At 65.9% G+C, this 57,671-nt stretch carries 47 protein-coding genes, 1 tRNA gene and 1 riboswitch (1 of these 49 running past the window's edge); of the genes, 32 read left to right on the top strand and 16 right to left on the bottom strand.

Going from position 1 to position 57,671, the window contains the following annotated elements; genetic code table 11:
- The first annotated feature begins 18 nt into the window (after positions 1 to 18).
- The 8 genes from pdhA (at position 19) to AC6IY7_RS09490 (ending at position 6,596) form a co-directional block, all read left to right on the top strand.
- On the top strand, positions 19 to 1,104 hold the full coding sequence (gene pdhA / locus AC6IY7_RS09525; RefSeq protein ID WP_497778718.1) for a pyruvate dehydrogenase (acetyl-transferring) E1 component subunit alpha: 1,086 nt from the start codon (positions 19 to 21) through the stop codon (positions 1,102 to 1,104).
- A complete protein-coding gene (locus AC6IY7_RS09520) occupies positions 1,097 to 2,077 on the top strand; it encodes an alpha-ketoacid dehydrogenase subunit beta (protein ID WP_497778717.1) in 981 nt (326 codons plus the stop codon). The genes pdhA and AC6IY7_RS09520 overlap by 8 nt, the downstream gene beginning before the upstream one ends.
- Positions 2,074 to 3,195: a dihydrolipoamide acetyltransferase family protein gene (locus AC6IY7_RS09515; RefSeq protein WP_497778716.1), complete on the top strand. Its 1,122-nt coding sequence runs from the start codon at positions 2,074 to 2,076 to the stop codon at positions 3,193 to 3,195. The genes AC6IY7_RS09520 and AC6IY7_RS09515 overlap by 4 nt, the downstream gene beginning before the upstream one ends.
- Positions 3,196 to 3,275: 80 nt before the next feature.
- Entirely contained in the window at positions 3,276 to 3,620 is a 345-nt protein-coding gene (locus tag AC6IY7_RS09510; RefSeq protein ID WP_497778715.1) for an SPW repeat protein, read from the top strand.
- Positions 3,621 to 4,224: 604 nt separating this feature from the next.
- Positions 4,225 to 4,737 (top strand): hypothetical protein, encoded by a 513-nt coding sequence (locus AC6IY7_RS09505; protein ID WP_497778714.1) that lies wholly within the window; start codon positions 4,225 to 4,227, stop codon positions 4,735 to 4,737.
- Between the two features lie 334 nt (positions 4,738 to 5,071).
- A riboswitch (Fluoride riboswitch) is annotated at positions 5,072 to 5,133 on the top strand.
- A gap of 306 nt (positions 5,134 to 5,439) precedes the next feature.
- Positions 5,440 to 5,793 (top strand): small metal-binding protein SmbP, encoded by a 354-nt coding sequence (gene smbP, locus AC6IY7_RS09500; protein WP_497778713.1) that lies wholly within the window; start codon positions 5,440 to 5,442, stop codon positions 5,791 to 5,793.
- Positions 5,794 to 5,857: 64 nt separating this feature from the next.
- Positions 5,858 to 6,256, top strand: a complete 399-nt coding sequence (crcB, locus tag AC6IY7_RS09495) for a fluoride efflux transporter CrcB (protein WP_497778712.1) — start codon at positions 5,858 to 5,860, stop codon at positions 6,254 to 6,256.
- Position 6,257: 1 nt separating this feature from the next.
- Positions 6,258 to 6,596, top strand: a complete 339-nt coding sequence (locus tag AC6IY7_RS09490) for a DUF190 domain-containing protein (protein ID WP_497778711.1) — start codon at positions 6,258 to 6,260, stop codon at positions 6,594 to 6,596.
- Between the two features lies 1 nt (position 6,597).
- Here AC6IY7_RS09490 and AC6IY7_RS09485 read toward each other — a convergent pair whose 3' ends face one another.
- Positions 6,598 to 10,938 carry a DEAD/DEAH box helicase gene (locus AC6IY7_RS09485; protein ID WP_497778710.1) on the bottom strand — a complete coding sequence of 1,447 codons (4,341 nt, stop codon included), beginning with the start codon at positions 10,936 to 10,938 and terminating at the stop codon, positions 6,598 to 6,600.
- A gap of 186 nt (positions 10,939 to 11,124) precedes the next feature.
- Here AC6IY7_RS09485 and AC6IY7_RS09480 point away from each other — a divergent pair, with 186 nt between their 5' ends.
- Together AC6IY7_RS09480 and AC6IY7_RS09475 are read left to right on the top strand one after the other, a co-directional pair.
- A complete protein-coding gene (locus AC6IY7_RS09480) occupies positions 11,125 to 13,389 on the top strand; it encodes a response regulator (protein ID WP_497778709.1) in 2,265 nt (754 codons plus the stop codon).
- 39 nt (positions 13,390 to 13,428) lie between these two features.
- Positions 13,429 to 14,580, top strand: coding sequence for a sensor histidine kinase (locus AC6IY7_RS09475; RefSeq protein ID WP_497778708.1), 1,152 nt, complete (start codon positions 13,429 to 13,431; stop codon positions 14,578 to 14,580).
- Positions 14,581 to 14,748: 168 nt separating this feature from the next.
- On the opposite strand, the gene AC6IY7_RS09470 is transcribed toward AC6IY7_RS09475, so the two are convergent.
- Together AC6IY7_RS09470 and rocD are read right to left on the bottom strand one after the other, a co-directional pair.
- Entirely contained in the window at positions 14,749 to 15,612 is an 864-nt protein-coding gene (locus AC6IY7_RS09470; RefSeq protein WP_497778707.1) for a dimethylarginine dimethylaminohydrolase family protein, read from the bottom strand.
- Positions 15,613 to 15,694: 82 nt separating this feature from the next.
- Positions 15,695 to 16,927, bottom strand: coding sequence for an ornithine--oxo-acid transaminase (gene rocD, locus AC6IY7_RS09465; RefSeq protein WP_497778706.1), 1,233 nt, complete (start codon positions 16,925 to 16,927; stop codon positions 15,695 to 15,697).
- 213 nt (positions 16,928 to 17,140) lie between these two features.
- On the opposite strand from rocD, the gene amaB reads away from it, so the two are divergent.
- Both amaB and hglS read left to right on the top strand, forming a co-directional pair.
- A complete protein-coding gene (amaB, locus tag AC6IY7_RS09460) occupies positions 17,141 to 18,673 on the top strand; it encodes an L-piperidine-6-carboxylate dehydrogenase (RefSeq protein ID WP_497778705.1) in 1,533 nt (510 codons plus the stop codon).
- 38 nt (positions 18,674 to 18,711) lie between these two features.
- The gene (gene hglS / locus AC6IY7_RS09455) at positions 18,712 to 20,106 is read left to right on the top strand and encodes a 2-oxoadipate dioxygenase/decarboxylase HglS (protein WP_497778704.1); all 1,395 of its coding nucleotides are present in this window, start codon (positions 18,712 to 18,714) and stop codon (positions 20,104 to 20,106) included.
- On the opposite strand, the gene AC6IY7_RS09450 is transcribed toward hglS, so the two are convergent.
- Together AC6IY7_RS09450 and AC6IY7_RS09445 are read right to left on the bottom strand one after the other, a co-directional pair.
- Complete coding sequence (locus AC6IY7_RS09450; protein WP_497778703.1) at positions 20,077 to 20,733, bottom strand: phosphatase PAP2 family protein; 657 nt, start codon at positions 20,731 to 20,733, stop codon at positions 20,077 to 20,079. The genes hglS and AC6IY7_RS09450 overlap by 30 nt on opposite strands.
- A 381-nt stretch (positions 20,734 to 21,114) precedes the next feature.
- Positions 21,115 to 21,345: a hypothetical protein gene (locus AC6IY7_RS09445; protein ID WP_497778702.1), complete on the bottom strand. Its 231-nt coding sequence runs from the start codon at positions 21,343 to 21,345 to the stop codon at positions 21,115 to 21,117.
- Positions 21,346 to 21,790: 445 nt separating this feature from the next.
- On the opposite strand from AC6IY7_RS09445, the gene AC6IY7_RS09440 reads away from it, so the two are divergent.
- The 12 genes from AC6IY7_RS09440 (at position 21,791) to AC6IY7_RS09385 (ending at position 32,335) form a co-directional block, all read left to right on the top strand.
- Positions 21,791 to 23,656: a methanol/ethanol family PQQ-dependent dehydrogenase gene (locus AC6IY7_RS09440; protein WP_497778701.1), complete on the top strand. Its 1,866-nt coding sequence runs from the start codon at positions 21,791 to 21,793 to the stop codon at positions 23,654 to 23,656.
- Positions 23,657 to 23,776: 120 nt separating this feature from the next.
- Positions 23,777 to 24,670 (top strand): methanol oxidation system protein MoxJ, encoded by an 894-nt coding sequence (moxJ, locus tag AC6IY7_RS09435; protein ID WP_497778700.1) that lies wholly within the window; start codon positions 23,777 to 23,779, stop codon positions 24,668 to 24,670.
- 58 nt (positions 24,671 to 24,728) lie between these two features.
- Complete coding sequence (gene moxG / locus AC6IY7_RS09430; RefSeq protein WP_497778699.1) at positions 24,729 to 25,310, top strand: cytochrome c(L), periplasmic; 582 nt, start codon at positions 24,729 to 24,731, stop codon at positions 25,308 to 25,310.
- Between the two features lie 130 nt (positions 25,311 to 25,440).
- Positions 25,441 to 25,695, top strand: a complete 255-nt coding sequence (locus tag AC6IY7_RS09425; protein WP_497782817.1) for a methanol dehydrogenase — start codon at positions 25,441 to 25,443, stop codon at positions 25,693 to 25,695.
- Between the two features lie 151 nt (positions 25,696 to 25,846).
- Positions 25,847 to 26,878, top strand: coding sequence for an AAA family ATPase (locus AC6IY7_RS09420; RefSeq protein WP_497778698.1), 1,032 nt, complete (start codon positions 25,847 to 25,849; stop codon positions 26,876 to 26,878).
- 13 nt (positions 26,879 to 26,891) lie between these two features.
- On the top strand, positions 26,892 to 27,740 hold the full coding sequence (locus AC6IY7_RS09415; protein ID WP_497778697.1) for a DUF58 domain-containing protein: 849 nt from the start codon (positions 26,892 to 26,894) through the stop codon (positions 27,738 to 27,740).
- A 3-nt stretch (positions 27,741 to 27,743) separates the two neighbouring features.
- Positions 27,744 to 28,655, top strand: coding sequence for a nonribosomal peptide synthetase MxaA (locus AC6IY7_RS09410; protein WP_497778696.1), 912 nt, complete (start codon positions 27,744 to 27,746; stop codon positions 28,653 to 28,655).
- Complete coding sequence (locus AC6IY7_RS09405; protein ID WP_497778695.1) at positions 28,652 to 29,683, top strand: vWA domain-containing protein; 1,032 nt, start codon at positions 28,652 to 28,654, stop codon at positions 29,681 to 29,683. Before AC6IY7_RS09410 ends, AC6IY7_RS09405 begins: the two co-directional genes overlap by 4 nt.
- Positions 29,680 to 30,294, top strand: coding sequence for an MxaK protein (locus tag AC6IY7_RS09400; RefSeq protein ID WP_497778694.1), 615 nt, complete (start codon positions 29,680 to 29,682; stop codon positions 30,292 to 30,294). The genes AC6IY7_RS09405 and AC6IY7_RS09400 overlap by 4 nt, the downstream gene beginning before the upstream one ends.
- Positions 30,291 to 31,313: a vWA domain-containing protein gene (locus AC6IY7_RS09395; RefSeq protein ID WP_497778693.1), complete on the top strand. Its 1,023-nt coding sequence runs from the start codon at positions 30,291 to 30,293 to the stop codon at positions 31,311 to 31,313. The genes AC6IY7_RS09400 and AC6IY7_RS09395 overlap by 4 nt, the downstream gene beginning before the upstream one ends.
- Positions 31,310 to 31,834, top strand: coding sequence for an SRPBCC family protein (locus AC6IY7_RS09390; RefSeq protein WP_497778692.1), 525 nt, complete (start codon positions 31,310 to 31,312; stop codon positions 31,832 to 31,834). The genes AC6IY7_RS09395 and AC6IY7_RS09390 overlap by 4 nt, the downstream gene beginning before the upstream one ends.
- Positions 31,835 to 32,335: a hypothetical protein gene (locus AC6IY7_RS09385; protein ID WP_497778691.1), complete on the top strand. Its 501-nt coding sequence runs from the start codon at positions 31,835 to 31,837 to the stop codon at positions 32,333 to 32,335.
- Between the two features lie 65 nt (positions 32,336 to 32,400).
- Here AC6IY7_RS09385 and AC6IY7_RS09380 read toward each other — a convergent pair whose 3' ends face one another.
- Positions 32,401 to 33,822, bottom strand: a complete 1,422-nt coding sequence (locus AC6IY7_RS09380) for a mannose-1-phosphate guanylyltransferase/mannose-6-phosphate isomerase (RefSeq protein ID WP_497778690.1) — start codon at positions 33,820 to 33,822, stop codon at positions 32,401 to 32,403.
- 247 nt (positions 33,823 to 34,069) lie between these two features.
- A complete protein-coding gene (locus AC6IY7_RS09375) occupies positions 34,070 to 37,321 on the bottom strand; it encodes a helicase-related protein (protein ID WP_497782816.1) in 3,252 nt (1,083 codons plus the stop codon).
- 723 nt (positions 37,322 to 38,044) lie between these two features.
- Between AC6IY7_RS09375 and AC6IY7_RS09370 the strand changes: the two genes are divergently transcribed.
- The 4 genes from AC6IY7_RS09370 (at position 38,045) to AC6IY7_RS09355 (ending at position 43,412) form a co-directional block, all read left to right on the top strand.
- Positions 38,045 to 38,467, top strand: coding sequence for a GtrA family protein (locus tag AC6IY7_RS09370; RefSeq protein WP_497778689.1), 423 nt, complete (start codon positions 38,045 to 38,047; stop codon positions 38,465 to 38,467).
- The gene (locus AC6IY7_RS09365; RefSeq protein WP_497778688.1) at positions 38,464 to 39,402 is read left to right on the top strand and encodes a glycosyltransferase family 2 protein; all 939 of its coding nucleotides are present in this window, start codon (positions 38,464 to 38,466) and stop codon (positions 39,400 to 39,402) included. The genes AC6IY7_RS09370 and AC6IY7_RS09365 overlap by 4 nt, the downstream gene beginning before the upstream one ends.
- Before the next feature lie 22 nt (positions 39,403 to 39,424).
- Positions 39,425 to 40,975 carry a hypothetical protein gene (locus AC6IY7_RS09360; protein WP_497778687.1) on the top strand — a complete coding sequence of 517 codons (1,551 nt, stop codon included), beginning with the start codon at positions 39,425 to 39,427 and terminating at the stop codon, positions 40,973 to 40,975.
- A gap of 121 nt (positions 40,976 to 41,096) precedes the next feature.
- Positions 41,097 to 43,412 (top strand): Tex family protein, encoded by a 2,316-nt coding sequence (locus tag AC6IY7_RS09355; RefSeq protein WP_497778686.1) that lies wholly within the window; start codon positions 41,097 to 41,099, stop codon positions 43,410 to 43,412.
- Between the two features lie 22 nt (positions 43,413 to 43,434).
- Here the strand turns inward: AC6IY7_RS09355 and AC6IY7_RS09350 are convergent.
- A tRNA-Gly gene (locus tag AC6IY7_RS09350) sits at positions 43,435 to 43,508 on the bottom strand.
- Positions 43,509 to 43,750: 242 nt separating this feature from the next.
- On the opposite strand from AC6IY7_RS09350, the gene AC6IY7_RS09345 reads away from it, so the two are divergent.
- Entirely contained in the window at positions 43,751 to 44,116 is a 366-nt protein-coding gene (locus AC6IY7_RS09345) for a TIGR02300 family protein (protein WP_497778685.1), read from the top strand.
- A gap of 90 nt (positions 44,117 to 44,206) precedes the next feature.
- Here AC6IY7_RS09345 and AC6IY7_RS09340 read toward each other — a convergent pair whose 3' ends face one another.
- From AC6IY7_RS09340 to AC6IY7_RS09310, 7 genes are all read right to left on the bottom strand, one after another.
- Entirely contained in the window at positions 44,207 to 45,241 is a 1,035-nt protein-coding gene (locus AC6IY7_RS09340; protein ID WP_497778684.1) for a cytochrome-c peroxidase, read from the bottom strand.
- Positions 45,242 to 45,833: 592 nt separating this feature from the next.
- Positions 45,834 to 45,911 (bottom strand): pyrroloquinoline quinone precursor peptide PqqA, encoded by a 78-nt coding sequence (gene pqqA, locus AC6IY7_RS09335; protein ID WP_099831855.1) that lies wholly within the window; start codon positions 45,909 to 45,911, stop codon positions 45,834 to 45,836.
- Positions 45,912 to 46,246: 335 nt separating this feature from the next.
- Positions 46,247 to 47,059 (bottom strand): formylmethanofuran dehydrogenase subunit C, encoded by an 813-nt coding sequence (locus AC6IY7_RS09330; RefSeq protein WP_497778683.1) that lies wholly within the window; start codon positions 47,057 to 47,059, stop codon positions 46,247 to 46,249.
- On the bottom strand, positions 47,060 to 47,965 hold the full coding sequence (gene fhcD / locus AC6IY7_RS09325) for a formylmethanofuran--tetrahydromethanopterin N-formyltransferase (RefSeq protein ID WP_497778682.1): 906 nt from the start codon (positions 47,963 to 47,965) through the stop codon (positions 47,060 to 47,062).
- The gene (locus AC6IY7_RS09320) at positions 47,953 to 49,587 is read right to left on the bottom strand and encodes a formylmethanofuran dehydrogenase subunit A (protein WP_497778681.1); all 1,635 of its coding nucleotides are present in this window, start codon (positions 49,585 to 49,587) and stop codon (positions 47,953 to 47,955) included. Before AC6IY7_RS09320 ends, fhcD begins: the two co-directional genes overlap by 13 nt.
- A gap of 22 nt (positions 49,588 to 49,609) precedes the next feature.
- Positions 49,610 to 51,244, bottom strand: a complete 1,635-nt coding sequence (locus AC6IY7_RS09315; RefSeq protein ID WP_497778680.1) for a formylmethanofuran dehydrogenase subunit A — start codon at positions 51,242 to 51,244, stop codon at positions 49,610 to 49,612.
- Entirely contained in the window at positions 51,238 to 52,335 is a 1,098-nt protein-coding gene (locus AC6IY7_RS09310) for a formylmethanofuran dehydrogenase (protein ID WP_497778679.1), read from the bottom strand. The genes AC6IY7_RS09315 and AC6IY7_RS09310 overlap by 7 nt, the downstream gene beginning before the upstream one ends.
- Positions 52,336 to 52,608: 273 nt before the next feature.
- Between AC6IY7_RS09310 and AC6IY7_RS09305 the strand changes: the two genes are divergently transcribed.
- Positions 52,609 to 54,729 carry a S9 family peptidase gene (locus AC6IY7_RS09305; RefSeq protein ID WP_497778678.1) on the top strand — a complete coding sequence of 707 codons (2,121 nt, stop codon included), beginning with the start codon at positions 52,609 to 52,611 and terminating at the stop codon, positions 54,727 to 54,729.
- A gap of 50 nt (positions 54,730 to 54,779) precedes the next feature.
- Here AC6IY7_RS09305 and AC6IY7_RS09300 read toward each other — a convergent pair whose 3' ends face one another.
- A complete protein-coding gene (locus tag AC6IY7_RS09300; RefSeq protein ID WP_497778677.1) occupies positions 54,780 to 55,796 on the bottom strand; it encodes a peptidoglycan recognition protein family protein in 1,017 nt (338 codons plus the stop codon).
- A 454-nt stretch (positions 55,797 to 56,250) separates the two neighbouring features.
- Here AC6IY7_RS09300 and AC6IY7_RS09295 point away from each other — a divergent pair, with 454 nt between their 5' ends.
- Positions 56,251 to 56,865: a hypothetical protein gene (locus AC6IY7_RS09295; protein ID WP_497778676.1), complete on the top strand. Its 615-nt coding sequence runs from the start codon at positions 56,251 to 56,253 to the stop codon at positions 56,863 to 56,865.
- A gap of 166 nt (positions 56,866 to 57,031) precedes the next feature.
- A protein-coding gene (locus AC6IY7_RS09290; RefSeq protein ID WP_497778675.1) for a glycosyltransferase family protein crosses the window boundary here: on the top strand, positions 57,032 to 57,671 show its 5' portion. Its footprint extends 59 nt past the window's final position; only the first 640 of its 699 coding nucleotides appear in the window; it begins with the start codon at positions 57,032 to 57,034; the stop codon falls past the right edge of the window.

Below are 57,671 nucleotides of genomic sequence, written 5' to 3'. Positions count from 1 at the left end.
GAAGCTCGAGGCAGGCCCATGGGCATTGGCGTCTCCTTCCAGATCGACTTTTTTCGTTTTCTCTCTGCCGAAGGCGAGCTCGACCCTTCGACGCCGCGCGAAGCGATAGAGGCGGAGCTTTTGCTCGATCTCTATCGCGCCATGGCGCGTACGCGCGCTTATGACGGCAAAGCCATCGCTCTGCAGCGCACCGGCAAGCTCGGCACTTTCGCTTCCGCGCTGGGGCAGGAGGCGATCGGCGTCGGCGTCGGCTCCGCCATGCGCAGAGAGGATGTGCTCGCGCCCTCCTATCGCGACCATGGCGCGCAATTGCTGCGCGGCATGACCATGGCGGAAAATCTCGTCTATTGGGGCGGCGACGAGCGCGGCAGCGATTACGCCGTTCCGCGCTGCGATTTTCCGATCTGCGTTCCTGTCGGCACGCAGGTCGCACATGCGGCAGGCGCGGCCTATGCTTTCAAATTGCACGACGAGAAGCGCGTCGCCGTGACGATCCTCGGCGACGGCGGCGCCTCGACCGGCGATTTCTATTCGGCCTTGAACATGGCCGGCGTCTGGCGCGTTCCGCTCGTCGTCGTCATCAATAATAATCAATGGGCGATCTCGACGCCGCGCGCGCTCGAATCGGCCACGGTGACGCTCGCGCAAAAGGCGGTGGCGGCCGGCGTCGAAGGATATCAGGTCGACGGCAATGATGTGATCGCCATGCGTCACATCGCGAGCCTCGCCATAGAGAAGGCGCGCGACGGCGGCGGACCGACGCTCATCGAGGCGCTGAGCTACAGGCTCGGCGATCATACGACGGCCGATGACGCGACGCGCTATCGCGATTCCGAGATCGTGCGGCGCGAGGCGGAGAAGGAGCCGATCGGACGGCTACGCAAATATCTCGGCGCGCGGCGCCTGTGGAGCGAGGAGCAGGAGAAGCGCCTCGCGAAAGACTGCGCCGAGGAGGTCGAGCGCGCGGTCGCTGCCTATCTGGCGACGCCGCCGCAGAATTTCTCGGCCATGTTCGATCACCTCTTCGCGCGCCTGCCCGAGTCGATGCGCGATCAATATGAAGAGGCGCAGCGCTTCGCTCCGAAGGATGGCGGCCATGGCTGAGCTCACTCTCGTCGAAGCCGTCAATCGCGCGCTGGCGCATGCGCTCGAGCATGATCCCGCCGTGCTGCTTCTCGGCGAGGACATAGGCGTCAATGGCGGCGTGTTCCGCGCGACGCTCGGCTTGCAGCAGCGCTTCGGCTCGGCGCGCGTCATCGACACGCCGCTCGCCGAGGCGGCCATCGCCGGCGTCGCCGTCGGCATGGCGGCGATGGGGCTGAAGCCGGTGATGGAGATTCAATTCAGCGGCTTCATCTATCCGGCGATGGATCAGCTCATCAATCACGCCTCGCGCCTGCGCAATCGCACGCGCGGCAGGCTCACCTGCCCCATGGTGCTGCGCGCGCCCAATGGCGCTGGCATTCATGCGCCCGAGCATCACTCGGAAAGCCCCGAGGCGATGTTCGCGCATACGCCGGGCCTTCGCGTCGTCATTCCGTCTTCGCCTTCGCGCGCCTATGGCCTGCTGCTCGCCGCCATTCGCGATCCAGATCCGGTCGTCTTCCTCGAGCCGACGCGGCTCTATCGCCTGTTCAAGCAAGAGGTGATCGACGACGGCGAGAGCCTGCCGCTCGACACATGCTTCGTCTCGCGCGAGGGGCGCGACGTCACGCTCGTCGCCTGGGGCGGCATGCTGCACGAAGCGCTCGCGGCCGCCGAGAGTCTCGGCAATGAGGGCGTCGATTGCGAGGTCATAGACGTCGCGACGCTGAAGCCGCTCGATGCGGAGACCATACTGCGCTCGGTGGAAAAGACCGGCCGTTGCGTCATCGTGCAGGAGGCCGCGCGCACCGCCGGCTTCGGCGCCGAGATCGCGGCGATCCTCGCCGAGCGCGGGCTCTATACGCTGCTGGCGCCCGTGCGGCGCGTCACCGGCTATGACGTGGTCATGCCGTTGGCGCGGCTCGAGGGACAATATCTGCCGAGCGTCGCGCGCATCGCCGACGCCGTGCGCAAGACGATGGAGGCGGCATGAGCGTCTTCAAGCTTCCCGATCTCGGCGAAGGACTGCAAGAGGCCGAGTTGGTGCAATGGCATGTCGCGCCCGGCGAGGAGGTCGCTGTCGACCAGCCGCTCGTCTCCGTCGAGACCGCCAAGGCGGTCGTCGAAATCCCTTCGCCACAAGCGGGCCGTATCGAGAAGCTGTTTGCGCAGGCCGGCGAGATCATCCGCATCGGCGGTCCGCTCATCGCTTTCGCCGGCGAGGCGGAGGCGGAAATTGCGAAAGAGGACAAAGGAACCGTCGTCGGCGCCATGGAGACGAGCGGCCGCGTGCTGCAGGAAGGCGCAGCGCCGCTCGGGCGCAATGGCGCCGGCCTTCGCGCGACGCCAGCGGTGCGCGCGCTGGCGCGACGGCTCGATGTCGATCTCACAATGGTGACGCCATCCGGCGCCGATGGCGTCATCACCTCAGGCGATGTGCAGCGCGTGGCGCGCATATTGTCGGAGGCCGCGCCCGCCGAGCCGCTCCGCGGCTTTCGTCGCGCCATGGCGCAGAATATGGCGCTGGCTCAGGCCGAGGTCGCCGCGGCGACCGTCGTCGACGACGCCGACATAGACGCTTGGCCGCAAGAAACGGATACGACGCTGCGCCTCGTGCGCGCGCTCGTCGCCGGATGCCGCGTCGAGCCGGGGCTCAACGCCTGGTTCGAATCCCATGCGCTGGCGCGGCGCGTGCTCGCCAAGATCGATCTCGGCATCGCCGTCGACTCGGCCGAGGGCGGACTGTTCGTGCCCGTGCTGCGCAATGTCGCGGAGCGCGATCCGGCGGATCTGCGCGCCGGGCTGAACAAGATGCGCGCCGATATTGACGCGCGCCGCATTCCGCCGGAGGAGTTGCGCGGCGCGACCATCACCCTCTCCAATTTCGGCATGATCGCGGGGCGCTACGCCGCGCCCATCGTGCTGCCGCCGACGGTCGCCATTCTCGGCGCCGGCCGCATTCGCCGCGCGATCGTCGCCGATGACGACGGCCGGCCCGTGGCGCGGCGCATGTTGCCGCTGAGCCTCACTTTCGATCATCGCGTCGTCACTGGCGGCGAGGCGGCGCGCTTCCTCGGCGCCGTCATCGCCGATCTCGGCAGCCCCGTCTGAGCGAGCGCTTGAAGGCGGAGCCGCCGACGCCATATCCGCCGCTCATCGTTCAGAGGCTGGGGCGAGCGGGAGGGCGCATCATGTCGATTCAGCGCATCACACACACACCCGATTGGGGCAGCCTCGCCATCGCCGCAATCCTGCTGCTCGCACCCTGGATTCTCCATTACACGAGCTGGATGGCGACGCTGGCGACGAGCTTCTCTGCGGCCATTCTCCTGCTGCTCTCGGCCGTCGCCTTCGCCGAGATCGACGACAGCGAGACGCCCGAATATTTCATCGTCGGCGTCTGGCTGCTGGTCTCGCCCTGGATTCTCGGCTTCTGGCCGGACACGCGGGCGCTTCTCGTCCATCTGCTGGTCGGCGGCGCGCTCGTCGCCTATGCCGCCTGGGAGATATGGGGCGCGTCCGCGTCCCGTCGCTGAGAGGCGAGACGCACAGAGCGCTTTCCGATCGAACGGGACCGTTCGATCGATCAGAATTCGCTCCAACGAAAGAAGGCGAGAGCGCCATCCGGTCCGATTGGATCGGATGGCGCTCTAGCGTCGCCGGAGCCGTGCGGCGACCGAAAATGGATAGAATTTGAATAGATTTATAGTATTTCAGGCCAGAAAACGAGTAGAGTTTTCTATTCTTTCGCGAGAGACTGCAGAAATCCGTCACGGAATCGTCGTCCGGCCTCCGTCACAATGCATTGAAATATAATGATTTTAATCATAGGCTGGCGCCCTCGCGCGGCGCATAAGTACATGTCCTAATTTTGGATTCGGCCGACAACAAGTATTGACGGACCAGCGCGGCCTGCTGTGAGCCGGCCGACCAGGGAGATTAGGCGCATATGACCTCGATCGATCAATTTTATCTCCGCAATCAATCGATAAATTTGAGGCGTTTCTTTCGGGTTCCGGTTTTTGCCGATCCGCTTTGCCGATCCCTTCATCCATTCGCCGACAGCCCGGCGTTCGCCGTCGGCTGATCGCCTCGTCGATCGAACTGTAACGAGTTTGCGTAACGCGTAAGGAGCTCCTCATGATTACCGTGTCGCAATGCGCGGCCCAGGCGGGCCTGGCTTCCAACGAGCTGGTGCTGGGCTCCATCCCCTCTCCCGAGCATGACGCGCTCCTCGAGAGCTATCTGCTCAATGGCCATCGCGGCCTCTGCGCCGTGCGCGCGATGATCGTCGCCGATCTGCGCGGCTTCCTCGATCTCGGCGTGACGGCGCGGGCGGCCGATCTGCTGATCGTGCTCCGGCTGCTGCTCACCGCGCATCCCGAGGCCGGTCTCGTCGCTCGTCCACACGCCGCCGAGCGCGAGGCGGCCTTCGAGGCCGCATTGCTCGGCCATTATGTCGACGCCCACCGGGGCCGGGCCGCCACGGGCGGGGCCTTGCGCGAGCCGGGCGTGGTGCTGTCCTTCGCGCGCGAGGGACGCCGCTCGGATCGTCGCGCGGCGCGGGGCGAGCCGCCGGAATCCCTTTGCGGCGGCGATCCAATCGTCGCCCGCTTCGGCTCGCGCCTGTTCTATCTGAGGGGCGACCGCTGAGAGCCCAGCGCCGTGGACCAAAAGTCCGGGTGATCGGATGAGCGAGATCAGCGCGGCGGATGAGGCGTTTGCGCCTCCCCCTCGAGGAGGAGGTCGAGCGCCCAAGGGAGCGATTCCGCCGAGTCTTTCTCGTTGAAACCCCACCCTGGATGGCTTCGCCGTCCGACCCTCCTCCCTCGAAGCCCTCGAGGGAGGAGGTAAAAGCGTCTTTTCCAGCGTTTTTCTTGTTCCCCCGAGCCGAGCCCTGGCCTGCACTCCATCTCCACTCCCATCGCCTCCTTGACGCTGTCTCATCGCTTAGCTACGAATCGCGCATAGGTCGCCGCTTCAGGGCGCGCGACCGGGGGATGGGGTCCCCCTCCAACCGCCGCAAAGGCTGATAACTCCTGCTGAAGTCCGATGATCGACCGATCGTCGGAAAGAGCGATTTATTCGCTCGGCAGGAGCCGGCCATGATGCAGTCCGCGGTTTTTCTCGTTGCACACATCCGTTTCGACGAAAGCGCGCGCGTCGCCGCGGCCGCGCTTTCGATCGATCTTCGTCGCCCGCCGACGCGAGCCCTCGACCGAGCGGTCACGGCCCACCAAACGAGATTCGAGTGACCGCATCGATCGGCCACGACGGACAAAGCGCGGCCGATAACGAGAAATCGAATCCAAAAGCGCCGACCGAGAAGGCTTCGGTCGAAAAAGGAGGAATGAAATGGACATACGCAAATGGGGGCTCGCCGCGAGCCTCGGCCTGGCCGCGCTCGTCGGGGCGAATCTCGCTCATGCCGACGACCGGCTGCAGCAGGCGATCTATCACGTCAACGAGGCGATCACTCAGGGCGGCAAGCTCCATGACGCCGGCCTGCTCTCCTATCACGCCGATCTCGCGCTCGAGAAAGCCGAAGGGCTTCAGAAGTTCAAGCCCAATCCTCACATGGCCGAGGCGATCGTCCATATAAAGGCGGCGATAGAGGAGGGGCAGGCGAACCACGCCGAAGCCGCGACCAGGCAGGCGAAGGAAGCGTTGGAGCATCTCGAGGAAGCGAGCAAAGAGACGCCCCAATAAGGCTCATGACGCGCTAGGCCGCAGACGGCCTCGCGCGAAGCTCCCACCCGCAAATAGGCCAGCGATGATCTATGTTCTCATCATGATCGGCAGCGCGATCGGCGGCGTCGCGCGCTATTGGCTCTCGGGAGTCGTCGCCCGATGTTTCGGCGAGACCTTCCCCTGGGGCACGCTGATGGTGAACGCCTCCGGCTGTTTCGCGATCGGCTTTTTCGCCACCCTCACTGCGCCGGAGGACGGCCGGCTCTTCATCGATTCCGAGACGCGGCAATTCGTCATGATCGGCCTTTGCGGCGGCTATACGACCTTCTCCTCCTTCGGCCTGCAGACGCTCAATCTCATGCGCAGCGGCGAGGCTTTCGCGGCGCTGGCCAATATCGGCCTTTCGCTCGGGCTCTGCCTATTCGCCGTCTGGCTCGGACATATCGCCGCCGCTCATCTCAACGCGCTGAAAGGAGCGTGACATGCAACTGCCTCGAGACGCGACGCTGCTTCGAATTTTCACCGGCGAGAACGCCAAATTCGACGGACGCTTGCTCCATGAGGCGATCGTGCTGAAAGCCCGCGAGCTGCATCTGGCCGGCGCGACCGTGCTGCGCGGCCCCATGGGCTTCGGCCACAACAGCCGATTGCACACGACGAAGATCCTGCGCCTCTCCAACGATCTGCCGCTCGTCGTAGAGATCGTCGACGCGCAGGAGAAGATCGACGCCTTTCTCCCCATTCTCGATGCGATGATGACCAGCGGGCTGGTCACGCTCGAGAAAGTGCAGGTGCTGCGCTACGGCGAGAAGGCCGGCTGAGTCACGCCAGATCGGCGAGCTGCCCCCGCGCCGCCGAGCGGATGAGGCGCTTTTCCGCCTCCCATCGCGTCGCTTCGTCGACATTGGCCAAAAACTCGATTTTGCCGCCCGCGAGCGCGGCGATCGGCAATCCATCGCGAAACAGCAGGCGATTGCCGGTGAGCGCGGCGAGCTTGCCGCCCGGAGTCAGCACGCCGATGAGATTGAGCGGATCGGCCGCCGACAGCGACACATATTGCCCGTCGGCCGGCCGGCGGCGAATCTCGCGCAGCAGGCCGACGGCGTCCGGCAGCGCATATTGCTCGCCGGAAAAGCCGGCGACGAAACGCCCGCCGCGAATTTCGCCGCGCGCCTCGAGCCGTCGATAGACGCGCAGGAGATCGCGCCAGGGCGGCAGCCAGCCGCCTTCGCGCGCCAGCAGCCGCCAGAAGACGACGCCGTAGCGGCGCAGCAGCGCCTGCGCGATGTGCTCTACGCAAGCGTGACGCGCTTGCGAGCCCGGCGCCGCATAGGCGCGGCGGATCAGCGACCAGCGGCCGGCGCTCTCCATGCCGAAGGCGAGCACCTTGCCGCGCCGCCGCGCGCCGTCGAAAGGCTTGCGCTTCTCGGAGGGCACGAGCAGCGCGCGCAGCCCGCCGAAACTATCCGAAGTGACGAGGCCGAGCGCGGCCAGCTCGCCCAGCGCCGTCTCCAGCTCCGAGCGCAGCAGGCGCGAGGCGTCGACCAGTTCCTCGAAGAACAGCGCCCCCTCAGCGCGCAGCGTTTCGAGCGCCAATTGCGCGCGGCCGCTCAGCGCCGGCGGCTCGGTGGGCGTGGCGATAGCGGTCCAATCGCCGAGCCGTCGCCGCTCCAAAAGGGCGACCGGCGAGCTTTTGATCGGCGAGACGGCGCGGGCGCCCTTGGCGGCGGCGGGCGGAGTCAGCCGCGCCCAGGCGATGCGGCCGGAGAGGCAGAGCGAGTCGAGATAGCCTGTTTCGTAATCGGAGAGTCGGGCGGGGAGAATTTCCGTCTCCCAGGCGCCTGCCGGCGCTTCATATCCCTCGAGGCCGGAGAGAGCGGCGGGCAGCGCCTCCGGCCCTTTCAGCCGGGCGTCCTCGGCGACATGCTGCCAATCGAAGAGAAAGCGCAGGAAGTCGCGCGCCGCCACCGGCTCGATCTCGGCGCGCAGACGCTTGATCGTATAGTGGTGGATGCGCGCCAGCAGGCGGCGGTCGCACCATTGCTCGTCATTGGCCCCGGGCAGGAAGCGCCCGCGCATGATCGTGCCTTCCGCCTCCAGCGCGACGAGCGCGGTCGCAAGGCTCGCGGGCTCGAAGCCGAGCGCTGCGGCGAGCCCCGTCTGCGTGACCGGACCCAGCCCCTCGAGCCGGCCGCGCAAAATCTCGATCAGCGCCTGCTCGGCGGACCATAGCGCCGGCGCTTCGCCCTCGGGCGGCGAAATCTTCGGCGCCAGCCGCGCCTTGGGCCAGAGGGCATGAAATTGCGTCAGCCGCTCCGCCGCGACCCAGAACGCCGCCTGGCCGGTCTCGAAACGCGTCGCGCGCTTTTGCTTCGCCAGCGCCTCGAGCCAGCCGGCCCAGTCCGGCGCGGCGGCGACCTCCGCCTCTGTGACGCAACCGATCCAGAGCAGAGCGTCATGCAACTCCTCCGGGTCGATGGGCTCGGGCCAGGCTTCCGACTTCACGCGCTCGATCGCCTCCTCGTCCAGCCGGCCGAGATCGGAGGCGCTCTGCGGGTCCTGCCAGCGGCGCGCCATCACCGCCTGCGCGCGGCGCTCCTCGAGCGGCGCGTCGTCGAGGAAGGCGTAAGGCCGCGCGGAGAGCACCTCCAGCGCCAGCGGGGACGGCTGGGTCAGATCGCAGGCGACGACGAGCACCTCTCCCGACTCCATCCGCCGCAGCAGGCGCTCGAGCCCGTCTATGTCCATCGCCTCGTGCAGGCAGTCCCATATGGTCTGATTGGTCAGCGGATGGTCGGGAACCTCGCGCTCGCCGGCGAGATTTTCGGCGCAGGCGATCTGATCGGGAAACACTGCGGCGACCAGATCCTCCGCCTGCATGCGCAGAAATTGCGGCGGCGTCTTCCTGCCGCCCTGGAAGCGCGGCAGGGCGAGCGAGATTCCTGCCGTCCAGCGCCAGCGCGTCATGAACATGGGCGCGGTGAGCATCGCCTGCACCAGCACGCCGCGCACGCTGTTGGAATGAAGATAATGCGCGACCTCGGCGAGCTCGAAACTATGCGCCGTGGTGAGCGAGAGCAGGATATTGTCCTCGGTGGCCGCCGCCTGTAGCTCGAAGTTGAACTTGCGGCAGAAGCGTTTGCGCAGCGCGAGGCCAAAGGCGCGATTGATGCGCCCGCCGAAGGGCGAATGCACGACGAGCTGCATGCCGCCGGCCTCGTCGAAGAATCGCTCCAGCACCAGAGTGTCCTGTGTCGGCAGCACGCCGCCGAAGGCGCCGAGCGCGCCGGAAAGATATTCGACCAGTTGCTCCGCGGCGGGCGGCGCGACGCCCACCTCTTCCATCAGCCAGCGCTGCGCCTCGCCGCCGCCCGAGTCCCTGCGCAGCCGCTCGGCGATCTCGCCGCGCAGACGCGAGACGGAGAAGGACAGCTCATCGGCGCGCGCCGGCGCCTCGCCGAGCCAGAAGGGAATGGTCGGCGGCTGACCCTGCGCATCCTCGACGCGCAAGGTCCCGCGCTCGACGCGTTGCACGCGATAGGAGGCGTTGCCGAGCTGGAAAATATCGCCCGCCATGCTCTCGACGGCGAAATCCTCATGCACCGTGCCGACGATGTGATTCTCCGGCTCCAGCAGCACTTGATAATCGGCGGTCTCGGGGATGGCGCCGCCGGAGGTGAGCGCCGTCATGCGCGCGCCGCGCCGCTCGCGCAGAATGTGATTCACCGCATCGTGATGCAGCAGCGCGCCGCGCCGTCCGCGCCGCGTCGCATAGCCCTCGGCGAGCATCTTCACCACATCGTCGAACTCGGCGCGCTCCAATGCGCGATAGGGCCAGGCGCGCTTGAAACGCTCATAGAGCTCGGCCTCGCCCCATTCCTGCGCCGCGACCTCGGCGACGATCTGTTGGGCGAGCACATCGAGCGGGCGATGCGGAATGGTGAGCCGGTCCAATTCGCCGCGCCGCACGCTGTCGAGCAGCGCCGCGCATTCGACGAGATCGTCGCGCGACAAGGGAAACAGCCGCCCCTTGGGCAGGCCGCCGACGACATGGCCGGACCGCCCGACGCGCTGCAGAAAGCTCGCTATGGAGCGCGGCGAGGCGATCTGGCAGACGAGCGTCACATCGCCAATATCGATGCCGAGCTCCAGCGAGGCGGTCGCGACCAGGGCTTTCAACTCGCCGCGTTTCAGCCTTTGCTCGGCGAGCAGGCGATGCTCCTTCGCCATGCTGCCGTGATGCGAGGTGACGGCCGCCTCGCCGAGGCGATCCGACAATTCGCGGGCGATGCGCTCGGCCAAGCGGCGTGTGTTCACGAAGACCAGAGTCGTGCGATGCTCGGCGATCAGCTCGGCGAGCCGGTCATAGACTTGGCGCCAGACCTCCGCCGACATCACCGCTTCGAGCGGCGCGCCGGGAACCTCTATGGCGAGATCGCGGGCGCGGTGATGGCCGGAATCGACGATTGCCGGCTCGCGCGCCGGCGCGGCGTTCGAGCCCGCGCCGACGAGGAAATGCGCCACAGAAGCGATCGGGTTCTGCGTGGCGGAGAGGCCGATGCGCTGCAATCCGTCGCCGCAGAGCGCCGCGAGCCGCTCCAGCGAGAGCGAAAGATGCGCCCCGCGCTTATTGGGCGCGACGGCGTGGATCTCGTCCACGATGATCGCGCGCGTCGTCGAGAGCGCCTTGCGGCCCGATTCGGAGCCGAGCAGCACATAGAGCGATTCGGGCGTGGTCACGAGAATATGCGGCGGGCGCTTGCGCATTCGCGCGCGCTCGGCGGTGGGCGTGTCGCCGGTGCGCACCAGCACGCGAATGTCGACATCGGGCAGGTCGGAAAGTCGTAGCTTTTCGCGCACGCCGGCGAGCGGGGCCTCGAGATTGCGGCTCACATCGTTGGAAAGCGCTTTGAGCGGAGACACATAGACGATTCGCGTCTCGTCCCGCAGCGTCCCGGCGAGACCCTGGCGGATGAGATCGTCGATCGCCGCGAGAAAGGCGGCGAGCGTCTTGCCGGAGCCGGTGGGAGCTGCGATCAGTATATTGCAGCCGGATTTGATCTGCGGCCAAGCTTCCGCTTGCGCCGGCGTCGCGTTGCGGAAATGATCGGCGAACCATGCCGAAACCGCCGGATGAAAAAGGTGCGACAGGTGCATGGCCATGAGGAGAGAAGAGGAGCCCGTAGGGCGGGCAGGCTAGCGGCGATCCGGCCGCAGGCCAACCGCGAGATTTGGGAATTTCGCCGAGGCGCGACCAGCCCCCGGCGGCTCCAGACGCATTTCGAGCCGAACGAGAACAGGCCGCTCGCGCCGAGCGGATGACTCCGCTATTGCGCCGAGAGGATGTTCATGCGCAGCAAATTCATCGACACGTCTTCGTTTCTCTACGCGGGCTTCGCCGTTCTGGCGGCGTCGCTGTTCGCCGCCTTCGCTTTCGTCGGCAAGCAGGCGACCGATTATCGCGACGTGCGACAGCTCATCGGCGAAAGGCAGATCCAGCACCGCATCCTCGATCACCTCCAGGGGGCGGAATCGGCGCAACGTGGCTATCTGCTGACCAATGACCTGGCCTATCTCGCCCCGCTCGACGCCGCGACGAAGCGGGTCGACGCGGATTTCGACGTCCTGACCAGCGCGACCGAGCCCGGCGAAGGACGCAACACGCTGGAGGCGTTGCGCGCGCTGGCGACTGCCAAGCTCGCCGAGTTGCGCCATACGGTGGAGCTGCAGGCCGCGGGAAAGCATGACGACGCCGTGGCCATATTGCGTGAGGGCGCCGGCAAGGAGAGCATGGAGCGCCTGCGCTCCGGCCTCGACGCCAAATCCGCGCATCAGCAGCAGAGGATCGACGCGCAATCGCGCATCGTGGAGAAGAACGGCTCGCTGCTGCGCGCGGGCGCGGCGCTCGCCATCTCCATTACCATTCTCATCGGCGCGGCGACGATCGGCCTGCTGCGCAGCCGGCTCGACGAGATCGCCGCCGCGCAATCGGAGCTGCGCGACGTCAATGCGGCGCTTTCCACCGAAGCGGCGCAGCGCGAGCAGCTCGCCGAGCAATTGCGGCAATCGCAGAAAATGGAGGCGATCGGCCAGCTGACCGGCGGCCTCGCGCATGATTTCAACAATATGCTCGCCGTCGTCATCGGCAGCGTCAATCTCGCCAAGCGGCGGCTCGCGACCGATCCGGCGGAGACGCTGCGCTATCTCGACGGCGCGCTCGAAGGCGCCGAGCATGCGGCGACGCTGACGCATCGCCTGCTCGCCTTCTCGCGGCGCCAGCCGCTCGCGCCCGAGCCGATCGACCCCAATAAGATGGTCTCGTCCATGGCCGAGATGCTTCGCCGCACGCTCGGCGAGGATGTGCGCCTCGAAGCGGTGTTCGCCGGCGGCCTGTGGCGCGCCTTCGCCGATCCGAGCCAGCTCGAGACGACGATCCTCAATCTCGCGCTCAACGCGCGCGACGCCATGCCCCAGGGCGGCAAGCTCACGATAGAGACGAGCAACGCCTATCTCGACGAAGAATATTCCGCGCGCGAGATCGGCATACCGCCCGGCCAATATGTGCTGATCGCCGTCACCGACACCGGAACCGGCATGAACCGCGAAACTGTCGCGCGCGCATTCGATCCTTTCTTCACCACCAAGCCCGCCGGACGCGGCACCGGGCTCGGCCTTAGCCAGGTCTATGGCTTCGTGCGGCAATCGGGCGGCCATGTCCGCATCTATTCGGAGCAGGGGCTCGGCACGACGATCAAGCTCTATCTGCCCCGCCATCACGGCTCGACGATGGTGGCGACCGCCGCCGTCACCCAGACGCGCTCCGCGCCGCGCAGCGAGAAGAGCGAGACGATCCTCATCGTCGAGGACGATGTGCGCGTGCGCGAGCTCACCGCCGACACGCTCGAGGAGCTCGGCTATAATGTGCTCGCCGCCGAGAGCGCCGCCGCCGCGCTGCGCCAGCTCGAGGTGAACCCGAATATCTCAGTGCTCTTCACTGATGTGGTGATGCCCGACACCAATGGCCGCAAGCTCGCCGAGGAGGCATGGAAGCGGCGGCCCGATCTGAAGATTCTCTTCACCACCGGCTATACGCCCAACGCCGTCGTCCATAATGGCGTGCTCGATCCGGGCGTCGAGCTCATCGTCAAGCCCTATTCGATCGATCGTCTGGCGCGCAAGGTCCGCGATGTGCTGGACGGCGCGCGCTCCGCCGCGCCGGACGCGAAGACGACGCGGCGCAAGGTTTTGATCGTCGACGACGACGCCGCCGTCTGCGAGGCCATGGCCGAGCTGCTGCGCCTCGAGAATTACGAGGTCTGCGTCGCGAGCGACGGATTGCGCGCGCTCGAGGCGACGCAGAGCTTCAAGCCGGACGTCGCTCTGCTCGATCTCGGCCTTCCCGGCAAGGACGGCTATGAGACCGCGCGCGAGCTGCGCGCGCTGCCGGAGGGCCGCGACATTCTTTTGCTCGCCTCGACCGGCGCCGGCGGCGACGATGTGCGCCGTCTCTGCGAGGCGGCGGGATTCGACCGCCACCTCGTCAAGCCGATCGATCTGGATGCGTTGAAGGCGCTGATCGACGGCCAAAAGCCGCACCCCACTCGCTCTGCGTGAGGCGCTTGCCCATATAGGGGAGCCGAGGGCTCACTCCTTATGTCCGCGCTCATGCATGCGACGCCCGAACAGCTGAAGATGATCGTCGAATCCGCCTTTGCGGCGCGATTTCTCTTGAGCGATGATCATATTCTCTACGTCAATCAGGCGACCGAGGACATGTTCGGCTATTCGGCCGAAGAGCTCGTCGGCCGCACGGTCGACATGCTGCTGCCGGAGGATGCGCGCGCGCGCGACGCCCATTTGCGCGAGACATACTATCAATCCCCGCGCCGCATTCTGCTCGGCGTCGACACGGACCTGCGCGGCCGCAAGAAGAGCGGCGCCGAATTTCCCGTGCATGTCGGCCTCGCGCCGATCCATGACGATGACGGACGCCTGTTCGTCGCCGTCACCGTCTTCGACATTTCACATCACAAGGAGATCGAGCGTCAGCTCGTCGAGCGCGCGAACGAGCTGCAGCTCGCCAATGAGCGTCTGGCGCGCTTCGCCTATATCGCCTCGCATGATCTGCAGGAGCCGCTGCGCAAGATCGCCGCCTTCGCCGAGATCATGACCGCCTCGCTCGCCAGGCATGAGCCGCGCGAGGCCGAACATGCGAGCGAGGTTGTGCGCCGCTCGGCGCTGCGGGCGCGGGAGCTGGTGGACGGGCTGCTCGCCTATTCGCGGCAAGTGTCGACGCCGCCGCGACTGCAGCCGCTCGACGTGCGCGAGGAGATCGAGGCTGTCGCCTCGGACTTTTCCGAGCTGCTTCGGCAGACAAGAGCGAAGGTCGTCGTCGCCGTTCCGCCGGGCGTGATCGTGAATGCGGACAGGCCGCAGTTCGAGCGCTGCCTCGCCAATCTCCTGTCCAATGCGATCAAATATCGCAAGCCGGACCGCGCGCCCGACATTCGCTTTTCAGTGAAGCGCGCGGGGCGGGAGCTGCGCATTTCGATCGTCGATGACGGCATAGGATTCGAGCCCAAATACGCCGAGGCCATATTCGAGCCGTTGCGGCGGCTCCACAGCTTCACGCAATATCCGGGAACGGGCGTCGGCCTCGCTCTGTGCAAATCCATGTGCGAGCGGCACGGCTGGCGTATAGAGGCGCGCTCGCAGCTCGGCGCCGGCGCGACATTCACGATGACGATCCCGCAGGGCGAGGCGTCGCCGTCTGGAGTCACTCCGGTTCAGATTGAACCGGAATGACTCTAGATCTCCTTGTTCGGTCGTGTTTTCTTCACGCGAACCGGTTCCCACTTCGCTCGAAAACACTCTAGAGTCTTTCCGTGTTTCATTGAAACACGGAAAGACTCTAGGCTTTTGTTTTGACGCGTTTCCAACGCCGAACCGGTGTCCACTTCGGCTGGAAGCGCTCTAGCGTTCTGAAAGCTTCAGCGTGAGGCATTTGGCGGCGCCGCCCGCCTTCATGAATTCCGAGAGCGGCGCGAGAACCGGCGCAAAGCCGGCGTCGCGCAGGCGCTTCTGCAACTGCGGCGAAGCGTCGTTCATCGCCACGCTCTCGGTGAGATCGACGGCGTTGCAAGCAAAGCGCATCGCATCCGCTTCGTCGATCTCTATACGCTTCTCGAGCGGAACGATTTTCTCGATCGCCGCGCGCGAGGCGGCGTCGAAAGCAGGCGGATAATACATCAGCCAGCCGCCGGCGAGCGGGCAGAAGCAAGTATCGAGATGATAGAAGCGCGGATCGACGAGCCGCAAGCCGATGACGCGCCGCCCGATGATATTCTCCAGCGCCGCGGGCGCCTCCGCGGCCGAGCGCATGCCATGGCCGCACCAGACGACATCCGCCCCGCGATCGATGAGCGCGTCACCCGCGCCTTCGAAGGGAATAGACTCGGGCCAGGGCGCGATTTGGAACCCTCGCGCCGCGAAGAAGGCGCGAAACAAGGGCTCCTCCGGCCGCCGCTCTTCGGCGCGGAAGCGGCTGACGACCGCAATGTCGCCGAGCACGAAGCCGGCGTTGGCGGTGAACACCATATCGGGCAGGCCCGCGGCAGGCGGGACCAGCTCGACCTCCGCGCTCTGCGCGACGAGCGCGCGCAGATTTTGCCACTGATCGCGCGCGAGCGAATGCGTCGTGCGGCCGATCTGATGCTCCATCCAAGGATTGATGACATAGCGCACGTCGAAATCGTCCGGCGCGCACATCAATATGTGCTGACGCGTCTCGTCGTGCGGCGCGCGGGCGGCTTCGAACATAGGATGCGGCTGCGTCATCTGCGTCCTTTCGCTTCGTGTCTCGCACGAAGACGGCGCCGAGACGTCTACTCCGTCTCGGCGCCGCAATGATGACAGGCGATCAGCTCGCCAGAGCGCGCTTGGCGGGACGCGCGCGCTCGACGAATTCGGCGAGCGTCTCCTCGAAGCGATCGAGCGCCCAATCGAGATCCTCGCGCGCGATGACGAGCGGCGGCGACAGGCGCACGACGCTGTGATGCGTCACCGTCGAGAGCACGCCCTTCTCGCAGAGGCGCTCGCAGACCTCGCGGCCTGTGGCGTAGCGCGGATCGATCTCGGCGCCGGCCCATAGTCCCTTGCCGCGCACGTCGCGCAGCGCCACACTGTCGATATTGCGCAAACGGCGCAGCATATGCTCGCCGAGCGTGCGGCTGCGCTCCACCAGCTTCTCGTCGCGCATCACATGCAGCGCCTCGAGCGCGACCGCAGCGGCGAGGGTGTTGCCGCCGAAAGTGGAGCCATGCGAGCCGGGCGTGAACATATCCATCAGCGCGCGCGTGCCGACGAAGGCCGAGACCGGCAGCACGCCGCCGCCGAGCGCCTTGCCGAGCATGACGCCATCCGGCTTGATGTTCTCGTGCTGGAACGCGAACCAGGCGCCGGTGCGCCCGAGGCCCGCCTGCACCTCGTCGACGATGAGCAGCAGGCCGCGCTCGTCGCAGAGCTTACGCAGGCCCGCGAGCCAGCCGACCGGCGGCACGATGACGCCCGCCTCGCCTTGCACGGGCTCGACCATTATGGCGACCGTATCGGGTCCGATCGCCGCTTCCGTCGCAGCGAGATCGCCATAGGGAACCGCGCGGAAGCCGCCGCCATAGGGACCGAAATCGTCGCGATAGGACGGCTCCGACGAGAAGCCGACGATCGTCGTCGTGCGGCCGTGGAAATTGCCCTTGGCGACGATGATCTCGGGATTCTTCAAGCCGCGCACGCGGCGTCCGTAGCGGCGCGCCGCCTTGATCGCGGTTTCCACCGCCTCGGCGCCGGTGTTCATCGGCAGAGCGACATCGAGGCCGGTGAGCGCGCATAATTCCGTGAGAAAAGCGTCGAGACGATCGTCGTAATAGGCGCGCGAGGGCACGGCGAGACGTTGCGCCTGCTCGGTCAGAACTTTGAGAATGCGCGGATGCGCATGGCCGTGGCTCACCGCGGAATAGGCGCTCATCATATCGACATAGCGGCGACCATTCACATCGAAGAGAAAGGCGCCTTCGCCGCGCGTGAGCGTGACGGGAAGCGGCGCATAATTGCGGGCGCGATGCGGATTGTCGACGGATTTGACGTTGGCGTTCATGAACGAATGACCTCGCTTGTTCGTTATGTGGGCGTCGCCTCGACGATTTTCATCAGTGGGCGATCGGCGGCTCACGGACACGAAGCCTCTGCGAGCCATTCTCTCGTGGAGCGCGTCGTTACGCCGCTCCGACGTTCGCGTTGCAAATACATCGAACTCGGGCTATTTGCGAGACAAATAAAGCAGCAAAACGGCGAGATGGGAAGCACAGCGATGGAATCTCGTACAAAATCCAATGATATCGCAGCGCGAGCTGAAGAGTTGCTATTCCGCATTACTGTTCCGCCCGCGCTATTCCGCGATGGAGAATTACACATCAAGACGCCCATTACCGGCGACGTCATCGCCAGAGTGAAAACACAAGACGGCGATGCTCTAGACGCTGCGATCGGCGAGGCCCACGCCGCCTTTCACAAATGGCGCAATATCCCCGCCCCGCGGCGCGGCGAATTGGTTCGGCTGCTCGGCGACGAATTGCGTGCGGCCAAGGATGAGCTCGCCGAGCTCATCACCATAGAGGCGGGCAAGATCGTCTCCGAAGCGCGCGGCGAAGTGCAGGAGATGATCGACATTTGCGACTATGCCGTCGGCTTGTCGCGCCAGCTCTATGGTCTCACAATCGCGACGGAACGCCCCGGCCATCGCATGATGGAGACATGGCATCCGCTCGGCGTCGTCGGCATCATCACCAGCTTCAACTTTCCCGTCGCGGTCTGGGCCTGGAACGCCGCCATAGCGCTCGTCTGCGGCGACGCCCTCGTCTGGAAGCCCTCGGAGAAGACGCCGCTGACCGCGCTCGCGACGCAGGCGCTATTCGACCGCGCCGTCGCGCGTTTCGGCGATGCGCCGAAAGGACTCTCCAGCCTCGTCATCGGCGGGCGCGAGCTCGGCGAGAAGCTCGTCGACGATCGCCGCGTCGCGCTTGTTTCCGCGACCGGCTCCACCGCCATGGGGCGCGCTGTGGGGCCCCGACTCGCGCAGCGTTTCGCGCGCTCGCTTCTCGAGCTCGGCGGCAATAACGCCGCCATCGTCTGTCCTTCGGCTCCGCTCGATCTCGCTGTCCGCGCCATCGCCTTCGCGGCCATGGGGACGGCCGGCCAGCGCTGCACGACGCTGCGGCGCCTCATCGTGCATGACTCCGTCTATGATCCGCTCATCGGCCGGCTTTCGCTCGCCTACGCCTCTGCGCCGGTCGGCGATCCCCGCGAGGGCAAGACGCTCATCGGCCCGCTCATCGACAAGGAGTCCTACGACGCCATGCAAAGGGCGCTAGACGAGGCGGTGACGATCGGCGGAAAAGTCTATGGCGGCCAGCGCCTGTTCGCGCAGGAGCGCCCCGGCGCCTATTATGCGCGGCCGGCGCTCGTGGAGCTCGCGGAGCCCGCGCCCGTCGCGCGGCGCGAGACGTTCGCGCCCATTCTCTATGCGATGAAATATCGCGATTTCGACGAGGCGCTGCATATGCAGAACGACGTGTCGCATGGATTGGCGTCGTCGATCTTCACCACGGATCTGCGCGAGGCGGAGCGTTTCCTCTCGGCGGAGGGCTCCGATTGCGGCATCGCCAATGTGAATATCGGCCCTTCCGGCGCCGAGATCGGCGGCGCTTTCGGCGGCGAGAAGGAGACCGGCGGCGGCCGCGAGGCGGGCTCCGATTCCTGGAAGGCCTATATGCGCCGCGCCACCAACACGATCAATTATTCGAGCGCGCTACCGCTCGCGCAAGGCGTCGTCTTCGACCTGTGATCCCGGCGCGCGCGCCGCGCGACATCGAGGAGTTCGACATGACCGACCCGCATGTTTCCGCCGACACGATCCGCTCGATCTTCTCCGCGGCGATGACGCAAATGTATCGCGACGAGGTGCCGCGCTATCACGAGATGACGCGCATCGTCGGCGAGATCGACGGCGAGGCGCTCGCACGCGATCCCGCGCTGGAGGCCCGCCTTCGCCGCTCGCACGCCTTCGAACTCATCGGCGTCGAGCGCCATGGCGCCATTCGCGTCGGACGGCCCGAGGAGCTCGCGGGGCTACGCCGGCTCTTTTCCGTCATGGGCATGTATCCGGTCGGCTATTACGATCTCTCGCCCGCCGGCGTGCCGGTTCATTCCACCTGCTTCCGGCCGATCGAGGCGGCGGCGCTGAGGCGCTGCCCGTTCCGCATCTTCACCTCGCTCTTACGTCCAGAGCTCATAGAGGGCGAGGATCTGCGGCGCGAGGCGCAGGAGATTCTCTCGCGACGGCGCATCTTCACGCCGCGCTGCCTGCATCTCATCGAGCTTTTCGAGGCCAATGGCGGCCTCGGCGAAGCGCAGGCGATCGAATTCGTCCATGAGGCGCTGCACACATTCCGCTGGCGCAGCGAGGCCACAGTTACCGCCGGAATCTATGAGGCCTATCGCAAGGCGCATCCGCTCGTCGCCGACGTCGTCTGCTTCCATGGGCCCCATATCAATCATCTGACGCTGCCGACGCTCGACATAGACGCCGTGCAGACGGCGCTCGCCGAGCGCGGGCTCGATCCGAAATCGATCGTCGAAGGCCCGCCGCGGCGCGACTTTCCGATCCTGCTGCGGCAGACGAGCTTCAAGGCCATCGCCGAGCCCGTGCGCTTTGCGGGACGCGACGACGCGCGCGGGGAGCATCGCGCGCGCTTCGGCGAGATCGAGCAGCGCGGCGCGGCGCTCACCGCAAAGGGTCGCGCGCTCTATGACAGGCTGCTCGCCGAGACGATGGCCGCCAATCCGCCGCGCGACGGCGCGACCGCGGATTACATGGCCGAGCTGAAGCGCCGCTTCGCCGCCTTCCCCGATGACGCCGCGACATTGCGCGCGCAGGGCCTCGCCTTCTTTCGCTATACGCCCGGCGGCGACAAGAGGAGCGCGCGTGGAGACATCGAGACGCTGCTGCGTGACGGCGCGCTCATCGCCGAGCCGATCACTTACGAAGATTTTTTGCCGGTGAGCGCGGCGGGCATATTCCAATCCAATCTCGGCGAGGGCGGACGCCGCGATCTATCGGCCTTCGCCAATCGCGAGGCGTTCGAGCATGCGCTCGGGACCAAGGTCGCCGACGAAATGACGATCTATGCGCATGAGGAGAGGAGCTCGCTCGAGCAGGCGCTCGAAGCGCTCGGCGTCGGCGAGCGATCACCAATGGCCGAGAATGCAGGCCGATAACGGATAACCCATGGCGAGGCCCATCGTCAGACCGCCGAGCACGTCGCTCGGATAGTGATGCGCCGTGGCGATGCGCGACCACGCCATCGAAAGAACCAGCGCGCCCGCAGATGCGGCCGCCGAAGGCCAGGCGAGAACGATCGGCGCGAGCACGCCGCTGAGCGTCATCATATGACCGCTCGGAAAGGAATGCTCGTCGAGGATCTTCAACAGCGAGGTCAGCCGCGGATCGGCATGGAAAGGCCGCTTGCGTCCGATGCGCTTCTTGATGATCGGGAAGAGCGTGTGCAGCAACGCGGCGTTGAGCCCGCCGAGCGCGACGACCGGCCAAGCTTCGAGACCGGCGAGAGAGAAGATCGCCGCCGCGAGGATCGGATAGATCCATCCATTGCCGAGCTTGCTGATCGTGATCGCGAGCATGCGACCGAATGTGAATCTCGTGGATAGCGCCACGAAATGCACGCCGGCGAGATCGGCGCGGAGCAGGCGATCTCGCCACAGGAGCATCGTCTCGGCGAAGACGAGGCGTTCGAGAGAAAGACGACGATTCGATGCGAGCAGCATGGCGAAAAAGCTAGGCGCCGCGTGCTGCCGTTTCGTGACACATGAACGACGTTTCGATTGCAACGATCGCGACGATCGTCACATCATTGTCAATTCACGCGCGAGCTCGCGCGAGCAGAATGGGATAGATCACGAGCTTTGGCGCAGCTCGGAGCGCGATTTTTTTTTACGCGCCCCGTTTTTTTTCGACGATAGCGGCGCGCCGCCGAGGTCGCGACCCTCGCCCCCGCGACGCGCGCGGTGGCGCGGCCGGAGCGGGAGCTCCACGCCGGGCGGCCCGGAGTCGATGTCCCATTTCTGTCCAAAAGTGGACACGACACACCGGTCGCCTGTGCCAATCCGGCGCCTCCGCGCGCTCTCACGGTGAAATTTTCCCGACCCCGCCGACGAAAGCTCATTCCAGCGCATGACGCGGCCCGGGCGCGCGGAAGCGGAGGCGCGAGCCTATTTTCGGCGGGTCTTGGGCTTGGCTGTCGGAGGCTCGGGTTCGAATGTGAAATAGCGGCCGCCCAGCGCGCCCTCGAACGGCGCGCCCTCGTTATGCCGCCGCAATTCGAAACGGATCACCGTATTGGGCACGAGCACGCGAAGCGTCGTCTCGGCGATCCGTTCGATTTCCACTTCCAGCGGCTCGTCCGGTCGGTCGATATCGGTCAGCTTGATACGCCTTTCCATCGCGATCCTTTTTCGAAACCATCATCCATGGCTCGTCCCGGATCGCATCGTCGATCGGAGCGAATCTCGCCGTCCTGAAATGGAACGAATGGCAGTCGGCTCGACCTCGACCTCAAAGGCCATACCACTTTGTCAACATCGCGGCGCGACCGGGGCGGGAACAGGATGTCTCCTCCTGCGATATCGTGACGAAGGAGCGGCGATCATGCCGATTCTTCCCGCGTGAGATTACCGACAAATCATACAGACAGAGCCGCGGCCGAAAACCTATATCTCGCCGGCCCCGGCCCTCGCTTTTTCGGGCCTATGCGTCGCGACGACATCGAGGCCGGAGGCCGACAAACAAGAATGGCTCGAGAGATCGCGAGCCGTTGTTTCACGAGGCGACATCTCCATTCCGCTCTGCGATCCGCCGGGCGATGGCTTGTTGCAGGAGGACTCGTCGATGAGGAAACTACTGAATTCGGTATCGCTGCTCGCCGTGCTGACGGTGGCGCCGATCGGCGTCGCGTCGGCCAACGACAAGCTCGATCAGCTCTCCAAGAGCGAAGACAATTGGGTGATGCCGGGTAAGAACTATCACTCGGACAATTACAGCACGCTGACGCAGATCAACACCGACAATGTGAAGAATCTGAAGGTGGCGTGGACGTTCTCGACCGGCCTGCTCAACGGCCACGAGGGCGCGCCGCTCGTCGTCGACGGCAAGATGTATATCCACACGTCTTTCCCGAACAACACTTTCGCGCTCGACCTCGACGACCCGACCCGCATCCTCTGGCAGGACAAGCCGAAGCAGAACGCCGCCGCGCGCGCCGTGGCCTGCTGCGACCTCGTCAACCGCGGCCTCGCCTACTGGCCGGGCGACGCCAAGACGCCGCCGCTCATCCTCAAGACGCTGCTCGACGGCCATATCGAGGCGCTCAACGCCAAGACCGGCGAGCTGCTGTGGAAGGTCGAGAACTCCGACTATAAGGTCGGCTCGACGCTCACCATCGCGCCCTATGTCATCAAGGACAAGGTTCTCGTCGGCTCCTCCGGCGCCGAGCTCGGCGTCCGCGGCTATGTGACCGCCTATGACGTCCACACCGGCGAGCAGTCCTGGCGCGCCTATGCGACCGGCCCAGACGAGGACGTGCTGCTCGGCAAGGACTTCAACAGCAAGAATCCCCAATATGGCCAGAAGGGCCTCGGCACTTCGACCTGGGAAGGCGACGCCTGGAAGATCGGCGGCGGCACCAATTGGGGCTGGTACGCCTATGATCCGGGCACGAATCTCTTCTACTACGGCTCGGGCAATCCGGCGCCGTGGAACGAGACGATGCGTCCGGGCGACAATAAATGGACGATGACCATCTTCGGCCGCGACATCGACACGGGCGAAGCCAAGTTCGGCTATCAGAAGACCCCGCATGACGAGTGGGACTTCGCCGGCGTGAACTTTTTGACGCTCACCGAGCAGAAGGACAAGGAAGGCAAGGAGCGCAAGCTCCTGACGCATCCGGATCGCAACGGCATCGTCTACACGCTCGACCGCACCAATGGCGATCTGATCTCCGCCGATAAGATCGACGACACGGTCAATGTGTTCAAGACGGTCGACCTCAAGAGCGGCCTGCCGGTTCGCGATCCGGAGTATGGCACCCGCATGGATCATCTCGGCAAGGATATTTGTCCTTCCGCGATGGGCTATCACAATCAGGGCCATGACTCCTACGATCCGACCAAGCAGCTGTTCTTCCTCGGCGTGAACCACATCTGCATGGATTGGGAGCCCTTCATGCTTCCCTATCGCGCGGGTCAGTTCTTCGTCGGCGCGACGTTGAACATGTATCCGGGCCCCAAGGGCGATCGTCAGAAGGGCGAGGGTCTCGGCCAGATCAAGGCCTACAACTCGATCACCGGCCAGTTCAAATGGGAGAAGTTCGAGCGCTTCGCGGTTTGGGGCGGCACCACCGCCACGGCCGGCAACATCGTGTTCTACGGAACGCTCGACGGCTTCATCAAGGCCCGCAACAGCGACAATGGCGAGTTGCTCTGGAAGTTCAAGCTTCCCTCCGGCGTGCTCGGCTATCCGATCGTCTATAACCACAAGGGAACCGAATACGTCGCGATCCTCTACGGCGTCGGCGGTTGGCCGGGAGTGGGCCTCGTGTTCGATCTGCAAGATCCGACCGCCGGCCTCGGCGCGGTGGGCGCGTTCAAGCAGCTCGCCAACTACACCCAGATGGGCGGCGGCGTGGTCGTCTTCTCGCTGGGCGGCAAAGGTCCCTACGACGATCTGAGCCTCGGCGAATACAAGGCTCACTGATCCATCGGCAGTCGTCGGTCGCGCCCTCCCCTGTTCGCGACCGACACAGCACGCCGCCCGGATGCGTCAAAGGCGTCCGGGCGGCCTCGCCTCACGATGCAAACCGATCGGATCGATCCCATGTCGCGTATCACCCCTTCGCGTCTCGTCGTCTCCGGCCTCGCCTTCGCGATCATGTCCGGCGCCGCCGGCGCTACGGCGCAAGAGACGAAGTCTTCGGCCGCCGCCTCCGCGAGTTCGGCGGACACTCTGCGCATCTGCGCCTCGGAAGCGCAGTCGCCTCTTTCGCTCAAGGACCAGACCGGCCTCGAGAATCGCATAGCGGTAGCGCTCGCCGAAGCGATGGGCCGCAAGGCGCAGTTCGTCTGGTCGTCGAAGCCCGCGATCTATCTCGTCAGAGACTATCTCGACAAGAACCAGTGCGACGTGATCATCGGACTCGACACGGGCGATCCTCGCGTGCTGACGAGCAAGCCCTATTTCCGCACCGGCTATGTGTTCGTGACCAAGGCCGAGAAAAATCTCGACATCAAATCCTGGTCCGATCCGCGCATAAAATCCTTCGATCACATCGCTGTGCCTTTCGGCTCTCCGGCGGAGGTGATGCTGAAGGAGATCGGCGAATATGAGAACGACATGGCCTATCTCTATTCGCTGGTGAATTTCCGCTCCCCGCGCAATCAATATACGCAGATCGATCCCGCGCGCCTGGTCGGCGAAGTGGCGAGCGGCAACGCCGAGCTCGCCGCAACCTTCGCGCCGGATGTGGCGCGTTTCGTCAAATCTTCGCCCACGCCTCTGCGCATGACGTTGATCGACGACGATTCCAAGCGCAGCGACGGACAAAAGATCGGGCAGCATTACGACCAGTCGGTCGGCGTGCGCCTCGCCGACAAGGAGCTGCTCGCGCAAGTGAACGCCGGCCTCGAGCGCGCCAAGCCGAAGATCGACCAAATCCTGACGGCGGAAGGCGTTCCGCTATTGCCCATCGTCAATCCGGTCGCGGCGCATTAGAGCGCTTTCCGCTCGAACGAAAAACGAGACCGGCGAACATTCGAAGAGACCGACACAGATGAAATCGACCAAGAAAAAGGCCTTTGTCCTGGCCGGCGGCGCCTTCGCCAGCATGATCGCCCTCACGGCGATCGCGCAGAACGCGGGCATCACCTTTCGCAACACGATCACCGGCGAAGTGCTGAATTTCGACGACGCGCTTCCCGAGGGCAAGGACACGGCCGGCGTGAAAAACTTCCTGCAGACGGGCGTCAATCCCTACAATGAGGATGTGAGCTGTCTGAAGCAGGGCGAGCAGATCTTCCTCTCCGCCTGCTCCGGCTGTCACGGCCATTTGGGCGAAGGCAAGATCGGTCCCGGCCTCAACGACTCCTATTGGACCTATCCGCAGAACGCGACCGACGAAGGATTCTTCTCGACGATCTTCGGCGGCGCGCAGGCGTCCATGGGTCCGCAATACGCCAATCTCCAGCTCGACGAGATGCTGAAGGTGATGGCCTGGGTCCGCCATCTCTACAAGGACCCGATCCAATTCGCGACCTGGCTGACGCCGGAGCAGCGCGCGAAGTTCAAGCCCTATCCCGGACACGAGACATTCCCCGACGATCCGCCCGGTCAGTGCAAAACCTCGGGAAAATGAAAGATCTCGGGAAAATGAAAGTCGCGCACGCGTGAGCGGCGCGGCGGCCGCGGCGAGAGCCGCGCATAAATTGGAGGAAGGCACGATGGGAGTTTTGAAGATTGCGGCGGCCGTCGGCGTCGCGTTCGTCATGAACGCGGCTGCGATCGGCGCGGCCTCGGCCTATGACGGAACCAAGTGCAAGGCGCCCGGCGATTGCTGGGAGCCCAAGCCCGGCTTCCCGGACAAGGTCGCCGGCTCGAAATACGATCCCAAGCACGACCCGAAAGAGCTCGCCAAGAACCAGTCCGCCATCGCGGCCATGGAAGAGCGCAACAGAAAGCGCGTCGAGCACTTCAAGAAGACCGGCAAATTCGTCTATGACGTGAGCCAGATCCCGCAATAGGTCGAACGAGCAAAGCTGTCCCCGCCCGGGGACGGCAGTCATGCGGCCACGGTCCGGGTCCGGCGTCATTCGACAACAACGCGTCGGACCCTTTTCCCGGGATCGTGGCCGCAATGCTCTTCCTTCCGACGAGATGTTGGACCCGTTCAGCGTGACAGAGACCGCCGAAACCGACGCGACCTTGGCCGACTGGCGCGCCAAGGCGCAGGAATTCGAAACACGCGTCTCACGCGCCGTCATCGGCCAGAGCCGCGTCATCCGCCTGGTGACGATCTCCATTTTCGCGCGCGGCCATGTGCTGCTCGAAGGCGATGTGGGCGTCGGCAAGACCACGCTGTTGCGCGCCGTGGCGCGCGCGCTCGGCGGCGCCTATTCGCGCATCGAAGGCACGGTCGATCTGATGCCGAGCGACCTCATCTATCACACCTATCTCGCCGACGACGGCCGCCCGCGCGTCGAGCCCGGCCCGGTGCTGCGGCAGGCGGAAAACCTCTCCATCTTCTTCTTCAACGAGATCAACCGCGCGCGCCCGCAGGTGCATTCCCTGCTGCTGCGGCTGATGGCGGAGCGCAGCGTCACCGCCTTCGATCGCGAATATTCCTTTCCCGCGCTGCAGGTCTTCGCCGATCGCAATCTCGTCGAGCGGGAAGAGACTTTCGAGCTTCCCGCCGCGGCGCGCGACCGCTTCCTCATGGAAATTTCCATGAAGACGCCGAGCGACCCGCGGGCGCGCCGCGCGCTGATCTTCGATCCGCGCTTCCATGATGTCGATCGGCTGCTCGACGGCATAGGCGAGCCGGTCTTCGACTATCGCGCGCTCGCCGCCGTGGCCGAGCTCATTCAGGCGCGCGTCGGCGCGAGCGAGACGCTGCAGGCCTATGTGGCGAAGCTCTGGGACGCGCTGCTCGATCCGCTCGCGGCGGGAGTCACGCTGCCGGACATAGAGATGCGCGGCCTGGTGCGCGGCGGCGCCAGCCCGCGCGGCCTCGCATTTCTCGTCCGCGCGGCGCGCGTGCGCGCCTGGCTCGAGGGCCGCGACGCGCTGACGCCGGAGGACATTCGCGAAATCTTCCTCGAGACGATGGCGCATCGCATCTTCGTCGATCCGATCTATGCGATGCGCGGCGACGACATCGTCCGCGATCTGTGCCGCGCAGCCTTCGCCACGGTTCCGGCGCCTTGAGACGCGAGGCGTGATGGCGGAGCGCTTCGACATCGCCTATCGCCCCCGCGGCCGCGTCTCCAATGGCGCGGTCGGCGCGCATGGCGGCGTCGACGTCGGCGGCATAGGCGTGTTTCGCGATCACGCGCGCTTCATCCAATATCCCGACGCGCGGCGCATCGACATTCGCGCCACCATGCGCGATCCGACCGGCGAGACTCATGTGCGCCGCTTCGAGCAGCGCAATTCCATCGACGTCTATGCGCTCGTCGATCTTACCGCCTCCATGGGATTCCACGGCGCGGCGCGCCGGCTCGATCTCGTCGCCGATCTCTGCGCCGCTTTGGCGTTCTCGTCGACGCGCATCGGCGATCGCTTCGGCCTCGCCGCCGGCGACGCGACGCTGCGCAATGATCTGCTGCTGCCGGCGACGCGCGCGCGGGGGGCCGCGCTCGCATCGGCCGAGCGCCTCCGCGAGGCGACGCCGCGCGGCGCCTCGGCGCAAGGGCTGATCGAAGCCGCCGGCCTCATCGCCGGCCGTCGCAAGCTCGTCTTGCTCATGTCCGATTTCCGCTGGCCGCCGGACTTTGCGAAGCGCCTCTTCGGCCTGCTCATGCAACATGATCTCGCGCCCATTCTTCTCGGCGATTCCGCCGAGGAGCGCGATCTTCCCCATTTCGGCCTCGTCGAGCTCGACGATCTCGAGAGCGGCGCGCGGCGGCTCGTGCTCATGCGTCCCGGCCTACGCCGCCGCTGGCTCGCGCGCGAGGCCGAGCGGCGCGACGCATTGCGTCGTCTCGCGCTCGCCCATGGGCGTCCGCCCTTCGTCCTCAGCGACGCTTTCGACGCCGACGCGCTGTCGCGTCATCTGCTCGGGCTCTGACCTATGCGCGCCCGCCTCCTCGCCCTTTCGCTTCTCATCGCGCTCGCCGGCCCGGCCGCCGCGGCGGAAGTGAAATCCGTGCGTCTCTTCGCCGATCGCAGCTTCGGCTTCTTCGTCGGCGATCTGGTGAAAGCGCGGCTCGAGATCATCGCCGATTCCGCGCTGCGACTGCAGACGGCCTCGCTGCCGCGCCCTGGCGCGCTCGATTATCGGCTCGATCTGCGCGACATCCGCCTGCGCGAGGACTTTGCCGGCGACGGCCTCACGCGCTGGAGCATCGACCTCACCTATCAGCTCTTCTATGTCGCTCTCGACGTGCGCGATCTGCAGATTCCGCCCTTCTCGCTGCGCTTCACGCGCGAGGGCGCGACCGAGACCGTGCAGGCGCCCGCATGGGCGATCGGCGTGTCGCCGCTGCGCGAGGTGCTGCCGCAGCGCCGCGACGATCCGACCGATTACATGCGCCCCGACGCGAGCGTCGCGGCCGGCGACGCCTCGACGCCGGCCGCGCGCGCCGGCGCCTTTCTCGCGTTCGCCTTCGGCGCGCTGGTTCTGGTCGCGCGCGATCGCGGCTGGCCGCCTTTCCATCGCCGCCGCGCCCGCGTCTTCGCCGCCGCATCGCGTCACGTCGTCGCGCTCGCGCGGCGCGGCGCCGAGCCGGCGCGGCGCGCGGCCATGCTCTCCTTGCATCGCGCGATCGACGAAGCCGCAGGGCGCCGCATCTTCGCCGAGGATCTCGACGCCTTTCTCTCGCGCAATGCGGAATTCGCCCCTGCGCGAGACTCGCTCGCCCGTTTCTTCGCCGCCTCGCGCGCGCTCTTCTTCGGCGTCGCCGATGCGGGCGCCGATCTTTCGCTCGCGGAGATCGTCGCGCTGGCGAAATCGCTGGCGACGCTCGAGAGGAGCGCGCGATGAGCTTTGGCGTCGCCTCTCCACTCGCTCTGTTTCTGCTGCTGCTGGCGCTGGCGCCGCTGCTGTTCTCGGCGCTGCGGCCCTCGCCCATCTCCTGCGTCGCCGCCGCGCCACGAGACGCGCTGTCGCGCCTCGTCGCCGCCGCCTTGCGCCTCGCGGCCATGCTGGCCATCGGCGCCTGCGCGCTCGCCGTCGCCGGGCCCTATCGCGAGGGCCGCTCGGTCCTGCGCTCTGGCGAAGGCGCGGAAATCTCGATCCTCATCGATCGCAGCGCGAGCATGAACGAGACTTTCGCCGGCCGCACGCCCGCCGGCGGCGAGGAATCGAAAGCCGCCGCCGCCAAGCGCTTCATGAGCGACTTCGTCGCCCGCCGAGCGCATGATCTCTTCGGCGTCACCGCCTTCTCCACCTCGCCCATATTGGTCATGCCGATGACCGATCATCGCGAGGCGGTGCGCGCCGCCGTTCAGGCGATCGACCGGCCCGGCCTCGGCTACACCAATATCGGCCGCGGCCTCGCAATGGCGCTGTCGCAACTGCCCGCCGGCGGCGACGTCGAATCGCGCGTGATATTGCTCGTCTCGGACGGCGCCGCGGTCATCGATCCGCGCATACAAGATCAGCTGCGCGCCGACTTCCGCAAGATCATGCCCAATCTCTATTGGCTGTTCTTGCGCACGGAGGGCTCCAAAGGCCTCAGCGACAGGCCCGATCCGGGCGAGTTGGACACGCCGCAGGCGCTGCCGGAGCGCCATCTCGATCTCTTCTTCAAATCGCTCGGCGTTTCCTATCGCGCCTTCGAGGCGGAAGGGCCCGCCGCAGTGGCGGAGGCCATCGCCGAGATCGACCGGCTCGAGCGCCGTCCTTTCCGCTACGCCGAGCGCATTCCGCGCAAGGACCTGACCGGCGAGGCGCTTCTCGCCGCTGCCTTCGCTTCGTCCTTGCTGCTCGCCGCGAAATTCGCGGAGACCAGCCTGAAACAGACCGCGCGCGCCCCGACGCCGCGACGGGCCGCGAGGAGGCTCGCATGATCGAAGCGGCGCGCGCGCAGACGATGCGCAAAGCCCGGGAGACGGTCGCGCGTCTCCTCGCGCGCTGGCGCTCGAGCCTTCTTCTGCTGCTGCTCGGCGCGGCGCTCGCCGGCGCGCTGCAGGGCGCGTTCGCCGCCTGGCGCGCCCGCGCCGACAACGCCGCAATAGCCTCGCTCGCCGCCGGCCGCGACGTCGAGACGGACGCGGCGTCGGCGCCGGAGCTCATCGCAGCGCGCGCGGGCTTTCTGGCCGAGCGCGACGAATTCGACAAGGCGCGCGCCCTGCTGGAGCCCCTCGACGCCGCCGGCCGCGACGATCTCTCCGCTCTCGCCCATTATGATCTCGGCAATAGCCTGCTGCGCCGCGCCTTCGATCTTCTGGAGCGCGGCCAGCTCGAGCCGGCGGGCCCCTTCGTCGAGCTGGCGCGGCGCGAATATCGGCGCGCGCTGCAATATCGGCCGGACTTCTGGGACGCGAAATATAATCTCGACGTCGCCGCCCGCCTCGTGCGCGACAATCCGCAGCTCGAGCATTCCGGCGGCGACGAGCTCCCCGCCGACCCGAAGAAAATCTGGACCGACATTCCCGGCGCGCCCAAGGGGCTGCCATGACCGCAGCCATGATCGCCGCCGTGATCGCCCGCCTGCGCGACGCGCGCTTTTTGTCGCTCGCCTTCGCCGCGACGATGCTGGCCGCGGCCTTTCTGTTTCCGCGCGCCAGCGCCGTGCGCAATGGCGTCGATCTGCTGCTGACGCTCGACATCACCGGCAGCATGAACACGCGCGATTATTCGCTCGGCGGCGCGCCGACGAGCCGCATCGAATTCGCCAAGCAGGCTTTGCGCCGGCTCGTCGCCGATCTTCCCTGTCCCTCGCGCGTCGGGCTCGCCATCTTCACCGAGCGCGAACCCTTTCTGCTGTTCGAGCCGATCGACGTCTGCGAGAATTTCGCGGCCATCGACGCGGCGATCGCCGGGCTCGACTGGCGCATGGCCTGGGAGGGCGACAGCCGCATTTCCGCCGGCCTCTTCCGCGCGGTGGAAATGGCGCGCCGCATCGACGCCGATCTCGTCTTCGTCACCGATGGACAAGAGGCGCCGCCATTGCCCGCATATGGCGGGCCGGTCTTCGAGGGCAAGAACGGCGATGTTTTGGGCCTCATCCTCGGCGCTGGCGGCTATGAGCCGGCGCCCATTCCGAAATTCGACGAGCGCGGACGCGAGATCGGCTTCTATGGCGCGGACGAGGTCCCGCATGAGAGCCGTTTCGGCCTGCCGCCGCCGGGCGTCGAGCAGCGCGAGGGCTATAATCCGCGCAATGCGCCCTTCGGCGGCGCCATGACGATCGGCTCGGAGCATCTCTCCTCCGTGCGCGAGCCCTATTTGCGCCGGCTCGCCGAGACCACGGGCCTGGCCTACGCCCATTTGGCGACGCCGGACGGGCTCGCGAGCACGCTTCTTTCCGTCGCCCGTCCACGGCCGAGCCTCGCGCCCGTCGATCTGCGCCCCGCCTTCGCGGCGGCCGCTCTGGCGGGCTTCGCCGTCCTCTATCTCGTCATTCCGCTCGCCGAAATTTTCGCGCGGCGCCGTCGCTCCCGTCTCGCAACCGCACTCCCGAGGAGACCCACGTGAAACCGAAAATCGCCCTCTTCGCTTTGCTTCTGTCGATCGCGCCGGCGCTGGCACATGGCCCGACGCCGATCAAGGTGGACGAGAAGATCACCGTCGCCGCCGATCCCAAAACCGTCTGGGCGCTCGTCGGCCATTTCGGCTCGCTCGACTGGCATCCGGATGTCGCCGGCGTGAAGGCGACCGGCGGCGACGGCAATGGCGCGGTGCGCGAGATCACGCTGCGCAAGGGCGGCGTCGTGACCGAGAGCCTCGACGAATATGATCCGCAGCAGATGAAGCTCAGCTATCGCATGTCGGACGCAAATCTCGACGCTCTGCCGATCAGCTCCTATTCGGCGACGCTGGCGGTGAAGCCGGCCGCCGGCGGCGGCAGCGAGGTGCAATGGTATGGCCGCCTCTATCGCGGCGACACCAGCAATGAGCCGCCGGACAATCTCAACGACGACGCCGCGCGCGAGGCGATGACCACATTCCTCAAGGACGGATTGCAGGGGCTCGCCAAAAAGCTGCAGGGCAAATGAATGACCAGCGCGCCGCGTCTCGCCGTCCTCTACGCGACGCTCGCGGCGCTGCTCTGCGCCTGCGGGGACACGACCCCGCAGCGCCCCGCCGTCGAGGTGAAGCGCCAGGACGAGCTGCCCAAATGGCTGACGCCGATCGATCGCGTCGACCCGGCCTATTGGCTCGCGGCGCGAAAGAGCGGCGGCGCGCCGGTCGATGAGGCGAGGGTGACGCGGCTGCGCGCGGCGCTCGCAATCGGCAGCGCGCATTTTCTCGAATCGCCGCGCATGCTCGCCAATCGCGCCGCCCAGCTCGGCGACATGCTCGCGGAGATCGGCGCGGTGGAGGATGAAGCGGAGCTGATCGAAAGTCTCGCGCGCATTTCCGCCGTGACGCCGAACAAGCAGACCTTCGGCGATCTGTGCCAGCATTATTTCAATCTGCGCAAGCAGGGCGCGACGCGGGAGTCCGCGCTCGCCGAGCTGCTAGAACGCTATAGCGCGCAGCGCCGCGAGCAATGAGCCGAAACGCCGCGAGCCTCTAAGGCTCACGGTCCAAAAAAGCGCTGCCTGGACGGCGAGCCTCGTCAGCCGCGGTTGTAGACGTCCTGCAGGCGCACGATATCGTCCTCGCCGAGATAGGAGCCGGTCTGCACCTCGATGAGCTCGAGGTCGATCTTGCCGGGATTGGTCAGGCGATGAATGCAGCCGATCGGCAGATAGATCGATTCGTTCTCGTGAACGAGCAGCGTCTCCTCGTCGCGGCCGACCTCCGCCGTGCCTTTGACGACGATCCAATGCTCGGCGCGATGAAAATGCTTCTGCAGCGACAGCCGCGCGCCCGGCTTCACCACTATGCGCTTCACCTGATGCCGATCGCCGGAATCGACCGACTGATAATAGCCCCAGGGACGGAAGATGCGCTTGTGCTCGCCCGCCTCGCGGCGATTCTCGCGCCGTAGCTGATCGACGAGCTGCTTGACATTGTCGCCATGCTCATGGCCGAGCACCAGCACCGCGTCCGGCGTCGTCACCACAATGACGTCGTCGACGCCGACGACCGTCGTCAGAGTGTCGTCCGAGCGCACATGCACATTGCGCGAGTCGCGGATGACGCCATTGCCGCGCACCGAATTGCCCTGCGTGTCGCGCTCGGTCAGCTCCCACACGGCGCGCCAATTGCCGACGTCGGACCAGCCGATATCCGCCTCGATCACCGCGGCGCGGCGCGTCTTCTCCATCACGGCGTAATCGATGGAGGTCTTGGGCGCGCGCGCGAAAGCTTCGGCGTCGAGCACCAGAAAATCCAGATCGCGGCGGCCGGCGTCGATCGCTTTTTCGGCCGCCTCGAAGATCGCCGGCTCGAATTGCGCGATCTCCTCCTGCATCACATCGGCGCGGAAAATGAAATTGCCGCTGTTCCACAAATAGCCGGCGTCGATGTAGCGCTGCGCCGTGTCGCGATCGGGCTTCTCGACGAAGGCCTCGAGCTTGGAGACCTCGCCGACGAGACCTTCGCCGACGAGCCGCTCGCCGGGGCGCAGATAGCCATAGCCGGTGGCGGGACTGTCGGGCTTGACGCCGAGCGTGACGATATGGCCGTCGGCTGCGGCGGCCGCCGCTTTCTTGCAGAGCTCGACGAGGCCTTTGCGGTCGCGCACGACATGGTCGGCGGCCAGCACGACGACGATCGTCTGCGGCGAGCGCCTGGCGGCGAGTCCCGCGGCGACGGCGACGGCGGCGGCGGAATCGCGCCGCGTGGGCTCGAGGACGATATCGGCGCAGGCGCCGATCTCACGCAGCTGATCGGTGACGAGGAAGCGATAATCGGCGTTGGAGATGACGATGGGCTTGTCGAAAGCGTCGTCCGACAATGTCTCTATGGTCGTCTGAAAGGTCGATTTCTCGCCGATGAGCGGAATGAATTGCTTCGGGAGGCTTTCCCGCGATTCGGGCCATACGCGCGTGCCCGCCCCGCCGCACATTATGACAGGAAGAATCTTCGTCATGTATCGCCTTTCGGTGGAAGGCCTTCATCCGACGCCGCTCGTTACGAGACGACGGCCGCGGACGAGATCTCGCCCACGGCGCGCATTCAGGGTCGACGAGGCCGACAGCATCGGCTTGCGCCGCAGCGCCAAAGATCACGTCAGCAATAGGCCGAACGACGCGGATTTGGCAAGTCGACGCAATCACCCCGAGCGATCCCGCGGCCGCTTCGTAGGTCGGACATGACCAGTCATTTGAGGCGAAATTTCAGCTCTTGCCCTTTTTTTCGAGCTCGGCTTTGAGCGCCAGGAGCTTGGCGAAGGGCGAATCGGGGTCGGGAAGCCGTTCTCTCTCCCGCTTTTCCGGCGTCGAAAAGCCGCCATTGCCGCGGCGGCGGTCGTCCCGCGGCGGCCGATTATTGTCGCTGCGCGGATTGTCGCCGCGAGGCTTGTCGCCGCGAGGATTGCCGCCGGAACGGAAGCCGCTCTCCTTGCGGGCGTCGGCGCGCGGCTTGTGCTCCGCCTGCGCGCCCTCTCCCGGCTCCGGACGACGGCCGCCGCCGCCCTGGCCCGGCCGTGGGCCGCGTTGACGCTCGCCGGCCGGCCGCGCGGGGCGGCCGCCCTCCTCCTGACCGGCGCCCGGAGCGCCGCCCTGACGCCGGCGCGGCGCCTGAGGAACATGACGCTGCAGCGTCCAAATCTCGATCGGCGCCGGCTCCGCGGAAACCGGCTCGGCGGCCGCCTCCAACGCTTCGGCGCTCGTCTCTTCGGCGCCCGTCTCTTCGACGCTGGTCGGCTCGATATTCGCCGGCTCGACGGTCTCCGCGACGACTGCCGAGGTCTCGGCCTCCGCCTCGACGACGGTCTCCGCCTCCTGCGGCGGCAACTCCGCCTCGACGAGCGATTCGGCGACCGGCTCGGCCGGAGCCTCGGTCTGCTCCGCCGCTGATTCGCCGTCCTCGACCGCGGGCGCGGCCGGCGTCGGGGCGAGCGGCTCGGTCGCCGCCTTGGCCAGCAGCGGCACGGTGATGGCCGGCCCCGGGCGCTCGGTCGACTGATAGCCGAGCGAGCGCAATATGGAGGCGAAGGCCTCGCCCGCGCAGCCGGTGAGAGACGTCATCGCCACAGTGACGACGAAACCGTCGCCATCGGCGGCGCCGGGCGGCGGGTCGCCGGCCGTCGCGCCCGGCCGATAGGCGCTCGCCGGCCGAATGAGATCGGCGAGGCGCTCGAGAATATCGACGCGCACCACGCGCTCGCCGCAGACGCGAAAGCCCGCGGCGCGATAGAAGCCCTTGGAAATCGACGGATCGGCGGCGAAGGAGGTGCGGCCGGAGGCGGCCAGATGCGGCACCTCCTCGAGGCCCTTCAGATTGTCGAGCCCGCCATGCTTCAAGCCCCACAGCAGAGCGGCAAGCGAGCGCGGCGCCGGCTTCAACAGCTGCGGCAGATAAATATGATAGGCGCCGAAGCGCACGCCCTTCTTGCGCAGGGCGGCGCGGTCCTCCTGGGAGAGCGCCTTGATCTCGCGGGCGACGCGGCTGCGCTCCAACACGCCGAGCTCCTCGGCGAGCTGAAAGGCGATGCCGCGAGTGACGCCCTCGAGCCCCTCGCCCTTTTCCAGATCCTCCAGCGCGCCGAGCAGCTTCTTAATATGCTGCGCGAGCCAGAGATCGAGGCGCTGCTGCACTTTCTCCAGCGCCGCGCCGGTCAATTGCTCATCGGCGAGCAGCCGCACGGTCGGAGTCAGCGCCGCGGCGCCCGGCGCGATCTTGCCGACGGGCTCGCCGAGCCAGCGAATGGTCCCGTCATTGCCGAGCAGGAAGGCGTCGTCCACGGCGTCGAACACGCGCGCGGCGCGCGCCTCGATCTCCCCGGCGAGCGCCTTCTGCGCGGCGGAGTTCAGCGCTTTGGCCGCCTCGCCCGTCGCCAATGGATCGGCGGTGAAACGAAATCCCTGCAACTGTCCGACATGCTGACCTTCGACCATAACGTCGCCGGCAGTAGTGATTTCGGCTTCGAGCATCGCATTCTCTCTCAGGCGGCGCATCAGCACACTGGTGCGGCGATCGACGAAACGCTGCGTGAGGCGTTCGTGCAGCGCGTCGGACAGACTGTCCTCTACCTGACGCGCGACGCTCTGCCAATGCTCTGGATTCTCGAGCCAGCCGGATCGATTGGCGATGAAGGTCCAGGTGCGCACCTGGGCGAGCCGCGCGGACAGCGTGTGAATGTCGCCGTCGATGCGGTCCACGGCGGCGATTTGCTTTGCGAACCAATCGCCTGGGATCAATCCGCGGCGCACCACATAGCCAAAGACGGCGAGCGCCAGCTCGGTATGGGCGGCAGGCGAGGTCTTGCGATAATCGGGAATCTGGCAGACCTCCCAGAGTCTCATAATATCGGCTCTGGTTTTCGTGTTGCGCTGCACATTCTCGTCGCGCGCGGCGACTTCGAGGACCATTTGATCCTCCGCCGTGCGGGCGCGCAGCAGGCATTCGTCCGGGGGCGCGCGCTCGAGCGACTCGATCAGCGCCCCGATCGATTCGAATTCGAGATCGGCGTTGCGCCATTGCAGCGCGACCAGCGGATCGAACCAATGATTCTCGAGCGCCTCGACCGTCTGCTCGTCGAAGGGCGGGCAGCGGCCGGTGGAGCCGAACGTCCCATCGTTCATATTGCGGCCGGCGCGGCCGGCGATCTGGCCCATTTCGCCGGCGGTGAGGCGGCGATGGCGCCAGCCGTCGAATTTGCGGTCGGAGGCGAAGGCGATGTGGTCGACGTCGAGATTGAGGCCCATGCCGATGGCGTCGGTGGCGACGATATAATCGACGTCGCCATTCTGAAAGAGATCGACCTGAGCGTTGCGCGTGCGTGGGGAGAGCGCGCCGAGCACGACGGCCGCCCCGCCGCGCTGACGCTTGATCCATTCCGCTATGGCGTAGACGTCCTCGGCGGAGAAGGCGACGATGGCGCTGCGCGGCGGCAGGCGCGCCAGCTTGCGCTCGCCGGCGAAGCTCAAATGCGACAGCCGCGGCCGCGTGAAGATCGGCACGCCCGGCAACAGCCGCTCGATCAGCGAGCGCATGGTTTCCGCGCCGATCAGCAACGTCTCCACGCGGCCGCGCCAAAACAGCAGGCGATCGGTGAAGACATGGCCGCGATCGAGGTCGGCGGCGAGCTGGATCTCGTCCACGGCGACGAAATCCACATCGAGATCGCGCGGCATCGCCTCGACGGTCGAGACCCAATAGGCGGGCGCGCGCGGCTTTATCTTCTCCTCGCCGGTGATGAGCGCGACATTGTCCGACCCCACCCGCTCCGCCACCCGCGCATAGACCTCGCGCGCGAGCAGACGCAAAGGCAGGCCGATCATGCCCGTCGGATAGGAGAGCATCCGCTCTATGGCGTGATGGGTCTTGCCGGTGTTGGTCGGCCCCAGAACGGCGGCGACGCCGGCGGTCGACGGACGGAGTCCCGGCGCGGCCGGTCTCTTGGCCGGGTTATTGGCAGTGAGCATCGGGCTCATGGCTTTGCGTTATATGTCACCTGGAGCCCTGACGCGAGCCCGACCCCACCATCGATAGCGGCGATCGTCCCAGAATGGAACGACGAAGGCGCAGCCATTTCACACTTCGAACAGGCGACGAACGAATCGCGGCCGAATCGCGGACTCTCTTCGAGTCACGCTCTGTTCGCTCGAGATATGGTCGCTCTCCCGCCTCGCGAACACTATGGCTTCGAAATCTCATATTTTGCAGCATGGATCGATCGCTGGTCGCGCGAGGTCCGCGGCGGACTCCGTCCCGCCTGCTTGTCAACATGCCAATCACGACGTTGCGACGACCATCGCGTTAAGATTTGGAATCATGCCGGAACGGAGCGGGCACGAATCGGCGATTGCGCCGCGTTGCCCTGCTGTTCACGCAAGGTCTCGAGGCGACGCCCCTGTCCGTCCCTATATCGCGCCGCGCTCGCGCCCTCTCGGCTCTCTGATCGCGCCTGCGCCTTTACCTTTCTGTCTCGAATTCGGCCGCGCGGCGCGGCGGCGCGGCTCTCGCGGCGGCGGCCCTTGGTCCGTTTCACGCACTCGCCCGCCACGGCGCGGCGATTCGGGCGGGCGAACAGGGTTAACGCCCATGCGCCGCGCGCCCTTCGCGCGCCGGCCGGCGTAAGCCGAGCGTTAACCTTTCGTAAGCCATGATCGGCCGCGACAGCGACGCCCAGCGGACGGACGGACGAATTGGCAAACGACAGGCGTGATTTCCGATTCGACGCGGCCGCTCTCGCGCCGAGCGCGCGGGCGCTGCGATTCTTCGCGGTCGGGCTGCTGAACACCGCCTTCGGCTATGCGATCTTCTATTTCGTCTGGCGCGCGACGCTCGATTCGGTGGTCGCGGCCGGCGTCTCCACCGCGCTCGGCGCAATGTTCAATTTTCTGTCCATCGGGCGCCTCGTCTTCGGCTCCAGCGATTCGCGCTTTCTCGGCCGCTTCATCGCCGTCTATGCGGCCCTCTTCCTCGTCGACGCGCTCGCGCTACGCGCGCTCGAGCATTTCGGCGCAGAGGCGGCTCTCGCTCAGGCGGCGTTGACGCCCGTGCTCGCGACGCTCTCCTATCTCCTCAATCGCGACTTCGTTTTCCGCACCGGAGGCGGCGGCGCATGAAGACCCTCTCCATCGTCACGCCCTGCTACAATGAAGAGCTCAACATTCGCGAATGCCATGCGCGGGTCGCCGCCCTCTTCGACCGCGAGCTGAAAGACTATCGCCGCGAGCATGTGTTCTGCGACAACGCCTCGACAGATCGCAGCGCCGAGATATTGCGCGAGATCGCCGCCGCCGATCCTTGCGTCAAGGTCATTCTCAACGCCCGCAATTTCGGGCCGATGCGCTCCAACTTCAACGGCGTGATGGCGGCGAGCGGCGACGCCGTCCTGTTGTTCCTGCCCGCCGATCTGCAGGACCCGCCCGAGCTGCTGCCGCAATTCGTGAAGCTGTGGGAAGCCGGAAACGAGATCGTCTACGGCATTCGCAAGATTCGCGAGGAGGGCGCGGTCATGCGCATGGCGCGCGGCCTCTATTATCGCGCGTTGACCGGCCTCTCGGAATTCACTTTGCCGCCCGGCGTCGGCGATTTTCAGCTCGTCGATCGCAAGGTCGTCGAGGCGATGCGGCAAATCGACGACTCCTATCCCTTCATGCGCATGATGACCTTCGAATGCGGCTTCACCGCCGTCGGCGTTCCCTATAAATGGGTCGAGCGACGACGCGGCGTGACCTCCAATAATTTGCCGCGTCTCGTCGACCAGGGCATGAACGGCCTCGTCACCTTCACGCCGGCGCCTTTGCGTCTGCTGCTGTTCCTCGGCTTCGGCGTTGCGGCGCTCGCGCTCGCCTACGCTTTCGTCAGTCTCGCGCTCGGGCTCGTCTTCTTCCGCCAGCTCGCGCCGCCCGGCGTGATGACGATCATCGTCGCCGTCTTCTTCTTCGGCGGCGTGCAATTGTTCTCCATCGGCGTGCTCGCCGAATATATTCTCGCCATCCACGCGCAGGTGCGACGCAAACCCGTGGTGTTCGAGCGCGAGCGCATCAACTTCTGACAACCCCGGCGCCGACATGACCATGACGACACTGCGAGCAAGAGACGAAGCGGGGCCCGCGCGCCAAAAGGCGCCCGCGCGCAAAGAGGCGCGCGCGCCGCTCTTGCGCAATCTGCTTTTGCTGCGGCTGGGCATTCTCGTCTTCCTGCTCTCCAACGCTGCGCTCGCTTTCGGATTCGGCGTCGTCGGCGCGGCGCCCGTTCTCGTCGGCTGCGCGCTCGCGGCTTTCCTCCTCTTCTCCTTTCGGCCGAAAGCGGACGGCCTGCTCGCCGCGCCGATCGACGCAAAAACGCTCGCCGCCTGTCTCGCGCTCGCCGTCGCGCTGCTACTGCTCGGCGGCGAGACGCATCTCTTCTACGCCAATCTCGATTGGCTGGTGCGCGACGCCGTGCTCTCCGATCTGACGCGGCAAGGCTTCCCGCTGTTCTATCGCTATGAGGGGCAGGATTATCTGCTGCGCGCGCCGCTCGGCATGTATCTTCTGCCCGCCGCGATCGGGCGTTACACGGGGCTCGCCGGCGCGCATATCGCCATGCTCGCGCAAAATGCGCTGCTGCTCGGCGCCTGCCTCTACTTCATCGCGCGTCTCGCCGGCGCGCGCGCCGCGCCCGTTCTCGCGCTCTTCATAATGTTCAGCGGCCTCGATATTCTTCCGCAGCTTCTCCAAGAAGGGCTCGCGCTGCCGGACCATCTCGAATGGTGGAATGCGACGATTCAATATTCCTCGCATGTCACCCAATTATTCTGGGTTCCCAATCATGCGTTGCCGGGCTGGTGGGCGGCGCTGCTGCTGCTTCTCCTCGCGCGCGAGGAGATCGATCTCGCGCTTCTCGCCATTCTCTTCGCGGCGACTCTGCTGTGGTCGCCGCTGGCCGCCGTCGGCGCCGCGCCGCTCATCGGCTTTTGCGCGCTGCGGCTCGGCCGCGGGCTCTTTGCGCCGCGCAATATCGCCGCGACCGCCGCCGGCCTGTGCTTTCTGCCGATCGCGCTCTATCTGACGATCGACGCCGAATCCGTCAAACATGGCTGGCTGCTCGCCATACCGGGCTTCGTCGTCCTCTATGTCGCCTTCATTCTCGTCGAGATTCCGCATGTGGGGCTCCTTCTCGCCGCCCGTGAAAGGCTCGCGAAAAGCGATCATGCGCTCGTCGCCGCCTGCGTCGTCGTTCTGCTGGCGCTTCCCTTCTATTCCTTCGGCCCCAACAACGATCTCGCCATGCGCGCCTCCATTCCGGCGCTGTTTCTCCTCGCTTTCGCCTTCGCCCGCGTCGCCGTGTCGACGCCGCGCGACGGCGGCGCGCTCGCCTCCCTCATATCGGCCATTGTGATCGTCTCCGCCGCGACGCCGGCGATGGAGATCAAGCGCGCGCTCGCCGTGCCGGCTTTCGCCATATCCGATTGCGATCTGCTGACGAGCTGGCGCAAGACCGACCCTCATGTCTTCCCGACCAATTATCTCGCGCGGCTCGAAACGGTTCCGGCCTGGCTCGGCGCGGCGAGCGATGCGCCGCTCGAGATCGAGCAGCGAAGCTGCTGGCCGGATCACCCGCATCTCCCCGATTCGCGCAAATAAGGCGTCCGCGCGACGCGACGAGGATGTCCACAGGATTTCGCTCTCGCCATTTGGCTTTTGACTTGGCGCCGCGCCGAACGCTAGAAACGCGCTCCCCAGAAACAGCCGATAGGGATAGCGCATGGCGTCGATCGTCGAACGAATCAGCACGGAGCTCTCCGCGAAACCCTGGCAGGTGGAGGCGGCCGTCGCTCTGCTCGATCAAGGTTCGACAGTGCCATTCATCGCCCGCTACCGCAAGGAGGCGACGGGCCAGCTCGACGACACGCAATTGCGCCATCTCGACGAGCGCCTGCGCTATTTGCGCGAGCTCGAAGACCGCCGCAAAGCGATCCTCGATTCGATCGAGGCGCAGGGAAAGCTCGACGATGCGTTGCGCGCGACGATCATGGACGCCGACAATAAAGCGCGGCTCGAGGATATTTATCTCCCCTTCAAGCCCAAGCGCCGCACCAAGGCGCAGATCGCGATCGAGGCCGGCCTGGCGCCGCTCGCCGAATTGCTGCTCGGCCATCCCGAGCGCGAGCCGAAGGCGCAGGCCGAGCCTTTCATGAACGCCGAGAAGAATGTCGCCGATGCGACCGCCGCGCTCGAGGGCGCGCGCGCCATTCTCGTCGAGCGTTTCGCCGAAGACGCCGATCTCATCGGCCGCCTGCGCGAGATCTTCTGGACGCAGGGACTGATGAAGTCGAAACTGCGCGCCGGCAAGGAGACGGCGGGCGCGAAATTCTCCGATTATTTCGATTTCTCCGAGCCGCTGGTGAAGCTTCCCTCGCATCGCATATTGGCGATGTTCCGCGGCGAGAAGGAGGAGGCGCTCGATCTCGAGATGCTCCCCGAGCCGAGCGAAGGCGCCGTCGGCTATGAAGGCCAGATCGCGCAGCGTTTCGCCATCGCCGATCGCGGCCGGCCGGGCGACCGCTGGCTGCTCGACACTGTGCGCTGGGCTTGGCGCACCAAGATCGAGCTGCATCTCTCCGTCGATCTGCGCACGCGTCTGTGGCGCTTCGCGGAAGATGAAGCCATTCGCGTCTTCGCGGCGAATTTACGCGATCTTCTGCTCGCCGCGCCCGCCGGCGCGCGTGCGACGCTCGGTCTCGATCCGGGCTTTCGCACCGGCGTCAAAGTCGCGGTCATCGACAAGACCGGCAAAATCGTCGCGACGACGCCCATTTATCCGCATGAGCCGCAACGCCGCTGGGACGAATCGCTCTCCATCCTCGCCAAGCTCGCGCGCGAGCACGCGATAGAGCTGATCGCCATCGGCAATGGCACGGCGTCGCGCGAGACCGACAAGCTCGCCGGCGAGCTGATGTCGAAGTTCCCGGAGCTGAAGCTCACCAAGATCGTCGTGTCGGAAGCGGGCGCTTCTGTTTATTCGGCGTCCGAATACGCCTCGCGCGAATTGCCCGATCTCGATGTGACGCTGCGCGGCGCCGCCTCCATCGCGCGCCGCCTGCAGGACCCGCTCGCCGAGCTGGTGAAGATCGAGCCCAAGGCGATCGGCGTCGGCCAATATCAGCACGACGTCTCGGAGGTGAAGCTCTCCCATTCGCTCGACGCCGTCGTCGAGGATTGCGTGAACGCCGTCGGCGTCGACGTCAACACCGCCTCCGCGCCGCTGCTCTCGCGCGTGTCGGGCGTCGGCGAATTGCTCGCCTCCAACATTGTCGCGCATCGTGACGCCAATGGCCCGTTCCGCACGCGCGACTCGCTGAAGAAAGTGCCGCGTCTCGGCCCCAAGGCATTCGAGCAGAGCGCCGGCTTTCTGCGCATCGTCGATGGCGATGACCCGCTCGATCGCTCCGGCGTGCATCCGGAGGCCTATCCTGTGGTGCGGCGCATTCTCGCCGCCGCCAAGACCGACATAAAGCAGCTCATCGGCAATGCGACCGAGCTGCGCAAGCTGCGGCCGGCGCAATTCGTCGATGACACCTTCGGCCTGCCGACCGTCACCGATATTTTCGCCGAGCTCGAGAAGCCCGGCCGCGATCCGCGCCCCGCCTTCAAGACGGCGACCTTCCAGGAGGGTGTGGAGAAGATTTCGGACCTGAAGCCCGGCATGATTCTCGAGGGCGTCGTCACCAATGTGGCGGCCTTCGGCGCCTTTGTGGATGTGGGCGTGCATCAGGACGGGCTCGTCCACATCTCCGCAATGTCCAAGACCTTTGTGAAGGACCCGCGGCAGGTGGCCAAGCCCGGCGACATCGTCAAGGTGAAGGTGCTGGAGATCGACGCGCCGCGAAAGCGCATCGCGCTCACCATGCGGCTCGACGACACGCCGGACCAGCGGCAGGCGCCCGCGGGAGGCCAGCGCCGCGACGCGGGGCCGGCGCCGCGCCAACAGCGTCAGCAGGAGCAGCCCAAAGGCGCGGGCGCGCTGGGCGAGGCGCTGCTGGCGGCCATGCGCACGCCACAGAAGAATACGCCGCGTTGAGAGAGACGAGGATGGCGGGATCTGGAGCGGGTGAAGGGAATCGAACCCTCGTATTCAGCTTGGAAGGCTGCTGCTCTACCATTGAGCTACACCCGCGGCGACGAGAGATATGCCAAGTCGCGCCGCGCTTGGCAATGGCCCTCGCGCCGCCAGCGCGGACCAAAACACGAGGGTTTCGGCGATTCGCCGTGCAAACCGGGGCTTTTCCGTCCGATCCGCTTGACAGGCTCGCTTTCCATTTCTCATTTGACAGCCGGGCAAGGGCAAACTAACCGAGCGCCCGACCAAAGTCTCCCACGGGCGGTCCCACGCCGCTCTATCTCGAGGATGCAAGGACCGTGGCCAAAACCGAACTCGGCGCCAAGCGCCAATGTCAGTCTTGTGGCGTCAAATTCTTCGATCTGAACAAGGAACCGGTCGTCTGCCCGAAATGCGGAGCGATTTTCCATGTCGTGACATCGCGAATCGCCGCGCGCCACGCCGATCCGGACGAGGCGGCGGAAGGCGAGAAGGACGCCGAAATCGTCTCCCTGGAAGAGGTCGAAGCCAGCGAGTCCAAGGCCGAAACGATCGATGTGGACGAGGATGTCGAGATCGACGACGCGGCCGAGGAGGACGACACCTTCCTCGAGAATGAGGAAGAGGAAGACGACGACGTCGCCGGCCTCATCGATGGCGACATCGACACGGACGAGGAAGGTTGAGACGAAAACGGCGGCCCCATGATTCGGGGCCGCCGCTTTTTTCAATGGATCGTCTCTCGGGATCGCCTCTCGGGACCGCCTCTCGACGATTTATTTCTTCACCGCCTCGTCGGGGAAAGGCGTCAGCGCCGAATAATTGGCCGGCACGGGCTGCGTCAGCGCGCCCAGGAAAGCCGTGATCGCCTCCACATCCTTATCGGAGAGATCGACGCCCAATTGCGTCTTGCCCATCACGCGGACAGCCCGCGGCAGATCCGCGACCGAGCCGTCGTGAAAATAGGGGCCGGTCTTGGCGACATTGCGCAGGCTCGGAACCTTGAACACATAGAGGTCCGCGTCGTTCTTCGTCACATCGGCGCGGCCCTTGTCGGGCTCGGAGACGCCGGTCTCCTTCCAATAATCGGTGACGACGCCGAATTTGGCGAAAGAGGCTCCCCCGACGCCGACGCCGTCGTGACAGCCGGCGCAACCGACCTCGATGAATTTGCGCAGGCCCGCCTGCTCGGCCGGCGTCAACGCCTTGGCGTCGCCGTTCAGAAAGGCGTCGAAGCGCGTCGGCTGCGGCAGCGTGCGCTCATAGACGCCGAGCGCCTTGCCCCAGTTCTTCTGTGTCACCGGCTCCGCCTCGCCGGGGAAGGCCTTGGCGAAGGCTTGGGCGTAGCCGGGGATGGATTTCAGCGTGGTGACGACGGTCGCGAAATCCGGAGCGCCGAAGCTCACCGCGCCGGTCGGCGACTTCTCCGCCTGATCCTCGATCGATTCGCGGTCGCCGCGCCAATGCGCTTTGAACTGCAGCGCCGCGTTGAAGATCGTCGGCGCGTTGCGCGGATTGATCTTGCCGAACACGCCGAAGGATTTCGGCAGTCCGTCGGCGCCCTGCTTCTCGGGCAAATGACAATGCGAGCAGCTCACATTGCCGTCGGCGGAGATGCGATTCTCGAAGAACAGCCGCCGACCGAGCACGGCCTGGTCCGTCGCGGGGCTCGGCGAGGGCGGCAGAGGCGCGAAGGAGCGCTTGGCGTCGGCGAGGAGCGTGTCGGGGCCGGCGGCGAGCGCGGCCGCGGCGACTGTCAGTCCCGCCGCCGCGAGCCCTGTCAGCAATGCAGATTTTCCGAAAGACGTCATGATGGTCCGCCGTTTCTCGACTATCGGGAAGCTGGAGCTCGCGCTCCGGCGCGCGCATCCTGTATCGATTTGTGAGACCCGGCAAGACCGCGCGGCGCAAAATCATACCCCGCCGCTAGGATTGGCGCGAGTGGCCGCGCGCGCCTCTTTCGGCCGAAGTCCGAGCCGGCGGCTCGCGCCCGGCGAGGCGCGGCGGATGATCTGCCCCGCCGCCAGCACGGCGAGGAGAGACGGGCCGAGGCGATGGCGAGCCCCACGACGAAAGGCGCGAGGCGCGGCTCCGGCGCAAAGGCCGGCGGCGGCCCCAGCGCGCGCGGGCGGCGGCGGCGCAGCGCGACAGAGGACACGACGAGCTGCGCCATGCTCGGCAGGCCGAGCAGCTGCCGCTCATGCGCGGCGCCGCCGATCTCGAAGATGCCGTCGATGAGAGGAGATGTGGCGAAGCCGGTCTCGCCGACCGGTCGAAGGCTCGCGGATGGGCGCAAAAAGCAACGAGCCGGTAAGAAGGCCGCCTCGTCGAGGACAGCGGGCTTCTTACCGGCTCGCAAGTTCAGCCGCCTCTCGAGGGAAGCGGCGCGCGCGAAATCTGATTTTAGATTTCGGCAGATTCGTAGCTGGTGATTTCCATGCCGACGCAGACTTCGACGATCACCGGGGCGGTCCAGGCCATGTTCATCTCCTCCGTTAGAAGAATTCGCCCTTTCGAGGCGAGTGTCTCATCCCGCTTCTCGCTGCTATCGCGCTTGGCCGCATGAGCTGGCAGGTTTGAGCTGGGCGATTGAGTAGCATGAAGCCCCTCCCCGCGCAATTCGGCAAATTGAGACAGGATGATTTCAAATCTTCCCGTCAGAACCGCACCAGTCGGAAAACGCGAGGAAACTCTACGACACGACGGGGCTTTGCCGAGCGAGCGTCGGGCAAATCTCCCATGAGCCGATCGGATTGCGGCGAAGCAACGAAGGGCGCCGGCGGCGTCATGCTCTCCCGATAGGGAGAGGAAGACGCTCACGCCGGCAGCAGCACCTCGCCCTTGCCGAATACCGCCGTGTCGCCGGCGAAGCGCTGCAGCCGGCCGGAGAGCAGCCGCGCCGCGCCCCGACTCTCCGGCGCCAGCGATTTGGCGAAGAGCTTGGCGAAACCGAGATTATGCGGGCCGCAGTCGACATAGGTCGGGCCGAGCTCGCGCGGCTCGGAGAGGACGATAGAGGCGCGCTTGTTGAGATAGCCGATGCGCTCGCCCGCCGCCGTTCCCAGCACGATGATCGTGCCGGCGATGGCTCGGGAGCCCAAGTCCTCGCCCGCGTCGCCCTCGACGATGATGATGCCGCGGCGCAGCCGGTCACCCGCCCGCGCGCCGACGCTGCCGCGCACGATGACGCGCCCGCCCGACATGCCGGGGATCTCGCCCGCCAGCGGCGCGCCGAGGAAATCCCCGGCGTCGCCATATATGTCGATAAGCGCGCCCGCCGATTGCGAGGCGGCATAGGGGCCGGCGTCGCCGGCGACGGTGATCGCTCCGCCCTTGGCGGCGCGGCCGAGCTGCGCCCCGACATCGCCCTCGACATGGATCGCAAAGCCCGGCAGCAGCTTGGCGCCGAGCAGATCGAAACGATCGGAGCCGCCGTCGAAGCGCACCGAAGTGACCTCGCCGAGCTTGACCTTGAACAGGTCGCCGACCGTCACGGCCTCGCGTGTCGTGCCGATGGAGATCGCTTCGATCTCCTTGGCCGAGCGGCCGACGAGCCGGTCCGGCGTCAGGGGCGAGAGGTCGAGCCGCTGGTCGGGCTCGGCTTTCAGCGTGAAGAGAAGCGGCTTCACTTACACGAGATCCTTCAAATGATAGTGGAAGGGGCCGAGTTTCCCGCCGTAATTGCCGGCGCCGACGCGTTTCGCGCCATTCTTGGGACCGAGCGCGACGATCGCCTTGATGCCGGCGCGCATCGCCGCCGAGACCGCGTCGCTGGTCAGACCGTCGATGACGATCTCCAGCACGCAGCCGATATCGGCGTCGAGCGCGCTATTGGTCGCGCCGCGCAGAGTGGGACAATAGGCGTCATTGGTCGAGGCGCCCATGCCCTTATATTTCGAACCGACCTTGGAGCCGGAGCGCACCACGCCGCCCGGAAAAGGCGCTATCGCGTCGGGCGTGTTGTGGACGGCCTCGACGGCGGCCTCGGTGGCGCGCATCGTCTTGGCCCAATCCTCGCCCATGATGAGCAGATTGCCGCCGCCGACCGATTTCTTGGTGAGGCCGACCTGGGATTCCACCAGGAACTCGCCGTCCATCACCGGCACGCGCCAATAGCGGCGCCCGTCTATGGCCTTGGAGATCTGCCATTTGTCGCCGAACTGGCGCATGGAGTCGCCGACCTTGATCTTCGCCTCGCCGTCGAAGGCGGAGAAGACGGCCGAGCCGGGACAGGTCAGCACGCATTGGCCGATGCGATTGACCAGCGCCTTCTCGACGCTCTTGGGCGAGAAGCCGAACAGCAGCACGCGCACGCCCGGACGGCCGTCCGGCGTCTCGCGCGCCGGCAATTCGCAATCTATGCCGGCCTCGCAGTCGCAGCCGATGACCGATGTGGCGTAGCCGGTCATTGTGGTGGCGGCCTGCAGGGCCCATTTGCGGGTCGGCGCGGTGACGACCACGCCGGAGCCGGTCATCGGAAACGCCTCGGCGAAACTCTCGTCGATGCGGATTCCCTTGCGGATCAGCTGCGGCATGGGACCTCCGCGAAGCCGGCCGTCGCCGGGAGCGCCGCGTCCTGCACCTCGAACAGCGCACGCGGCAGGCCGTAGAGCCCCTCGTAATATTTGTCGAGGCGGCTGTTGATCTGGCGATCGTATTCGGGCCGCACGCGCAGCGTCCTCCCTTTGGTGTAATGCGAGACCTTGCCGTTGCGCACCACGAGATTTCCGTCCTTGAACACATAGGCCGCATTGCGGAACATCGCGGCCTTGTCGGCCTGCGGCTCGTAGACCGCCACATCGGCGACCGAGCCCGGCCCCAATTGTCCGCGATCCTCGAAACCATAGAGCTTGCGCGGCGCGGCGCGGGTCATTGTCGCGATCTCGTAGAAACTATATTCGCGCTTCAACGCCGGCAGATTGGTGAGCTCGATCACCTCGGCCGGCAGGCGCGAGAGATATTGCGCGCGCTTGTCGGCGCTCATCAATAGCGCGAACACCTCGGGATAGGTGGTGAAGGGCGCGCCATTGGGATGGTCCGTGGTGAAGAACACCTGCATCGGATCATTGCACAGCAGGAACAGCTCGAGGCCCGCCGCCCATTGCACCGCATTGAAGAAATCCGAGATGCGATAGGAATAGGGCACGACGCCGAGCCCGTTCGAATCGCCGTCGAAGATGACGCCCTTCTTCGGCCGCCCGCCGGGCAGGCTGTTGAACTGCTTCATCACATCGGAGGAAATCGTCACAATGTCGGCGAACATCACCTGGCCGACATCGACGGTGACGTTTCTGTTGGCGTTGATCTTCTCGGCGAATCGCGCCGCCGCCGAGGAGAAGCCGTTCTTGCCCTCTGTGCCGTAGGCGTAGAATTGCACATGGGCGAGATGCAGCGGCAGCCCCTGCGAGGCGTCGATCGTCGCCAGCGCCGTCTCGACATTGCCGGGCAGGCCGAGATTATTCATATGCAGATGCAGCGGATGGCGAATCTTGGTGGCGTTCACCGCCTGCTGCAGCTTCTGGAAGATCGCGCGCGAGGAGAGCCCATATTCCGGCACCTCGTCGTCGAGCGAGAAATGGCGGATATTCTGCTTGAAGGCGTCGACGCCGCCGGCGTTCACGCATTTGACGCCGATCGCCCGCGTCGCCTCCAGCGTCGCGCCGATATAATCGACGACCGTGTCCTGGCTGGCGCCGTCGCGGAAGGCCGAGAGGAGAAAATCCTCATTGCCGAGCACCGTCAAGAAACCCTTGTCGATGATCGGAATATCGGCGAGCTCGAGATGGGCGTGCAGCGCGTGATGGGGCGACACCGCCGGCTCGATGACCGTGGTGTAGCCCATTTGCGCATAGAGGCGGCCGGTCTCGAAGGTCGACCAGCCGGCGGTCGAGAGCGGCGTGTCGGCCGGCCGCGGCCGATGGCCGCGATGCGCCTCCGGCAGCAGCAGACGCGCCGTGTTCACGCCGCCGCCGGCGATATGGGAATGAATGTCGATCGCGCCGGCCATGACGATATGGCCGGAGATGTCGTGCTCGACATCCGGCGAGCGTCCCTCGGGCGGCGCGACGATGCGGCCATCCTCGAAATAAACGTCGCCGATCGCATCGACGCCATTGACGGGGTCGACGACATGGCCGCCGTAGAGACGGGTCAACATGGCGCGTCCTCCATAGGGCGAATCAGTTGCGGCATGCGACCTCCGCGAAGACGCTTTTGCCGGCGAGCGCCGCCTCGGGGACGTCGAACGCCGAGCGCGGCAGGCCGTAGAGCTCGTCGTAATAGGCGTCGAGGCGCTTCTCGATCGCGCGGTCGTAGCCGGGGCGAATGCGCAGCGTCTTGCCCTTGGTGTAGCGCGTCACGACGCCGTCGCGCACCACCAGCTCGCCGTCCTTGAACACCAGCGCGGCGTTGCGGAACATGCCGGCCTTGTCTTTCTGCTGCTTATAGACGGCGACATCGGCGATCGCGCCTTCGTCGAGACGGCCGCGATCCTCGAAACCATAGAGCCGCGCCGGCCCGGCCCGGCTCATCGTCGCGATCTCATAGAGCGAATATTCGCGCTTGATCGATGGGAGAGTCGTCATCTCCAGCACGTCGGCGGGCAGGCGCTCCATCCATTGCGCGCGCAGCTCCGCGCTCATCAGCAGCGCGAACAGCTCCGGATAGGTAGTGAAAGGCCCGCCATTGGGATGGTCAGTGGTGAAGAAGACCTGCATCGGATCTTCGATCAGCAGGAACAATTCGAGCCCGGCCGCCCATTGTATGGCGTTGTAGTAATTGGAGATGCGATAGGCGTAAGGCACGACGCCGCCGCCATTGGCGTCGCCGTCGAAGATGACGCCCTTCTTCGGGATCGCGCCCGAGAGGCTGTTGAACTGGCGCAGCACATCGGAGGAGATCGTCACCGTGTCGCCGAACATCACCTGGCCGACGTCGACGCTGATGTTCTTATTGGCGTTGATCTTGGCGGCGAGCTGCGCGCCGGCCGAGGAGAAGGCGTTCTTGCCCTCGAGGCCATAGGCGTAGAATTGCACATGGGCGAGATGCATCGGCAGGCCGTCGGCCGCGTCGATCGTCTCCAGCGCCGTCGCTATATTGCCGGCGACGCCGAGATTATTCATGTGCAGATGCAGCGGATGCGGAATGCCTACACGGCGCGTCGCCCGCTGCAGCGCCTGGAAAATCTGCCGCGACGTCACGCCATAGAAGGGCACGATCTCATCGAGGCCGAAGGAGCGCATATTCTGCTTGAAGGCGTCCGCGCCGCCCGGATTGATGCATTTGAGGCCGAGCGTGCCCGTCGCCTCGACGGTCTGCGCGACATAGTCGGCGATCGCCGTCTCGCTCTCGTTCGCGCGCAGCGCGCGCAGCAGAAAGTCGTCATTGCCGAGAACCGTCAGCGCGCCCTTGTCGATGATCGGAACGTCGCCGAGCTCCATATGCGCATGCAGCGCGTGATGCGGCGCGACGGCGGGCTCGACCACTGTGGTGAAGCCCATTTGCGCATAGAGGCGGCCGGTCTCGAAGGTCGACCATCCGGCCGTGGAGAGCGGCGTTCCGTCGAGGCGCGCGCGGATCGAGCGATGCATCTCGGGCAGCAGCAGCCGCGCCGAATTCACATTGCCGCCAGCGATATGGGAGTGGATGTCGATCGCCCCGGCCATCACCACATGGCCGGAGACGTCATAGTCGGCGTCCGGCGAGCGGCCTTTGGGCGGCGCGACGATGCGCCCATCCTCGAGATAGAGGTCGCCGACGCCGTCGACGCCATTGACGGGATCGACGACATGGCCGCCGCGAAGGCGGATCAGCACGGCAGATCCTCCGAAAAACGGGCGTTGATGGCCTCGATCGCCTGCGCGACCGTGGGCAGCTCGGCCGGCGCCGTCGCCCGCCGCAACACCAGGGAGCTGGTCTCCTGCGCGAATTCCACCGCGTCGTAAGTCTCGCCCGGCTTGCCGACGGCGATATAGAGGCCGCGCTTCGTCGCCGCGCCCACCGGCCCGAGCGTCACCAGCGGAATATCGGCGCTCTCCCAGGGCGGCGCCTCGCCGTCATAGGCGGAAATCCACAGCGCCGCGTCGGCCTCGCCGCTGTCGACGAGGCGCCCCGCCTCGAAGCGCCAGACGTCATGCTCGGGATAGCCGCGGCCGAAGCCGGTGCGCGGCGGAAAGCCGGTCATCCAGGCGGAGGCCTGCAGCACGCCGGTCGCGCCGGAACGGCCGCCGATCGGCACGCCGGTGAAGCGCGTCGTGGCGTTGAGCTCGGTGATCATGCCCTGCAGCATTTCCACCATCAGCGAATCGAGCCCGGCCGCCGCCCAGACGGCGACGCCGAATCGCGCCGCCTTCAGCACGCCCGCATGGCCGTCGAGCTTCTTGGTCGCTGCGGCGGAAAGCGCCACCGGCCGCCCGCCGACGCGCGCCCGCAGGGCCGCCAGCATGCCGGGAAGTTCCGCCTCCGTCGCGGGGATCGTCTCTATGTCGAGGCCCTCGACCTTGGCCTCGTTGCGCTTGGGGCCGATCCAGATCACGCGGCGCTTGGTCTCGCCGCCATGGACCGTGTCCTTGTCCAGCGCGAGACGGTCGAAAATCCCCGGCCAATAGGTCGGAAGCCCGGGGCCGACCAGCAGCACGACATCGGCGCGCACACGGGCCTCATTGGGCGTCGTCACGAAAATCCCCGCCGAGCGGACGACCTCGAGGTCGGTCAGCGAATCGCGCGAGGCGAGATGGTCGAAGGCGCCGCGCAGCCGTTCGGCGAGCAGGATCGCCGCCTGCGCCCCGGCGACATCGGCGCCGAGCCCGGCGACCAGCGGGAAGCGCGACGCTTGCAGTATCTTCGCCGCTAACTGATAGGCGTCTTCGGAAGAAATGGATTTGCCGTCGAGCGTCGCGTTGCTCATTGCCCCAACCGATGTTTCCACCCGCGCGCAGGTTTGCGCCCGCGCATTTTTTGTCCGCTCCCGGCGCGACGGCCGAAAGCGGAGGCAAGAGCGGCGGGGCCCCTCGCCGGGGCCCGCGTCGCGCGCTATGCCTATCAGCCACGGCGCAGGAAGTCGAGACATCGAAACGCCTCGATTTTGTCCACCAGCCGGATGCGCGCCGGAAGGCGCGCATCCGGCGCGCCCAGGGACCGCGAGCCTTCCGGCTCGCAACGAGCAGAGCAGGAGCTTCCCATGGCCGACGCCGACCGCAAAACCGCCTTCGCCCTCGCGGGCGCGACGCCCCCCGTCGCGGAGAAACGGCCGACCCGGCGCGTGATCCACGGCCGCGTCCTCGACGACCCCTATGGCTGGGTCGCGGCGGAGAATTGGCGCGATGTGCTGAGCGATCCGGCGACGCTGCCGGCCGACATAACCGCTCTGGTGAAGGCCGAGAACGCCTATTGCGAAAAACTCCTCGCCCCGCTTTCGACGCTCCGCAAATCGCTCCAGGCGGAGCTGCGCGGCCGCATGAAGGAAGACGACAGCGAGCCGCCGTGGCCGGACGGCGCCTTCGCCTATTTCGAGCGCTATCGCGAGGGCGGCGAACATGCGCTCTATTGCCGCACGAAACGCGCTGGCGGCGAGGAGAAAATCCTGTTCGACGGCGATGAAGAAGCCGGCGAAGCGCATTTCTTCGACATTGGCGAGATCGACCATTCGCCCGACCATCTCCAGCTCGCCTGGAGCGTCGACGACAAGGGCTCGGAATATTATTCGATCCGCACACGCGCTCTTTCCGACGGCGAGGACCGCGCGGACGTCGTCCCCCATACCGACGGCTCGCTCGTCTGGAGCGCGGATTCGCAGAGCTTCTATTATGTGCGCGTCGACGACAATCACCGCACGGCGCAGGTCTTCCGCCACGACATCGGCGCCGATCCCGCGACCGATGCGCTCATCGTCGAGGAGCTCGATCCGGCCTGGTTCGTCTCGCTCGATCGCAGCCGCTGCGGACGCTTCGCCATCGTCTCCATTCGCGGCCATGACGCCAGCGAATGCCATCTCGTCGACCTGCGCGACAACAACGCGAAGCCCCGCCTCGTCGCGAAGCGCGAGCCGAAATTGCGCTATGACGTCGAGCCGCATGGCGACGATCTCTACATCCGCTCCAACGCCGACAGCGCCGAGGATTTCGCGATTTTTCGCGCGCCTCTGAGCAGCGCCTCGCGCGCCGATTGGCGCCCTGTGGTTCCGCATGTCGCGGGACGGCTCATCGTCATCGGCACGGTCTATGCGCGTCATCTCGTCTGGGTGCAGCGCGAGAACGGACTGCCGCGCATTCTCATTCGCGCGCTGGACAGCGGCGAGGAGCACGCCATCGCCTTCGACGAAGAGGCTTACGCGCTCTATCTGCTCCCCGGCCTCGAATTCGACACGGACACGCTGCGCTTCACCTATTCCTCCATGACGACTCCGGAGGAGACCTATGATTACGACATGCGCGCGCGCGCCCGCACGCTGCTGAAGCGCGAGGAAATCCCCTCGGGCCATGATCCGAAAAATTATGTGACGCGGCGCTTCTTCGCCGAGGCGGCGGATGGCGCACAGGTTCCGGTCACTCTTCTGCATCGCGCCGATTTCACGCCCGGCGCCGGCGCGCCGACGCTTCTCTACGGCTATGGCGCCTATGGGCATCCATTATCCGCGAGCTTCGATCCTCATGCGCTGTCATTGGTCGATCGCGGCTTCGTCTATGCGCTCGCCCATACGCGCGGCGGAACCGACAAGGGCTGGAGCTGGTACGAGAACGGCAAGCTCGAGTCGAAGCCCAATACATTCGCCGACTTCATCACCGCGGCGCGCCATCTCGTCGCGACGGGCTATGCGAAGGAAGGCGAGATCATCGCGCAAGGCGCCAGCGCCGGCGGCATGTTGATGGGCGCTGTCGCCAATCTGGCGCCGGAGCTTTTTTCCGGAATCATCGCCGGCGTGCCCTTCGTCGACGTGCTGAACACGATGCTCCGCGACGATCTGCCTCTGACGCCGCCCGAATGGGAGGAATGGGGCAATCCGATCGCCGATGTCGGCGCCTATGACCGGCTCGCCTCCTATTCGCCCTATGACAATGTGGCGGCGCAGACCTATCCGGCGATATTGGCGCTCGCCGGCCTCACCGATCCGCGCGTGACCTATTGGGAGCCGCTGAAATGGGTCGCGCGCCTGCGCGAGCGCATGACCGGCGGCGGCCCCGTTCTGTTGCGCACGAATATGGAGGCCGGCCACGCCGGCGCCTCGGGGCGTTTCGAGCGGCTCGAGGAAGTGGCGCTGGAATGGGCGTTCGCGCTGGCTTGCGCGGGGAAGGCGGGGGTGTAGGCGCCTGCGACCGCGGCGTCCTGTCGCCGCGATGCGGGGCGCGCGGCCGATCAGAATTCCAAATCGGCGGCGCTGTCCACGAGACCGGCGAACACAGGCATCATTCTGAGCCCGATCAGCCCCGGACAGGCATGGCCTTTGTTCAGCCAGCGATGACAGGAGAGCCCTTCCGATTTCTGAGCCTCCGCGTAATTCTTCGCCGGCGTGAGACTATATTGCTCGACGAGTTCCTTGGAGATCGCCGCATAATTCGCCTGATCGCCGACCATCGGCGAAGCGATGTTGCGATCGAAGCCGTATTTGACCGAGAGGTCGAAAAAGAGCTGTCTCGCCGATTGGATTTGCGCGCCAGTGAAATAGCCGTCCGTGCCGGCGTTGTTCATCCCGCAGACCAGTTCGACGCTCAACCAGTCGGCGTTGGGATCGCCGACCGTGCCGGGGCCGCCCTGCGCCTCCGCGCGCAAGGTCAGAGCCATGCATTGCGCTATATCGCCGCTGCGCTCGATGATGAAATGAGCGTTGACGCCCGAGGTTCCCCAAACGCCGCTGACGACTCGGTCGGCGTTGGATTCGCCGGCCGTCACATGGATCACGAGCCCGCGACGCCGAGTCGATCCCGGCGTTCCATTGACTGGCGCGGGAACGGTTCGAACATGAAAGGCCGCGGAGGAACAGGCGTAGACATTGGCCGCTCGAACCGCCGGATCGGTCGAGCTCAATAGCGCCGCATTGCGTTTGGGAGCCGCGCCCGCCGCGCCGCGCACGACGGTGAGCGATTCCGTCCATTGCCGGCCGTCGGGAAGAAAGGCTTGGATGACGCTCGCTTCCGTGACGCCGCTCAGCAAATAGACGCGGACCATCGATCCGCGCTTTTCTTTCGTCGCCGTCGCTCGTCCTGGTCCGGCGACGACGCTGACGGTCAAATCCCCGCCCGAGGCGGAATCGTAATACCCCCAAAGGCCGATGGAGACCGTCGCCGGTTGCCCGCCCGAGGGGATCGTCACCTGGCTGATGCGATCGAGCACCGAGTCTGGGACCGAGCGCGTGAGGCCGACGAAATTGGACATGATGCGCCTTACTCGCCAAGATACGAATTTCAAAAGAGAGTCGGCCGTGAATGATCGAATCGGGTTTCGGGTTCAGACCGGCGCCCGCGTCGATCGCCGACCGCGCCATCGCAGCATAATAATTGCGACGCTACCGCCGGAGTCCCTGCGCGGTCAACCGAGCGCTTCCGCCCCATTGACATTTTACCGAAAATTTTCCGATGCTCGCGCGTTTTGTGGGCGGCCGCGCGTTTCTCGACGAGGAACTCTTCCCCCTCGACTGGCGAGGCGAGACGTTCCAAGCACTGAGCTCCGACGCCGCGCGGCTACTATGAGACATGTTTCGATCTGAAAATTCTTGCGCCGAGGAAATGATATGAGTCTCGAAAGCACTGTGAATGGCGCAATCAGAGACGCCAGAAAAACATCTTCGGTTTATGATCTCGACGGCCTCGTTCCGACAAAGCGGAGCGGCATGAAGATCGACACCACTTCCTTCGGCGGCACTCTCACCTCGATCACGCTGTACGACGACTATGACCAGATCTATGAGACGGCGACCCAGTCCGACATCGCCGCTTTTTGGCAATTGACCGAGGGCCTCTGCACGGCGAGGACGACCTATAGGGCGATCAAGAGCAATGCGGACTGGCAGGGCATGCATGCGGTCGGCCAGCGCGCGATTTTCTACGAGATAAACGGCGGCGCCCTTCCGGTGGTACAATCGGCGACGGTGGTGTGCCGGCGATGTAGTGTCGTGATGACTTTGGAAGCGGCGACGATCGACCATCGCCATCCCCAGTCGGGCGGAGAACGGCAAGCCGCGAGAAGAGTTTTGCGAGCCGTGGGACTGACTCAGAAGCACGCGAAGCATCCGGCCGGTCGCTTCATCGAGGAGCGGAGCCCCTTCAAAGATCGCAGAGAGGGCTTTTCCGGCGGGGGCTTGTCATATCTCGGCGTGATATTTTTCAGCTGTATCTGTTTTTCCAAAAATTACGACGCATTCGCTGCGACCTGCATCAACCACCTCGTCAATCTGGATCCCATGTGCTTTCGTTGCAACTCGGTCAAGGGCGCGTGGGGCTATTGACCTTCACGCTCTCGGCGCCTCTTCGATTTGCGAAGGCCGTGGCCGCCGGAAGCCATAGCGTCCCATACGGCCTTTTCCGACATGACGGAGCGCTGGCTGGCGTATCGCTTGCTTCGCCTCGTTCGGAAGGCCGCCGCGGGCGGCCGCTGGAGAAAGGCGGCGTCTGATGAACGTCCTCGCCATTATTTCCGCCGCGACCATGCAGGACGGCCGCGAGACCGGCGTGCTGGCGCCCCTCGCAGGCGAGCCGCTGCTCGGCCGCTTGCTCGATCGCCTCGCCCATGCGGAAAAGCTCATCGGAATCGTCGTCACCACCAGCGACGAGGCGGAGGATGCTCCGATCCGCGACTTTTGCGCCGCGCGCGCAACCCAATGCCAGTCCGGCGCGCGCGATGATCTCATCGGCCGCCAGCTCGCTTCCATGCAGGCGGCGGGCGCCAAGGGCGGAATTTCGCTCGATGCGCGCAATCCGCTGATCGATCCGGCGCTCGTCACCCAGGTCGCCGATCTGCTGCAAATGACCGACGGAATGCTCGATTGGATCGGCAATACGCTGGCGCCGGCCTATCCGCGCGGCATGGAGATCGACGGCTTCACCGCCGCGGCGCTGACCGAGGCGGAGAAGCGCTGCGGCGAGCCCGAGCAAAGACGCCGCGGGCCGGCCTTTCTGCGCGAGAACGGCCGCATCTATCGGCCGCTGAGCCTGAAGGCCCCGCCGGAGGTCGCCCGTCCGGACGTGCGGCTCGACGTGGAGAGCCTCGCCGATCTGCCGCGGATCGAGGCGATTTTCGCCAGCTTCGAAGGCC

This window comes from Methylosinus sp. is20ea, from assembly GCF_059718135.1.
Note: the sequence above shows the minus strand (reverse complement) of the source record. Positions and strands in the feature narration are given on the sequence as shown.

Bases quoted from the DNA above. Each gene is read 5' to 3' on its own strand.
- AC6IY7_RS09320 (WP_497778681.1), bottom strand. From the start codon at position 49,587: ATGTTGACCCGTCTCTACGGCGGCCATGTCGTCGACCCCGTCAATGGC.
- AC6IY7_RS09515 (WP_497778716.1), top strand. From the start codon at position 2,074: ATGAGCGTCTTCAAGCTTCCCGATCTCGGCGAAGGACTGCAAGAGGCC.
- amaB (WP_497778705.1), top strand. From the start codon at position 17,141: ATGGAATCTCGTACAAAATCCAATGATATCGCAGCGCGAGCTGAAGAG.
- AC6IY7_RS09400 (WP_497778694.1), top strand. From the start codon at position 29,680: ATGATCGAAGCGGCGCGCGCGCAGACGATGCGCAAAGCCCGGGAGACG.
- AC6IY7_RS09470 (WP_497778707.1), bottom strand. From the start codon at position 15,612: ATGACGCAGCCGCATCCTATGTTCGAAGCCGCCCGCGCGCCGCACGAC.
- pdhA (WP_497778718.1), top strand. From the start codon at position 19: ATGGGCATTGGCGTCTCCTTCCAGATCGACTTTTTTCGTTTTCTCTCT.
- AC6IY7_RS09375 (WP_497782816.1), bottom strand. From the start codon at position 37,321: ATGCTCACTGCCAATAACCCGGCCAAGAGACCGGCCGCGCCGGGACTC.
- AC6IY7_RS09440 (WP_497778701.1), top strand. From the start codon at position 21,791: ATGAGGAAACTACTGAATTCGGTATCGCTGCTCGCCGTGCTGACGGTG.
- AC6IY7_RS09505 (WP_497778714.1), top strand. From the start codon at position 4,225: ATGATTACCGTGTCGCAATGCGCGGCCCAGGCGGGCCTGGCTTCCAAC.
- AC6IY7_RS09365 (WP_497778688.1), top strand. From the start codon at position 38,464: ATGAAGACCCTCTCCATCGTCACGCCCTGCTACAATGAAGAGCTCAAC.
- fhcD (WP_497778682.1), bottom strand. From the start codon at position 47,965: ATGCCGCAGCTGATCCGCAAGGGAATCCGCATCGACGAGAGTTTCGCC.
- AC6IY7_RS09480 (WP_497778709.1), top strand. From the start codon at position 11,125: ATGCGCAGCAAATTCATCGACACGTCTTCGTTTCTCTACGCGGGCTTC.
- AC6IY7_RS09490 (WP_497778711.1), top strand. From the start codon at position 6,258: ATGCAACTGCCTCGAGACGCGACGCTGCTTCGAATTTTCACCGGCGAG.
- AC6IY7_RS09405 (WP_497778695.1), top strand. From the start codon at position 28,652: ATGAGCTTTGGCGTCGCCTCTCCACTCGCTCTGTTTCTGCTGCTGCTG.
- moxG (WP_497778699.1), top strand. From the start codon at position 24,729: ATGAAATCGACCAAGAAAAAGGCCTTTGTCCTGGCCGGCGGCGCCTTC.
- pqqA (WP_099831855.1), bottom strand. From the start codon at position 45,911: ATGGCCTGGACCGCCCCGGTGATCGTCGAAGTCTGCGTCGGCATGGAA.
- AC6IY7_RS09305 (WP_497778678.1), top strand. From the start codon at position 52,609: ATGGCCGACGCCGACCGCAAAACCGCCTTCGCCCTCGCGGGCGCGACG.
- AC6IY7_RS09475 (WP_497778708.1), top strand. From the start codon at position 13,429: ATGTCCGCGCTCATGCATGCGACGCCCGAACAGCTGAAGATGATCGTC.
- AC6IY7_RS09310 (WP_497778679.1), bottom strand. From the start codon at position 52,335: ATGAGCAACGCGACGCTCGACGGCAAATCCATTTCTTCCGAAGACGCC.
- hglS (WP_497778704.1), top strand. From the start codon at position 18,712: ATGACCGACCCGCATGTTTCCGCCGACACGATCCGCTCGATCTTCTCC.
- AC6IY7_RS09295 (WP_497778676.1), top strand. From the start codon at position 56,251: ATGAAGATCGACACCACTTCCTTCGGCGGCACTCTCACCTCGATCACG.
- AC6IY7_RS09300 (WP_497778677.1), bottom strand. From the start codon at position 55,796: ATGTCCAATTTCGTCGGCCTCACGCGCTCGGTCCCAGACTCGGTGCTC.
- AC6IY7_RS09385 (WP_497778691.1), top strand. From the start codon at position 31,835: ATGACCAGCGCGCCGCGTCTCGCCGTCCTCTACGCGACGCTCGCGGCG.
- rocD (WP_497778706.1), bottom strand. From the start codon at position 16,927: ATGAACGCCAACGTCAAATCCGTCGACAATCCGCATCGCGCCCGCAAT.
- AC6IY7_RS09340 (WP_497778684.1), bottom strand. From the start codon at position 45,241: ATGACGTCTTTCGGAAAATCTGCATTGCTGACAGGGCTCGCGGCGGCG.
- AC6IY7_RS09360 (WP_497778687.1), top strand. From the start codon at position 39,425: ATGACGACACTGCGAGCAAGAGACGAAGCGGGGCCCGCGCGCCAAAAG.
- AC6IY7_RS09415 (WP_497778697.1), top strand. From the start codon at position 26,892: ATGGCGGAGCGCTTCGACATCGCCTATCGCCCCCGCGGCCGCGTCTCC.
- smbP (WP_497778713.1), top strand. From the start codon at position 5,440: ATGGACATACGCAAATGGGGGCTCGCCGCGAGCCTCGGCCTGGCCGCG.
- crcB (WP_497778712.1), top strand. From the start codon at position 5,858: ATGATCTATGTTCTCATCATGATCGGCAGCGCGATCGGCGGCGTCGCG.
- AC6IY7_RS09520 (WP_497778717.1), top strand. From the start codon at position 1,097: ATGGCTGAGCTCACTCTCGTCGAAGCCGTCAATCGCGCGCTGGCGCAT.
- AC6IY7_RS09380 (WP_497778690.1), bottom strand. From the start codon at position 33,822: ATGACGAAGATTCTTCCTGTCATAATGTGCGGCGGGGCGGGCACGCGC.
- moxJ (WP_497778700.1), top strand. From the start codon at position 23,777: ATGTCGCGTATCACCCCTTCGCGTCTCGTCGTCTCCGGCCTCGCCTTC.
- AC6IY7_RS09395 (WP_497778693.1), top strand. From the start codon at position 30,291: ATGACCGCAGCCATGATCGCCGCCGTGATCGCCCGCCTGCGCGACGCG.
- AC6IY7_RS09425 (WP_497782817.1), top strand. From the start codon at position 25,441: ATGAACGCGGCTGCGATCGGCGCGGCCTCGGCCTATGACGGAACCAAG.
- AC6IY7_RS09485 (WP_497778710.1), bottom strand. From the start codon at position 10,938: ATGGCCATGCACCTGTCGCACCTTTTTCATCCGGCGGTTTCGGCATGG.
- AC6IY7_RS09445 (WP_497778702.1), bottom strand. From the start codon at position 21,345: ATGGAAAGGCGTATCAAGCTGACCGATATCGACCGACCGGACGAGCCG.
- AC6IY7_RS09410 (WP_497778696.1), top strand. From the start codon at position 27,744: ATGCGCGCCCGCCTCCTCGCCCTTTCGCTTCTCATCGCGCTCGCCGGC.
- AC6IY7_RS09355 (WP_497778686.1), top strand. From the start codon at position 41,097: ATGGCGTCGATCGTCGAACGAATCAGCACGGAGCTCTCCGCGAAACCC.
- AC6IY7_RS09510 (WP_497778715.1), top strand. From the start codon at position 3,276: ATGTCGATTCAGCGCATCACACACACACCCGATTGGGGCAGCCTCGCC.